Below are 57671 nucleotides of genomic sequence, written 5' to 3' on the forward strand. Positions count from 1 at the left end.
GATACAAAAAAACTGGTATTGATTTTATTCATCAATACCAGAAAGTGTAGAACCAAAAAAAAGAGCCCGTAAGGACTCTTTTTTTTATGCTCAAATTTAGATTACTTCAACTGTAGCTGAAGTAATACCGTATGAAGGGATTTGAGCATTTGGCATAGCAACGTCTAATTGTTGAGGGTTGCTATATGCAAATGTACCTGTATCATTAACAGTTCTGTACAATACTGTACCATCTGCTAAAGTGATCTTAAGTTGTGTACCCTTAGGGAATACTGAAAGGTTGGCTGCAACACCACCATAACCCATGTTTGAACCTAATACAGCTGGATCATAAAAACTGATCTTGAATGTACCGTGTGAAGTACCTGTTGTACTTGATTGTGTACTTTGTGTTTGTGTTTGTGTTGTTGCTTGTGTTTGTTGTGTTTGAGCTGCTTGTGTTGTGTTTGTTGTAGCAGCTTGTGTTGTTTGTGTACTTTGTGTTTGTGTACTTTGTGTTTGTGTTGTTGCTTGAGCTGTTGGTAAAGTGATTGTTTCACCAGGGAAAATCAAATCAAATCCACCAATTTCTCTTCCGTTAGCTTGTTCAAGTTCGGCAACAGTTATACCATTTGCGGCTGCAATACTCTTATATGTATCACCTGCTTCAACACTTACATGAGTGCTGTCAATAGTTGTAGCAGCTTGGGCTGTTTTAGCAGTTGCTCCCATAGCTGTTAGTGCCATAGTACTTAATAAAGCGATTGATAATACTTTTTTCATAAATTTAATTACATCCTCATTTGTTTATTTAGCTCTTAACGCTACGAGTGATATAGTAACAGGGTTATATTACATAAATAGCATTAATAGATTACAGTTTCGGAATTTTCTGTAATCTTAGTAACACAAATGAAACATTTGTTCTTATTATCATTGCTATATCAACAATCATAAAAGAAAAATAATTTATGAAAATAATGATTATTTACTAAATAGGCCTCTAAAAAATAGTTTATTTGAAAAAATTATCCATTTTTAGAGCCATTTGGATCAATTCAAACGACTGTTTTAATTGTAAATTTGCCAATGAGAACTTTATTTCATGAATCTTATTCAATTGATATAAATCCTGAAATGCTTTAGCAACTAATGAATAATCAGTGTATTTCTTAAATTGGACCTTAACTTCCCTATCTTTAAAACTTGGTGCTTGATATGGCTCTTCAACCAATTTATTCAAAAATTTCTTATCAAATTCATCCCAATCCTTTTGATAAAAACATTCCAAGCTGTCAAAGAGATTATGATTTAGTGAAGTAATAAAAGCTGTAATCAATATATGACTAAGTTTTTTGGATAACTTTAATTTTTGTGCTAATGCAGTTGCTAAATAAATTGGACCAAAATCATTTCTAATAGGATAACCTTCTAACTCATCGATCAATGTAAAGGCACTATCTAAATAAACACTCCCACAGGTTTTTTCATTCATAAAATCGTCTAATGTTTGCTGTTTATATACATAGAGATCTCCTAAGTCGATCAAATCGTCTAAAGAATACTTAATATCACCCTTTAATTTAACTAGAACCACATCATGATATCTCTTCAAAATATTTAAAATACTTCTATCATCAGTTTGCCAAGGCACGATCAATTTATCATGTTGCATGGCCGAATAATAAATTTTTTTAGGCATGTTCTATATTTTCAAGCTTCTCTTCTTCAAATTTGGCAATATGGTTATCGTAATTATCCACTTTCTTAGTTAGTCGATCATATGTTGCTTGCATATCCTTAAGTTTTTCAGCCATTATAGCTTGTTGATCGAGTAATATTTTCTTTCTTTGGGCAATCGTAGAATCTCCCTTTTGAAAAAGTGCCACATATTCTGACAGTGCTTCAATCGACATACCAGCATTTCTCATACACTTTGCAAATTCTACCCAATTTGTATCCTCTTCGGTAAAATCACGATAGCCAACTTCATTTCTGTTGACCTTAGGAATCAAACCTACTTTTTCATAATATCTTAGTGTATCTGCTGTTAAATCATATTTTTGAGCTACTTCTTTAATATTCATATTATTTCTCCTATGCTCTTGCTAATCCTAAACTCTCATTCATATAAAGTGTTGGTTCGTTGATTATTCTTGTTGCAAGGTCAGCAACACTATTTCTCGAAACACCATGGCCCACAAAAGCCTCGCCTTTAAAGGTGATCTGATAATTAGTATCTGGTTCATCATCGAACCATCCCGGCCTCAAAATAGTATATTGAATGTCAGAAGCTTCTATTATATCTGCCGCTTTTCTGTATGGTAATAAAACTTCTGGAATATCATCAATAAACCCGTTTGATTTTATTTCATTGTATATTCCCATTGATGTCATAAATATAACTCGACCAACTTTATTTTTATCCATAGCTTTAACAACATTTTCAGCAATTTCAGATAATCGACTACTTACGCTGACAAAAACAACATCTTGATTTTCTACTACATTATTTAACTCATCAAAATTGGTAGCATCCCCGGCAACTGCGGTCTCTCTTTGTTCATCAATGCTACCCAATCTATCAATATTTCGTACAAACAACGTTAAATGACTATCACTAGTATCTAATAGTTTTCGACGTACTAGTGATCCAATGGAACCACTCGCACCAATTATTAATACATTTTCCATTTAAATCGCCTCACTATTTGTAGAATAATATAAACCTTAAAGTACACTCTAAGGCAAGAGTTTTATAAGTTTTAAAAATAATTCTTGCATTAACCGTAAAATTAAGGTCAATATGGACTTATATAAGGAGGAAATATCATGAAATCGATCGTAATATATTTTACTCAATCAGGTACTACAAAAAATGCAGCTGAAAAAATTGCATCAAAAACTAATTCTAAAATCGTTGAGATGACTTCTAAGGATGATTATCCTGGTGACTTTGATGACTTAGTCGCCAAAGCTAAAGAACAAATTGACAATGACGAACGCCCTACTATAAATGAAGACTTTGATTTAAGCGATTACCAAACCATTTATTTGGGCTTTCCAATTTGGTATCGACAACCACCGATGATCATCCACAGTTTCTTTGACAAATTCGACTTAAAAGACAAATCTATTATTCCATTCATTACAAGTGCAAGTAGTGGATTCTCAGTTTGTACACCATATTTGAATAATATGAAAACTAATGCAAAAATCAAAGATGGATTTAGATCTAACTCTGATTTGGAAATAAAAAATGCTTTAAATTAACTGAAAAAACGTCTGGGACAAAGAAAATTTTCCCAGGCGCTTTTTTCAATTTAGAATAAATATTTTTATCAAAATTGTTTAAACAAATAATAAAATAGCAGTTATAATGTAGTTAGCATAGATATGTTTAAACATGTCTGTCAGGAATTCAAATTTTATGAATTGGGAGAATATTATTATGCTGCCATTATATTTAACAGTTACCGATAAATATTTAAAGTATTCATATAAAGATACCGACAGAAATGAATCTGTTAAAAAAATCTATAATCTTAATCCTGCACTAGATTTAGACGCTAACTTTAGCAACTTTAAATCAAAAGTTCCTGAATTTTTCGATGTCGTTGTGATTATGAATCCTATTGATATTGAAATAAGAGACACAATTGTCAGTTGTGCCAATAGACCTATTGATATTAGTCTCTACATGGAAAATCTCTTCCATGTACCTACAGTTGGAATCCATAATGTTAAAAAGTATGGACTTCAAAAAGCTACAGATGACGAAAAAGATTATGCTGGATGGCACCTTGATTACTACGGAACATATGAAGGAAAGAAACAATATGGTCAAGAATCTCTTTTGACAATTGGAAATGGATACTTCGGAGTTCGTGGTGCTTATTTAGAGTCACGTGCAAATGATAATGGTTATCCAGGTACTTATGTTGCTGGTGTTTATAATCAATTGACAACTTTCATAAATAACCAAGACATATCAAATGAAGATCTTGTCAATTTACCTAACGCACAATATACAACCTTTAGCATCGATGATGGTGACTTCTTCGAACTAAGAGATGAAGATATTGAAACTGTTTATAGAACGCTAAACATGAAAAATGGAATTTTATCTACTATTATGTATGTTTCACTTCAAAATGGTAAAAAACTAAAAGTAACTACAAAAAAAGTGGCACATATGCACCACTTCCACTGCTACTCTTTGCAGTACACTGTCGAACCATTAAATTTCTCCGGGAAAATCAAAATTTATACTGAGATCGATGGAGCGGTTTCTAATAAAAATGTAAAAAGATATCGTACTTTGGACCATCATCATCTAAGAATAGATAAAACTGAAGTATCAGATAATTTCGCATTATTACTTGCACATACTAGAAACTCACATGTGGATATTGCGGTTAGTTCCGTGATTTCTTCCCCAAATGAGGTTGAGCCAAAAATACACTCCGATAAATCGCAAGAAAAAATCGGTCAATACATGACATTTGAGGCTAAAGAGAATCAATCATACACGATGGAAAAAACTGTCAGCATCTACACCTCCCTTGAAACAAAGGGTGATTTGATAGAAGTATTAAAGGCAAATACATATCATCATAATTTTTCAGATATTATCAAAAATAGTACTCGTGCATGGAATGAAATTTGGGACGACGAATATTTGGAAATCGATGGAGATATAACATCTCAAAAATTGCTTAGAATGAATGCCTACCATCTAACGATCACAGCACATCAAAATGTCAACAAACATCTTGATGTATCAGTTGGATCACGTGGACTCCATGGTGAAGCATATCGTGGACATATCTTCTGGGATGAACTATTCATCCTTCCATACTATAATATCCACTATCCAAAATTAGTTAAATCATTGTTGATGTATCGTTACAATAGACTAGACGCAGCTAAAAAATATGCTCAAGAAAGTGGTTACCAAGGCGCAATGTACCCTTGGCAAAGTGCAATGTATGGTGATGAACAATCTCAATCAATTCACTTGAATCCTATCACTAATCATTGGGAACCAGATAATTCTAGAAAACAACACCACGTTTCATTAGCAATAGCTTACAATGTTTGGAATTACTATAATATGTCTAATGATGAAGAATTCTTACAAGAATATGGTCTAGAAATACTTCTTAATATCGCAAAATTCTGGATAAGCCTAGCTGAATACGATGGAGAAACTAAGAAATATAGCATCAATGATGTTATGGGACCAGACGAATTCCATGAAGGTTATCCCGGAGCAAAGACTGGTGGTCTCAAGAATAATGCATATACAAATATCATGACTAGCTGGCTATTTAAAAAGGTAGAACAAATCATCAATAACGAATCATCAGAAGTCTTAAGAGAAAACTTCAGCAGATCACATTTTACTGATGATGACCTAGATAAAATGCATGATATTAGATGTAATCTAAAACTAGAATATAGTAAAAATCAAATTTTAGGACAATTTGAAGGCTACTTCAAACTTAAACTTATCAACTTTGATTTCTATCGTCGCCAATACGGCAATATTGAACGTATGGATCGTATTCTTAAAGCTGAAGGTGATTCACCTGATAATTACCAAGTTGCAAAACAAGCAGATGCTTTAATGCCTATTTACAATTTAAGAGTCGGTACTTTCCTTGAAATAATGAAGGATCTTGGATACGAAGTTGATGACGAAGATAAGTTTATCGAAAATAATATTCGTTATTACTTAAGCAGAACAACACATGGATCTAGCCTTTCAAGAATTGTTTATTCGATGTTAGCTTTAAAAGTTAATGATTTAGATTTAGCTTGGAAACTATTTGATGACTCACTTACAAGTGATTACTATGATATTCAAGGTGGAACAACCGCTGAAGGAATTCATTTAGGAGTTATGGGAGCAACATTGAATGTTGTTATCGAATGCTTTGCGGGTGTTGATTATCGTGGTCAAGAATTAAAAATTGACCCTAAAGTACCTGAATCATGGAATAATATTAAATTCAATATGAATTTTAAGAATATTCATTACTACTTTGAAGTTGATCATGAACAAATTAAAATCAAAGCTAACAAAGACACTCATGTTATCTTCAGAGAACAATCTATTGATATCAAAGCTGACAAAGAGCGCATCATCAATTATTCAAAAGTAGCATTACAATCATAAACTAAAAAACGCGGATATTAACTTATCCGCGTTTTTTTGTGCTTACTATTAATTTGTCTAAACACTATCTGCTAGACCCCATTCAATATTTCCCGTATAAGAACCTGAAACATTTCTAGAGTTCAAATCAAGTAAGACACCTTGATCAGAAGCCCAATTACCAGCAATATTGGTAACTTCACTATCAGTATCATCTTGATCACTTTGAATAAATGTTTGTGAACTTAAGTCATGTGTTACATTATCTTTTGACACATAGATCAAATCACCATCAAGCCTTGTTTCATCAGGCATTCCTGCATCTTTGACCATATCGCTTGCTTTAGCGGTCAAGGTCCACTTTGTCATGACACTATTTACTTTAAGATTCCAATTTCCTTCACGTTTTACTCGTGTAGGTCTGTCAATTGCATGAACATTCTGAAATCTGTAATCACCATTTTCAATTGTAGCGGTCTTATCGATAATATTTACATTATACTCAACAGTATTAGACTTACGTCCATATGGATCAGTGAAATAAACTGAAATCTTATATGGATTATCGTCTTGGTCAGTCATCCCGTTAACTGTTGAATCTACAGAAATATCTTGATCAACTGGTGTGACTACAGGCGTATTCCCACCATAACCTTTAACATACTTATGATTATTTGCATCGATATTCCAAGTTAATTTACTTGGAGTAACTTGATAGTCACCTGTATATCCAACTTTACCATTCAAATCTATCGGGTCATCTTCAATAACACTGAATTCATTTTGATCAGTTGTTAAAGTAGGCGAAATATCTGGAACATTTATAATTACATCTTTATCAGTAGATTTATGACCTTCTTTGTCAACGATATGAATCGTTACTACATTCTTTCCTACCTTAAGACCAGTATTGCCTGTGTAGTCATCCAATGAAGTAGATGGATCTTTATCATAAGCATATGGTTTCAAAGTAAAAGCGTATTTTCCGTTATTAGTTTGAGCTTCAGTTACAGTATCTTGTTTTGTACCATTATTAGTAATTGTATAAGATATTTGTGAATCTCCTCCTTCATCTGATGTCGTCGTATCATCAGAATGCAAATAACTTCCTGAAAGAATTACTGGTTCATTATCGTTAACTGTAATATTTGAATCATCTGGTGTAATTACAACACTCTTATTTGTTACCTTAATATGATATTCTAATACGTTTGATGATAACGTATCTTTAGTTCCATCAGATGCTGTATAGTTACTATCAACTACTTGAACCTTAATAGTATGATCACCAATCCCTAGTTGATCAGAACCTGTACCTGTTTCAAAATCTGGAATAGTAAATTTACTACCACTGGAATCATCACTAGCACGAAGATTAGAACCATCATCAATCGAATAATTGATATACATATCACCTTTATTTACTGTTGCTCCACTACCAAAACTGATATCACCGGTTAAATCAAATTTATCACCCAACTTAACTTCTGTCGGATCATCCATATTGGTTGTTATCTTCAGTGTATCAGCTGGCTTAACGATATCGAAAGCTGCAGTATCAATATTTACCTTATAATTATCACCTTCGATTTGTGAAGTCGTCAATGGAACATTAAGCTTTGTGTCAGTATCATTAGCCGAGGCATTTATTTCAGCTCTAGCATATTCCCAATTATTGTTGTTAGGATCTCCCATGTCATCTATAGATGTAGAAATAACTCCATCTTTGAGATCTTCAACTGGAATATCAACATCTTTAGTCGTTCCAGTTTTACTAATATAATGCATTACACCGATTTTTCCGCTACTATCAGTATTCACTGTAATATTCTTTGGAACATTGAAAGTACTCTTAAGCCCAGTAGCCGGATCTTCACCATCTTTATAATGGAAAAGATAATTCAGTCTAAGATCATCTTTAGGATGGACCTTAGTAGTTGGCGTCAATGATAACGAATCTTTATCATATAATTCATAATTTTGATTAACTTGTGCATCTTCATTTACTTCAATATTTGTTGGTTGTTTGATTCTTGTATTGGCTGTTTTATCAACTACATAAGCGTTAGACTCTGCATCTACAAGTGAAGGCATAGTCTCAAAGATCATTGCACTTACAGTATTAGCACCCTCACCAGTTGAAGCAGTGAATCCATATCTTAATTTATTGTCTTTTACATCTCCAAACTTAGTTATATCAATATCGGCTGTTGCATCCATATCAGGAGTTTGTGCCTTACCAGTATCCGCAGCTTTGTCACCAAGTCTATATCTAAGTTTAGCCATATTACTTCCATCAGCTGGCGGCGTATAATCAACAGTAAAGTGTTTCCAAGACTTAGTATAATTTGATCCATCTAAGCTATTTCTTTGGAAATACATATTTCCACCATTAAAGTGATGTTTTAAAGCCATTACTGAATATGATTGATTTATAAAAATTCCACCAGTTCCTGGTGGTGTTAAACTTAATTGTTCATATGAATTCTTATCTGCTGGATATTGCCAAGCCATGTGTCCGTATTGCTGATCATTTGCAAAATAAATAAAGCTATTATTATCTGAACCATAATTAATAGGCAAGAAATCAAACGCATCACCTGCATTAGGAAGATTGCTCTTTGTTGGATTATTATTAAAAGTATTCCATAGTTTTGGAGATTTTTTATCACCATAATGATTGGTCTCTGTATCAAATTCTATTGCAACACTATTTTGTATAGCTTGCTTTTGAATAGGGGTTACTCCACCGTAACCAGCATCAGTATTAGTAACATTTTTATTACCATCTGAACCCCATACACCTAGTGTTTCACCATTATTAACTTTACCGTTTAATTTAGAAATTGCATTGGCACCTCTTTCATCATTTTGAAGAACAAATGCCATACCATCGGGAATACCTCTAGTATCCTTAACACTACCAAAATATAGCCACATAGAGAGAGTTTGCTTTTTCTTAATATTTAGATAATTTTTATCGTTATTGCTCCATACAGCACTAGTCTCATTTTCTCCATCTGTCATCCTTATAACATCCACACCATTACTATTGGGTTTAATGGTGGCGCTGTTCCCCGTAGTATCAACTCCATTAAATTTACCAATTGTAAAATAGTCATCCAATGACAGACCACTATTAGGTGGACTTTCAATGACATTAGAATCAGGATAGGCTATTGTCGCATACGATGTTCGTTGCAAAACGCCAAAAAAAGCCATAATCGAAATTGTAATAAATAATAACCTTTCAGCAATTTTTTTTGTTTGCATTGATTATTCCTCCCCACACACATTTGTGTAAACATATATCATTATTTATATTATGCCACATATACACTTATTCTGTGTACCAGTATACGTAAATATTTTTATCGCATTATAAAAATATTGATACGTTTTTTTGAATATCAATTTATTGGATCAAATTAAAATGCTTCAAATTTACCAAAAAAGGAGTATAGTTTTAGAATTGTCTAAATGAAACATAAGAGGGGGATACATTATTGACAGATTTAACCAAGGGAAATCCCACTAAAATTATTTTCCTATATACGATTCCACTACTATTAGGAAACTTCTTTCAACAATTTTATAGCTTTATTGATACCCTTATTGTAGGTAAAACAATTGGTGTCAATGCTCTTGCTAGTGTCGGTGCAACCGGTGGCCTAACTTTTTTGGTAATTGGATTTGCACAAGGTATAACTAGTGGCTTAACGATTTTAACGGCCCAAAGATATGGAGCCAACGATATACGAGGTGTAACTAAAAGTTTTGCCTCTGGAATTATTATCTCTTTTGCTATAACGGTTATCTTTACTGCTATTGCTGTAGTAATTGCTTATCCACTATTAGTAGTGATGCAAACACCTAAGGTGTTAATTCACGATTCGTTTGTTTTCTTGGAAATAATTTTTGCTGGTATCTTTTCATTCATCGGATTTGATTTCTTAGGAAATACAATGAGGGCACTAGGAAATTCACGAGTTCCATTATTCTTTTTGATAGTCAGTACAATATTGAACATTGTCTTAGAATTATTCTTTATTCTGTATCTACACATGGGTGTAGCTGGTGCCGGTTTAGCAACAGTAAGTGCTCAAACTATAACCTTTATAATTTTGTACTTTTATATAAGAAGAAAAGTACCGTATTTAATTTTGACTCGTCACGATTTTGTAATTGATCGAGCTGAAATAAAAGAACTATTAAGTATAAGTTTGCCAATGGGATTCCAGTCTTCAATCATCGCTATTGGATCAATAATTTTACAATTCATGCTCAATACTTTAGGAGCAGATGCAGTCGCCGCATACACAGTTGCCGGGAGAGTTGAACAAATTGCCACCTTACCTGCTTTGAGTTTTGGTATTTCTTTAGTAAATTACACTGCTCAAAATTTAGGTGCAAAAAAATATCATCGTATCTTAAAAGGTGTTAAATCAGGAGTACTGTTATCAGCCAGTGCTAGTTTAGTAATTGGTTTATTACTAGTCTTCTTTGGACGAGGTTTATCTCATATGTTTATGAACGGTAGTGAAACTCATGTCTTAAACTTAGTTCAAATTTATTATTACTTTAACGGAACTATGTACTTCTTACTTTCCATTCTATTCATCGTTAGATATACACTTCAAGGGCTTGGAAACCAAAAGGCTCCTACTATCGCAGGTATAGCCGAACTTATAATGAGAGTCTTTGCCAGCGTGGTATTAATAAATCTCTTTGGTTTCTATGGTGCTGCTTTAGCAAATCCACTAGCTTGGTTAGGCTCTTGTCTAGTGTTAGTAGGAACTTGGAGAATTGAATTAAAAAAATTACGAGATCTACAATCAGAAAGCAAAAATTCCACCCTTTAAAAGGATGGAATTTTTTTAATGAGCTAAGAATTTAGCACATTCGTGAATTGAATCTTCAGTGGCCGCTGCCTTACCGATCAAGTTCAAGTATGCATGACCCATGCCACCATAGCGAATATATTTAGCATCACATCCAGCCATTCCTAATTTACTTAAGAACGCCTCATCTTGAAGTCTGAAAGGATCAAATTCACCCGTCATGACGAGAACTTTCTTAAAAATAGTTGGATCAGCATATAATGGTGAAACAACTGGTGAACGATAATTTACATGTCCTTCAGGCATATATAATTCAGTCATTTTTGTATCTAGTTGTTTAAATAACACGTAACTGTTGTGTAAAATCTTTCTCTGCTCATCCACGATAGGAATCTTATTATCATTCCATAACGAACCTTCAAGATCTGATCCATGGACGACAGTTGGATAAAATAAGATTTGGCTATCAACATCATATATCCCCATATAATGACTTAGTTCACTAACTCCTAATGCCATAGATGCTCCTGCTGAATCTCCAGCAATTGTAATCTCAGTTTTTGATTTGGCGACCATCTTCAAAACTGATAGACAATCCATAAGTCCTAACGGATAAGGATTTTCTGGTGCCAAACGATAGTCAACACTATAAATAACTCCGTCATATTGACTTGCAAGCATTTTTAGCGGTACCAATGGATCAGCTGGACTACCTCCATAATAAGCACCACCATGAATATAAATTAAAGCTTTGTGCTTATCTATATTTTCAGGTCGATATATTCTATAAAATCTAACGCTTTGATCTAATTCGTCCATATATTTAGGTTCAACATTAATATCATTTGAACTAATATCCGTTATACCTTCAGCTACTGTTCCTGCACGTAAGGTATCAAGATTATTAGATAGAACTGGATCATCCCCCAGCTCTTTTAAAATTTCTAGTGTATGAGGCTCATAAGAATGAACATCAACACGATCTTTAACAACCATTTTTACATGTTCAAGTCTAGGTACATCAGAGGCCTCAATTTGTTTAAGACGATTTAATTCTGTGTCATAATCATTTTTTAACATCACATACATCTCCTAGGCTTCTTTTAATTTAGAATTTTCTGCTTTTTCAGAAACGCTATCTTCTTTTTCGTTCAACTTATACATATGAAGAATAGCGATAATTACAATTGCCAAAACAATTGGTAGCCATACGAAATTAATATTAATTGATGTCAAAGCTTTTGCAGATTGAACTTTATTACTGGATGAAAATCCACCCCATGTAAGAATCCAACCAGATAATGCTCCACCAAGTCCCATACCTATCTTAGCTCCCACAACAGGGACTGATGATAAGAATCCTGGCTCTTCAATATGGAGATTTGTTCTAGCATACTCAACAGTATCAGCAATCATAACAAATGCTAATGTAAATACTGCACCCATAGCGATCATACCGATGATATTACCGGCAAATAATAGAATTAGATTACCCGATTTTTCACCTAATGGCATCAAGATAGAGCCAATAATGAACAATACAAGTGAAGCATCCATTAAATTACGATTTCTAAATTTCTTTGATAGTAGTGGTACAAGTAAATTACCAGGTACTGCAAAGATTGTCATTCCTAAGAATAGTCCAACAATATCAGCACGTTTGTAAACGTAATTGATATAGAAAACACCTGAGGCCATACGTACAACCCAAAATGTTTGAACTGCAATAAAACTAATTGTTAAAACCACCCATGGTTTATTCTTAAAGGCACCTTTGAATGATTCCTTAACTGATAGATACCCTTTAATTTCTTCATTAGTATTCTCTTCTTCAATAGGACGTTCTCTCAAATTTAAGAATGCTAAGAAGAAGCATCCTGCAATAACAAGGCCAACAATTGCACCCCAGATCGTAAATCCTAATTGCTGATTTTTACCACCGAAGAAACTTACCATTGGTAAAGTAATAGCACCAATGATAGCTGTACCCGTATTGGTCATAACCATTCTGGCAGATGCCAAATTAGCACGTTCATCAGCGTCATCTGTTAAACTTGGTAAAATTGCTGTAATAGGTGTGTTTGAACCTGAATAGATCAAACTGAATAAAGTATAAACTACACTTATCCAAATCATTTCGATGACCTTATTGCCACCAAAACTTGGATTAAAGAATAGTAAGAATGATAGAATTCCTAACGGAACTCCAAACCATAAAAAGTAAGGTCTTGCTTTACCATATTTGGAATGTGTATGATCAATTAAAAATCCGAAAAACATTCCATCAAAGGCATCGATGAATCTTACACAAAGGAATAATGTTCCAACAAAAGCTGCTGAAATACCCAACACCGTTGTATAGTAAAACAAAAGATATAGTCCAACCATTTGCCAGATAAGATTTCCGGCCATATCGGTTGTCCCGTAAAATACACGCTGTTTCCATAACTGTAATTTAGTCATTAGGCTTTCCTCCTTATACTAATTCTAGTACGCACATATTGAATTATTTATAAGATTTTATTACGACTTTATTATATACAGTTGTTTAAACATGTGTGGTGCTATTTTTAAAAAATCTTTTTACTTAATTTGACTAATCCTTACTCTAAGAAAGCGCTTACCGGTATTTTAAAGACAAAAAAGAAAGGGCTTGCCGATTGGCAAGCCCTTTGTACCTGTTTTAATATTTTTCATAAGTAATGCTCCTATTTTTTTATTTTAAATTTGTCATGATTATTATCTCTATTAGTCACCTCTCATAATCAAGTACCTTGGTTCCTGTATTTGACTATGTATAAATAATAACCAACAGATTTGAATAATTTTTTGCAAATCTAAGATAAAAAAGCAAAGATTATGTGAAGAAATTACGAGATTACCTTCAAACAGAAAAATAAATGAATATGCATATATTATTTTAGAAAAATAAAAAGATACTTTAGAAGATTTCTTTTAAAATTCTAGTTACGATTTTTGAAGCATCACTTAAAATATTTTCACCTGTAGTCGTCAAATGTATATAGATACCACGTTTGTCGTTCTTACAGATGCTTCTTTCAATTGCTCCAAAATCTTTTGATTCCAGGCGAGTAACTAATCGCGACATAGCACTTTGGCTTAATCCAACATGTTTTTGTAAATCTTGAAGACGTAATTTTTTATCGTCTTCAAAATTCAAAGCATATAAAACATAAAACTCGTTAAGTGACAAATCAGACTTAGCTAGTCCTGATTCAAGATTACTTTCGATCATTCTTTGTTTTTTTGAAAATTCTAGCCATTTTTCGATAGTTATATTGTTCATAGTTTACTCCCCCGATCCCAATTCATTATCATATCAATTTTTCACAAAGTCAATTTTAAAACACCGAAAGACTTCCGAAATATTTTATCTAAATACGGGTTTACTATTACGATATTGAATATCGTCAACATCTTCTAAAACATTGGCGTATCTGGCAGCAATGAAGAAATAATCTGATAGACGATTTATAAATTTCAAAACTTCATCATTGATTGGCTCATCTTGCATAAGGCTAACGATTTCACGTTCTGCTCGTCTGGTTACAGTTCTTGCAACATGTAAATTAGCCGCAGTGATACATCCACCTGGTAAAATAAATTTTTGAATTTTAGTTGTTTTATCAGTATATTTATCGATATTCTTTTCTAGCCAATCGACAGCCTTATTATCTTCTTTGAAAATAAACTCATGCTTTGTATCATTTTGCGAAATTGCTAAATCAGTTCCACAGTCAAATAGTAATTGTTGTATTTCCTCAAGCTCATCTTTCAATTCTTTAGTTTTAGTTGATAAATTAGCAATTACCATACCAACTATCGAATTCAATTCATCCACAGTTCCGTATGCATTTATTCTCTTATCGGACTTATATAAAACATCATTCCCAATAATTCTAGTTTTCCCTTTATCACCAGTTCTTGTATATATTTTCATAAGCTACTCCTTTTTAAATAAATTGTATTTTGTACGATAATTGTTAAAAAGCTTGATCCAACGTTTGCCGACCAAAAATAATAAGATAGCCGTAAACACCGCATGAATAAGATCAAAATAAAAACTTCCAGCAATCGAAATCCCAACACTTTTAAAAGTTATAGGATTTACGAATCCCAATATATAATAAATATCCATGATCCAACCCATAATAAATCCGCTCAAAAATCCCCAAACAACTAGTAACCATCTGTTAATACCCTTATTTGAAAACAATCCTGAGACTAATCCAATAACTCCTAGTGCAAACATCTGCCACGGTGTCCAAGCTCCTTGTCCAAAATACATATTGGAAGCTAACGCTATAATTGTCCCCATTAAGAAACCAGTTTCTGGTCCACTAACTATTGCACCCATAATTAAAATAAATAATTCAGGTTTCACCGATGGCAATGCAGCAAACAACACTCGTCCACCAACGGCCAAAGCACAGATTATTGCTATGAATACAATTTCTTTAGCACTAGTTTTACGATGTTCAAATCTAATAAAGTAAACTCCAATGGTCAATGCTAAAAATATGAATGACATTAACAAATAATTCTTATTACCAATTATACTTAAAGAAATTAATATAATTATTGCGATTATTATTAAAAATATAGATCTTTTCTTCACTAATTTACCTCCAATATTTTTTTCGATTATCAGCAGCTTAAAAATAGATTTTAAGATATTGACTATGTATAATGATGTCTGTAAGCGGTATCAGACCGTAATAGACTATAAGGGGTGTGTTTTATGCAAGATAGCTTGATGTTACAGCTGTTGGGTGAATTTATTGGAACACTTGTATTGATATTATTAGGTGACGGCGTTGTCGCTGCCGTGAGTTTGAAGAAATCAAAAGCCTATGGTTCTGGCTGGGTAGCCATTGCCTTAGGTTGGGGGCTGGCTGTTACCTTAGGTGTTTACTGTTCTGGATTTTTAAGTCCAGCACACTTAAACCCTGCCGTTACACTTGGAATGGCTATAGCTGGATTATTCCCATGGGCTTATGTAATACCTTATATTATTGCCCAAATTTTGGGAGGTATCGTAGGAGCTGTCTTAGTTTGGATCAACTACTACCCTCATTGGCAAGAAACTGACGATCCTGAAGCAATTTTGGGAGTATTTGCAACAGGACCTGCAATTAGAAATTATCCAATGAACTTTATTAGTGAGTTTATCGGCACTTTTGTTCTTGTATTTGCATTACTTGCATTTACTAGAGGTAAATTTACTGATGGATTGAATCCAATGGTCGTTGGGGTATTGATCACATCGATCGGTTTCTCACTTGGTGGTACAACTGGTTATGCTATCAATCCTGCCAGAGATTTGGGTCCAAGAATTGCTCATCAAATCTTACCGATTGCTAACAAAGGCAAATCAGACTGGTCATACAGTTGGGTACCTATTTTAGGACCTATGGCCGGTGGTGCACTTGGTGCATTGATCTACTTACTTATTCCTTAAATCGTTCCACACTAAAGCATCTGGGAAAACATCCCTAGATGCTTTATTTATTTCTGTAGTATAAAAGAACTTATCTTTAAAGAAATCCGATGTCGTTTGAAATGTTGTTAGTTTTCCATCAAACATCATAGAAACATAATCAAAATTTGTTGCAAAAACCAAATCATGACTGTTAGCAAAAACTATCCCACCATTTTTTAAATAATCATTTAATAGATCATTTACTTTTAAAATAATATTAGGATCTAATCCCTTAGTGGGTTCATCCAAGAATAGTATCTGAGGACTTTTTATCAAACCGATGATTAAGGATAAATATTCTTGCTGACCACCACTTAAATCATATGGACTAATATCTTTTAAATCTAATAAACCATATCTATTTAAAATACTCTCAACAGTATCGTTAGCTTCTTCTTTTTGTTCCAACTGAAACTTTATCTCTCCAAAAACAGTATCAGAAACAAATAACAAGGCTGGATTTTGTGGCAAAATAAAAATATTTTTGAATAAACTATGATTGTTTTTGACATTAACATTATTCAATTTTATTGAGCCAGACTGCTGAATCAATTGTTGTGATATTACTCTGATCAAAGTTGATTTACCCACACCGTTAGGACCAACCAAACAATATGATCTCCCCTCTTTTAGAGTGAAATTGACGTTATCTATTATTTTTTTAGATTCAAAATCAAATTTGAATGACAGATTTTTTACTTTTAATACTTTTTTCGAGTCTGCTAATTCACTAGATGTTCTTACACAGGTAAGTTGATTTTGATAATCATTTAGAATCCTGTTAAATTGACGATTATTTAATGGCAAAGATTTATCTTTTTGTGAAAATTCGAGATATGCGCGATCTATTTGAGGTAAATAATTTTTATAGAAATCATTTTGAAAAATTGCCTTTAAAACACTATCGACATTATTTTCTAAAATAATTGTTCCATTCTCAATAATTGCCATCTTATTAGCATAAAAAACATTTCTTTCCAAAGAATGTTCAACCAATATTACTGTGACATTTAATTCTGCATTTACTTTATGGACCATCTGCAATATTTTTTCCGCAGCAATTGGATCTAGTTGTGAGGTAGGCTCATCTAATAATAAAATTTTAGGATCAGTTATAAGAGCTGCTGCCAAATTGATCAATTGCTTTTGTCCACCAGACAACTCTTTTTCAGTTAGATCTAATAAATTAACAATGCCAAAATAACTGGCCACCTCGGCTATCTTTACGTGTCTTTGATTTTCTGTATAACCCATATTTTCTAAAATGAAATTAAATTCATCCCTAGCACATTCTGTAATCATTTGATTATCAACGAATTGGGACAAGTAAGAAATACTTTTATCAGAAGGATCTATATTAATTGCTCCATCAATGACCTCTCCAACGACCAAACCATTTTTCAACTGCTTTAGTAAAGTACTTTTCCCACTACCAGTTTTTCCAATAAGTAATAAAAAATCCCCTTTATTAACAGTTAGATTCAGCTTATTTAACGAAAGTTTTTGACTGTTGGCGTATTTGAAGCTGTAATTTTTGAAACGTACCATTTCCAACATATATATTGAAACACTCCTATCAAAATCGGAATTATTATTAAAATAAAATTGACCGACCCAAGAATAATATTGTTCCCAAAAGCAATCTTTACATCCATTGAACCAAAATCAACTTTACCAATTTTCTGAATAACCATAATTATGTTAAAAATCATGCTAGTTATACTGGTTGCCAACAAAATATAATCTATCTTAGTATTACTGATCTTTTGCTTTATCCGATCATTCCCATATCCTTTAGTCACCAAAATATCCGACATATTCATAAAACTAGCTACTGACTTGTTTAATACAGTCTCAAGTAAATCTAACTGTCTTTGTAACTTATTATTAATAGTATGATTGCTTCTAAACTTTATTAAAAAGCTTGTACTTTCAAAGATGTCAATTATTTTGGGAATAAATTTGACCGTAAGAATGAAAACTATCGCTATATTTCGTAATTTATGTGACAACAGATCAAAAATGACCTTTACATTAGTCAACGAATCATAAATATAAAAAGCCATCAATAAATTGACAAAAGAAAATGCCAGAATGGCTGCATTTAAAAGTGACTCAGTAGTTACTTTCAAAAATGGAATTTGGAATATTATTCCTGCACCCCTTTGATTGATAAGTAAATTAAAAATAATCGTTGTTACAAAAATAATCGTAAAAAACTTAAAATATCCACGTGAATTATCTTTTTTTGAATAAAGAACCATCAAGACTAAGGCTACAAAAATCATTAAAATAACTACAGGATCATTAAATAGCAAAGCAGAGAGGATAATTGACAGCAGATAAAATAAAATCGACAAATTATTAGTGCTACGCCGAAAGTTGAAAAATAACTTATTCATCTTCTGCCTCCCTTTCTGCTTATTAGCACTTTTAAGAATAACACAATTAAAAAAAATATTATCCACTTGAAATGCTTATATATTGATAAACTAATTGTCTGATATAATTAGAAACCGTTGGACAAAATATCAGAGGAGCGTTTATTTATGAAGAAAAGAATTACGATTATTTTAATGTCATTGTTGATGCTTATAAGTGTCGTTGCACCAGCCACTGCTACAACGGTGGATGCTAAGACTAAAAACATCAAAGTCACATACGTTTTGAAAAAAAATAAGAAACAAATTGCTAAGAAAAAAGTTACTCTAAAAAAGAATGCTACCGTCATGGATGGAACAAAAAAAGCCTGGAAAGTAACTGAAAAAGGTGGTTTTATCTCTGCTATCGATGGTAAAAAGCAAAATAACAAGAAAAAAATTTATTGGACATTTAAAGTTAATGGTAAAAACGTTAATGTAAGTGCTGATAAGAAAAAGTTAAAGAATAAAGACAAAGTTACATTTACCTTAGCTAAGTATAATGGTTAAGAGAGCGCGACCAAACACGCCTAGCTTTCGAGCATTAAAACAAATGACCCTATCAATCCGATTTTGGATTGATAGGGTCATTTGTCTTAAGCGGAAAAAGCTGTGTTTGGTTGCGCGTTTATGCCGCATACTTAATAAAAATAACTACGTCTTTCACATTTTTTTTCTTAAACCTAAATTTCAAAGCATTTTTATTAACTAATTCCACAATATGTTTATACTTAGGGACAAAAATACAAGAAGGTATAAATAATGGATAAGAATATTAGTACCATTGAAGAATATTTCAAATTATCGGATTTAGCCTCTTCAGACAAAGATTCTCTAAATAAAATACTTAAATTGTTCTCAGATGAAGCAACAATTAAGTCCGGAATGGACGAGACTTCTTCAGGAAAAAAAGAGGTTTCAGATTTTTTTGAAGAATTCTTTGATAAATTTCTCCAATTGAAGCACTTGTTCAGAACTGAAATCGTAGATGATTTTTATCAAACTGAATGGGCGGTAATTGGTTTAAAAAAAGATAATAGCCTATTTTCACTACATGGATATGATTACTATAAATTTAACGAATCTGGTCAAATAACTTCCTTAGTTGTTAACGTCAGCTGAAATAGAGATCACATTCTCACCATCCGCTAACAAAGCTCCAGAAATTAAATTACTAAAATATGACGTTCCGACAACTCCATTGCAGGAACTCAATTCTTGGTTTATTCGGCTAATATTATCCCAATTTTTAAAAGTGCAATCGATTAAACAATTTCCTAGTCTAGTTCTAACTACACCAGCAATATCACTAGATTGACGAATTTTACTACTGCCTCCTAAAGAATTAACTAAATTCATTACTTGTTTTATTGAGGGTTCAACTACTTCTAAACTTAAGAAAACATCTGGATCTAGTTTGTCTTTCATTCTTTCTTTAGGACCTAAAATTATATATCTTGAAGATAGACTGGCATATATTTTTTCATAAGTATGGATGCCTCCATTACTCTTCAAAGCATTTAATTTAGTATCTATTGAGTCACATCCGTCAAAAGCTAGATCTATTTTATCCAATTGACTCAACTCACAAACTGAAAGGCCCAATTCTTGACATGTATTTTTCGTTACTTCTGAGGGAGTACAAATAATAATATCTAAATTGCGGGCGGCAACTTCTTTAAGCAATCTCCCTACCGTGTTTCCTCCACCAAAACTCACAACCATTTTCGGTTGAATCATTTCAATAGCTTCTTCAAGTAATTTCTCCATTAAACTCTCCTGTTATAAGTGGCCTTTATAGGTCACTTTTTTTATTTATCGGTTGGATTTGTACCATAATTGCATCACGAATAGCATTAATTGCCGCTGTAACCGCATCAATTTCTGATTCACCATGTGATAGGGCCCATTCGATAACTGTCATTTGAAGATTCATCCCCATGGATGCCATCAAATCAACTGGGACATCCATATTAGATCCAGACTCTTTGATGAATTTCTTCCATTCTTGTAAAAGTAATGATTTAAAGTTAGCTTCAAGGTCAGCGTTTGGTTCATGTACTGTAAATAAGATAATAATTGCTCGTCTATTATCTTCCATATCTTTTAATAAACCATGAACCAGTTCATTGATCTCACCTTGGACAATTTGATTAAAGCGTAAATTAACTCGGCTAGCAAATAATTTTGTAAATCCATCTACCATTTTATCTAATAAGTCATATTTATCTAAGTAATGAGCATAAAAAGTAGAACGACTAGTCAAAGAAAGCTGGCAAATATCGGCTACAGTGATTTGACGAAATGTCTTTGACTCCAATAACTTTAATAAAGCCTGTTGAATATCTCGTTCTGTTTTTATTTTTCTGACATCTTTAGTCATAATTAACCCCATTTTTTATAATTAATTTCAGCATAACACAGTCAATTTCTATTTAAATGTATGATTTCGAACAAAACGTATGAAAAGTGTCCGAAAACCAACAGTAGTAACGTTTTTGCTAGTGTACCAAAAGTAGCTATCGTCCTATCATGTAGTTGTTGAAAGCGATAAGGAAAAGCTTTCAAATATAAATGAGAAATGGGGTAATCAATATGTTTACATGGATGTTTTGGATTTTAGCAATTTGGTTCATCATCAATGCCGTATGGATGTGGTTTGATCTCGATAACAAAACATTGCAAAAGACCTTCGCCTGGATCAATGTTGCAGCAATAATAATCGGTTTCTGGACATTCTATGGAGCAACACCCGTAGACAGCCTATCAACATGGTTCCAAGTTCTAAATTGGGTCAATATTGTACTAGCTGCTACTCAATTTTACTTCGGCTATCGTAAATCACAACATAAGGTTGCATAATTAAGAATTAATAACAAAATTTTAATAAACAGTTCGATAAATACCTCATGATTATCTAATCATGAGGCATTTATTTTGTAATTATTATCAAATAACGTTTTTAGTATCAACGATCTTTGGTACACTAAAAGAAAAATGAAAGAAGATCTTAGAAAATGAGAAAATTTGGCATAATTGGTATTGGACATGTTGGAGTAACTATTGCCTATACCCTTGTTACTAAAGGTATCGCTGACGAATTAATTTTAATCGACAATAATGAAGGAAAAGCTGTTGCTGAACAACTTGATTTACAAGATGCACAAGCGCGTCTTGATACAACTACACAAATCAAGATTCAGGATTATTCTGAATTAAAAGATGTTGATATTTTATTCTTAACTGCCGGCAAGATCGACGCCGCAAAAGAGACTGGTAGTCGTTGGGCTGAATTTGAATTTACTAACGCAATGGTTAAAGAAGTTGCACCAAAAATCAAAGAATCAGGATTCAATGGTATCGTAATAGATACTACAAATCCTTGCGATGCAATAACGCAATATCTTCAAACATCTACTGGATTACCTCAACAACAAGTCTTTGGTACAGGCACATTCCTAGATACAGCTAGAATGCAACGTGTAGTTGCTAAACAATTTAATGTTAATTCAAAAAATATTGCCGGTTACACACTTGGAGAACATGGCGACTCTCAATTCGTCGCTTGGTCAGGTGTTACAGTCAACAGCCATCCTTTAGTAGAATTTGCCAAACAACAAGGAAAGAACCTTGATTATGCCGCTATAGAGGAAGAAATAAGAAAAGGTGGCTGGTCAGTATACCAAGGTAAAGGATACACAAGTTACGGTATTGCAACTTGTGCTGTCAAGTTAGCACAAGCAGTATTATCTGATGCACAATTGGAGTGTCCTGTATCTTGTTATAATGAAGAATTTGATACATATATCGGACAACCAGCAGTTGTTGGTAAAAATGGTATCGAATATGTTAACCATGTTTCAATTACAGATGATGAAAAAGCCAAATTTAAAAACTCTGCTGAAACAATCAAAAGTAAATTTGCTACTATGTAATTTTTCTTAAATATGCTGTGTAAACGTGCAATGACACACAGCTTTTTCCGCTTAAAACAAAAGACTCCATCAATCCAAAATCGGATTGATGGAGTCTTTTGCCTTAATGCTCGAAAGCTGAACGTGTATCATTGCACTCTTTTTTATCTAACCATTGATGGTTTCTTTGCATCAAACTTCCAACCTGGGATCAAGAATTGCATTGCAGCGGCGTCATCACGTGCTCCAAGATTCTTATCAATATATAGTTGGTTAGCTTTCTTAATACTATCCAAATCAATTTCAACGCCAAGACCTTCATTAGTCTTTGGAACAGTTAACTGACCATTTTCGATCTTATATGGGTTCTTTGTTAGATTTTGACCATCTTGCCAAATCCAGTGAGTATCAACATCGAATACACGGCCTGGTGCAGCGGCTGCAGCATTAGCAACCATTGCAAGTGAAATATCAAAGTGATTATTTGAATGAACTCCCCAGTTTAGGTTAAATTCATTACACAATTGAGCAACTCTTACAGCACCTTCCATTGTCCAGAAGTGCGGATCAGCTAATGGAATTGAAACTGAATTCAAAGCGATTGCATGTGACATTTGACGCCAATCAGTATCAACCATATTTGTAGCTGTTGGCATATGAGTAATTTGTTGGAACTCTGCTAGAATTTCTCTACCTGAGAATCCATCTTCAGCACCACATGGATCTTCAATATAATGAAGAATATCTTTCATTTCATCTGCATAGTGAAGTGCTTGCTTCAATGACCAAGCACCATTTGGATCAAGATCAAGTTTGGCTTCTGGGAATGCCTTGTGCAAAGCTTTCATGGCAGCTACTTCTTCTTCACCATCAAAGACTCCACCCTTTAGTTTGAAAGTCTTAAATCCATATTTATCGTATGCGGCTTTAGCAAGTTTAACGATTGAATCTGGATCCATAGCTGGCTTACGACGTAATTTACCCCAGTCACTAGTATTATCGTCATCTTGAATATAAGGAAGGTCAGTCTTACTTGAATCACCGACGTAGAATAGGTATCCTAATACACCAACTTTTTCTCTTTGTTGACCATCACCTAATAATGCGGCAACTGGAACGTGTAAATGTTTACCTAATAAATCAAGGAATGATGTTTCAATAGCAGTCAAAGCGTGCACCATGATTCTTAAATCAAATGTTTGCTTACCTCTTCCACCTTTATCCAAATAAGAGAACTTCTCTTTTACTTTTTGAAGAACATCTTTGTATTCACCAATTGAACGTCCGATAACTAAATCTTTAGATGCTTCCAAAGTACTTGTGATTTTTTCACCACCAGGAACTTCACCAACACCAATTTGTCCTTCGTCTGTTGTTAAAACAACGATATTTCTTGTAAAGTATGGGCCATGGGCACCACTTAAATTCATCAACATGCTGTCATATCCGGCAACTGGATAGACATCCATTTTTGCTATTTTGGGAATACTCATAATAAAATCTCCTTTAAGTTGTTTGTGATTTAATTAACATTATTTCTTAACTCTATTATATTGTGTCTTTTAAAACTAAAACAGTCACACTTTGGACGTATGATGAACTAAAGGTACACATATTATTAGTGTATAATTAGAATCATTAGACATATCAAAATTTAGGGGTTGAATAATATGGACATAAATAAGCTGAAGACGTTTTTAACCGTCTCTAAGTCTGGAAGCTTTAAATCCGCTGCTGAAAAGCTCTTCTTATCTCCCAGAGCTGTTTCTAAACAAATGGATCAAATTGAAAACGAATTAGGTGTTGAATTATTCAACCGAAATAAAAATAGTACTGAATTAAACGCTACAGGTAGACAATTCATTGTGACAGCTCAAGACATTGTTAACAGTTATAATGATGCTTTAACAAGGATCCAAGCAATCGACAATATTCCGGAAAATAAGTTACAAGTCGGTTTTTCATCAATGAATCAGGCTACTATACTACAAAAGACTTTTCTTCCTTATATGACTAAAAATCCAAATATCAAAATTGAATTAAAAGAAGAAAGTGGTAAACGACTTGTTAATTTAATTGACCGCGATGCGCTGGATTTTGCCGTGACTCCTTTTTATGCGATCGACCAAGATATTGAGAATTTTAGTATGGTCAAATCTATCAAATTAGTTGAAGGGGAATTACTAGTAGGAATCAGTCGTGCCAATCCTTTAAGTAATGGTGACACTATTAGTTTGAAACAAATAAAAGGCATGAAACTTCTATATTATAGTTCATCTGATTCAATCTATTTAAGAGATGTCTTCTTCAAAAAATTCGAAGGCTATTTTGAAAAGGAACAAATAAATCGTGTCTCATCATTGGAGCAAAGAGACATGTTGGTCGCATCAAATAATGGCATTGGATTTTACCCGAGTCCTCTACTAAAAAAGGAACAATCACAAAATCCAATGGTTAAATTTCTTAGAATAAGTGATGACGTAAATAAATATTATGCATCTACCTTCCTATATAATAAGAATAATAAAAATCCTATTTTAAAGAAACTCGTTGGTGAGCTATCTAAATGAGTAATTAGACTGGTGATATATGTCACCAGTCTCATTTTTTATAGCCTAAACGTGTAATAAAAGGCTGCAACCTCCACGTAGCTACGAGCCACAAACGATTGATGGCACCATCATTTGTGGCTCTAGGCTATGTTCCGGTGGCAAACCGCCTTTTTTCACACTCTTCTTTTTACTATTTCAAGAAATCTGTAGCTTCAAGAACACGAACACATGCATCATGCTTAATATTTCTTTGTGATACAGATAAGTATCCACTTTCCTTATCACGTTTATAAAGAATCAAGTCATTTGTATTTTGGTTTGCACATAGCAAGTAATCTTCATTGTAACTCAAGCTAAAGTCACGTGGGAATACACCTTCGGTTTTAATTTGTTGGATTTTTTCTAGATGTTTTCCACCATCAATAACTTTATAAACAGTCAATGAATTATGACCACGATTTGAAATATAAAGGAATTTTTCGTCCGATGTTAAACGAATTGCGGCTGAACCATTGTGACCAACATAACCTTCAGGAATATTTGAGTAATCAGCAATACGTGACAATGTTCCTGTCTTAGGATCATATTCAACAACCCCTACACGACTAGCTAATTCACCTAAAACATATACATAATTGCTGTTCTTAGCAATGGCCAATTGACGTGGACCAAATCCTGGTTTTGTATCAAATTCTGAAACCAAAGTAATTTCGGCTGTATCAAAGTTAACATCATAAATAAATAACTTATCACAACCCAATCCACAAACCATTAATCTACCATCTGGCAATTGTCTAGCAAAGTGAATATGTGCATGGTCTTGTTCAACTAATGGACCGTTACCTTCGATTGGATATGTATGACTGTCAGTGATGTTATAGTCATCGTCCATCTTATATGTATGAATAGCATTAGTATTGTAATTTGCTGCAAATAATACTTTATGTTTAGTATCAATTGAAATATATGATGGAACAGTATATGGCAATTCATTCCAGAAATATAAATTCTTTGAAGCATCATAGGCTTCATATGAACCATGTTTCTTTGGAAGATAACTATCAGAAATCAATTTACCAGTTTTAACATCAATAATACCTACTCCACCTTGATTATTGTTCTTAGTCAAAACAGTGGCTATTTTTTTATCTTCAGTCGATAGATTAAAGAAAGCTGGATTTTGAACCTTTGCTAATAAACTAATATCTGTAATTTCACCTTTGTCAGTATCAAGAGTTGCTTCATAAACACCCTCTGATTGATTATTTGGAGTGTAATTATCCTCTGTATATCCACCTAAAATAAACTTATCTAACATATCTGAATACCTCCATTAATTTATTATTTAATTGTGACCATCTTGCACTTAGCAATAACTTCTGGCTTTAATTCTTGTCCAATACCTGGGCGATCTGGAATATCAATAAAGCCGTTAACTGGTTGATAATCATCATAAATACATGTTGCACGATCTTTAGCATTAATAGCACGTTGGTAAACTTCATGGATCAAGAAGTTTGGAATTACTGCTTCAACTTGTAAAGCAGCTGCAATAGCAATTGGTCCACCACAAACATGAACTTGAGCATTAATGTCATATGTATATGCCATGTCACAGATCTTCTTAGCTTCAGAAATACCACCAGCCAAACAAAGATCAGGTTGTGCAACCTTAATTGAACGATCCTCAAAGAACTTGCGGAATCCAAATCTTGTAAAGACACGTTCACCTGCAGCAACAGGAATATTAACTTTTTGTGAAACTTCTAAAGTATTATCTGGATTCAATGTACTTACTGGCTCTTCATAATAAAGAATATTCAAATCCTCAAGAGCTTGACCTATTTTAATAGCTGAAGTTGTATCTGAGTTAGCATGCATGTCAATGATAATATCTAGATCATCTCCGCCAGCTTCTCTCATTGCCTTAACACGGTTGTAAGCAACATCAATAACATGTTTTGAAACTGTACCTTTAGTTATCCATTGACCGCCGCCATCAGGTTGATCACTTAGCATAATAGGATCAAATTTCAAAGCATCATAACCTTCAGATCTAACTTTCTTAGTAACTTCAGCATAATCTTCTGGAGTAATCAGCTTTAATTTATCAATATGTTCACCCCAGTTATATTGAAGCTGACTTGCGTAGGCTCTCAAGTGGTCATTAGTCTTACCACCAAGAATTTCATATGTAGGAGTGTTGTAATACTTACCTTTGATATCCCATAATGCGATATCGATGGCACTAATAGCAGCATCTACAACTACTCCGCCAGCAATACCCCAATATGTTGTAGTAAGTAATTTGTCCCAAATTTTTTCAATATTTAATGGATCTTCACCGATAATAACTTCACTGAAATCTTGAAGCATACCAAATCCGCCTCGCCAGCCTTTTCCGTATGCTAACCCGGCTTCACCAAAGCCTGAAATACCTTTATCAGTATTAACTCTAATTACTAATGGGCACCAAGCCTCTTTTGAGCCTTGACCATTTCCACTGAAACTAGGATCTTCACTAGGAACCTTCATAATATCTACACTAATGATTTTCATTTTTATCCTCCGCTCTCTTTTGCGAATAAACGCTTCAGAAATAAAATTTGTTAACGAATATTTCTTGGTAACCGTTTACAGCATCGATTATAGTTAATAATTTCACTAATTCACAGTCACTACTAATTCCCCTGATGAACTATTTATGTATACAGGAATTATTGTTTTCATAATTTATATTTCTCTAATTCGTCTATAAACTAGGTGATTCCCTATTTTAGTAGTACAATTGTTTTCATGATTTTTTATCACATGTCATATTTAGTTCGTCAGGCGTCCATTCCGTAACTGTTTGTTAGTGAATTTGTTAACTATAATGATATTTGAAAGCGTTCCACTAGCTTTAAAAAATCATTTAAAAAGTGTCTTACTGGGAGGATCACAATATGAAGAAAGTTCTATTAAGTGAAAAAATAGATGAAAAGGGAATTCAACTTCTAAAAGATAATGGCTTTGACGTAAAAATCTCTGCCGATACAGATGTTGAAACAATGAAAAAGGAAATCGCTGATGCTTACGCTGTTATCATGCGTTCATCCGAATTACCTGCAGAAGTCATTGATGCTGGTAAGGAACTAAAGATAATTTCAAGAAACGGTACTGGTATCAACAACGTTGATGTATCTGAAGCAACTAAGAAGAATATTATGGTTGCTAAAGTCAATGGAGCTAACGCATTTTCCGTTGCTGAATATGTCATTACTACTATGCTGATGTTAAGTAGAAAGATCATGTCTGCTAACAATTTGATCCACGACAAAAAAGAAGAATTAGCAGCTGATGGTTCACTACCAGGTTTCTCAACAAAATATAATTTGAATGGTAATCAATTAAAAGACAAGACTTTAGCCATTTTAGGCTTAGGTAAAATTGGTCAAGTTCTAGTAAAACTAGCCGAAGCATTTGGTATGAATGTTGTTGGATATGATCCATACATTAAGAATTCACCTGTAAAACTTTATGACAACCTTGAAGACATCTATAAAGTTGCCGACTTCTTGTCTATCAATATGCCTCTAACACCAGAAACAAAGAATATGATCACTGCTAAGGAACTTAAGACTATGAAGAAGAATGTCTTCATTATTAATTCTGCACGTGGTGGCATTATTAATGAAAAAGATTTAGCACAAGCTTTAAATAATGACGAAATTGCCGGTGCTGCTATTGATTCATTCAATCCAGAACCACCAGCTCCCGATAATCCATTATTTACAAGCAAAAATACAATTTTAACAACACATTTGGCTGGTACTACTGTTGAAGCAAATCAAGCTCTAGGATTAGGTGCTGCTCAAGCCATCATCGACTTTTCTAATGGTAAGACACCTGAATTTCCAGTAAATGCAAAAGATTTAAAATAATAAGTTATTCATAAAAGGAGGTATTCCATTATGAAACACAAAAAATCAATTGCTGGTATTATTGGAATTATCTTAGGGGTCGTAATTGCTTTCTTGATTCCAACACCAGATGGTTTAACTCATGCTGGAATGATTGTTCTAGCTTCACTAGTTACTGCAAATATCTTTTGGATATTCAATGTAATACCTAGTTTTGCTACTGGTTTACTAATGTTGTCATCTTGGGTAGCATTAGGAGCCGTTAAATTTGAAGTATCATTTGCAATTTTCTCTTCTACTACTATGTGGATCATTATTGGTGGTTTAGGCTTAGGTGCCGCTGCTACAAAAACAGGATTGATCAAGAGAATTGCTCTTAAAATTATGACTTACTTCCCGGCTAATTTTAGAGGTCAAACTCTAGCATTATTCACAGCCGGAACTATTGTTGCTCCAATGATTCCAAGTGCTCACCCAAAGGCTGCTATGAGTACACCAATTGCTAAAGGAATCAGTAACGCTTTAGGATACAAGGAACATGATAAAGGCAGTTCAGGTATTTTCTTAGCTGCTATGTGGGGATTTTTTGTTACTGAAGCCAGTTTCTTAAGTGCTACTGCACAAAACTACGCCTTTAAGGGATTGATTCCTGCTAGCGCCCAAAAGGTTTTAAGCTGGGGTAATTGGTTTGTTATGATGATCCCTTGGACGATCATTATCTTAGTCGGTGGTTATTTCTTACTTAAATTATTATTTAAACCTAAGGATGACAAACCTATCTCAAAGGAATTCATTTCTAAACAACTAACTGAATTAGGACCTATGTCACGTGATGAAAAAATTACAGCTGCGGTTATCCTAGTTTCAATTATTTTCTGGATCTTGGAATCTGCAGTTAACATACCTGCCGCAGTCACTGCTTTGATTGGTGTCAGTGTTCTAGTTGCTTGCAAAGTTCTCACACCTGATGACTTTAAGAATCGTTTAAGCTGGAGTACGATCATCTTCATCGGTACTGTTATGGCTTTAGGTAATGTTATGCAATCTGCTGGTTTAACTACTTGGTTACGTACAGTTCTACAACCAGTTATTAGCCCTATTATCGGTAACATTTATATTACAGTTATTGCTTTACCTATTATTATTTACCTATGCAAGTTTGTTGTTGTTTCACTTATTTCAACAGGTACCTTAATTACAATTGGACTATTACCATTCTTTAGTACCATGAGTTTCAGTCCCGCAATTATCGCTATTATTGTTACAACTAGTGTTAATGTTTGGTTACTTTCATACATGAATGCCCCATTCTTAACTGGTGGAGCTGCTGTCAATGATAGTATGGTTTCAAGAAGTGCCATGGCTAAATCATCTATTGGATATATGCTGATAAATATTGTTGGATTGCTTGTCTGTGTACCACTTTGGCAAGTTATGGGAATTGCATAAAATACAAAAAGGGATGCATTATGCAGTCCCTTTTATTTTGAGAATGTATGTGAAAAATATCACTTTTGAGGATTGAGAGGAGGATCCATTATGTCGATCTACATCATGCTACTGGGTGTTTTTATCTTATTTTTCTTAATCATAAAATTAAAATTAAACACCTTCTTTTCTCTTGTCATTGTTTCCGTCATCGTTGGTCTGCTACTTGGGATACCCTATACAAAATTACCAGGGATCATCGAACAAGGTATTGGAGATCAAGTTGGACATTTAATAATTATCTTTGGATTAGGATCAATGCTTGGGATGTTGATATCTGATTCTGGAGCTGGGATCTCCATAGCTAATACATTTACCAAAAGAATCGGTCGAAAGTATATTGTCTGGGCGGTCGTACTAACTTCATTTATCATTGGATTAGCTTTATTCTTTGAAGTTGGCCTAGTAATTTTACTTCCAATAATTTTTGTTATTGCTGAAGAATTAAACGTGGCATTCTTATATCTTGCTTTACCAATGGCAGTTTCTTTGAATGTAGCTCACTCCTTCTTGCCACCTCATCCTGCACCAACAGCCGTTGCTGAAATTCTTGGTGCTCCAATTGGACACGTCATCTTATTAGGAATCTTAGCCGCAATTCCAGTAGCAATTTTGATGGGTCCTATCTATAATCACTACTTAAAGAAAATTTATCCAAAGGTTTACCGTAAAAATATTGAAATTACTGCATTAGGAAATATCAAAACAACGAAAACTGAAGGAAAAATACCACGTTTTTCAACTAGTATTTTAACTGCAACAATGCCTTTAATTTTAATTATTGTTGCCACTATTTTTAAATACATCTTACCTGCAACAAATCCATTCAACATTTTCATTCAATTCATAGGTAACGCGGATATAGCAATGATTATTTCATTATTAATAGCCATTTATACATTAGGTATCGCACAAAAAGCTCCTATGAAAAGTATTGGTTTAACAATGGAGACAGCTATCAAACAAATTTCCATGATGCTACTAATAATTGGTGGAGCTGGTGCTTTCAAACAAGTTCTAATCAGTGGTGGAGTTTCTAAAGATGTTTCTGCTTTATTTATCAATTCTAATTTTCCAATTTTAATTGCTGCATGGATAATTCCAGCGGCACTTCACTTCTGTCTTGGTTCGACCACTGTTGCTGCTTTAACCGGTGCTGGATTAGTAGCACCTTTAGTTGCAAGTTCTGCAATTAATTCAGCACTGATGGTTTTAGCTGTTGGAGCAGGATCAGTATTTTGCGACCACGTTAATGGAGCCGGTTTTTGGATGATAAAACAGTATTTTGGATTGTCACTAAAGGAGACTTTACTAACTTGGACTATACTTTCAATGGCAATGTCTGTCACGGGATTAATTATTGTATTATTGCTATCTTTATTCTTTTAAATATAGGAGAGTGTGACAAAAGGCTATAAAAAAGTTTGGAAATGCAAAATGGGGCTGTGACATATGTCACAGCCCTATTTTGATCATTTACTAACTAAATTGTATACAATACTTAAAGCACAAAAAAACCACAGTCTCATTACGAAGACAAATGTTCAGTTTTAGTAGACTGTTAAGCGATTACATATATTTTGAGATTTTGTAGTGATTATTTTCACATTTAAGGCAAAATATAGTATCTTTTTTGTCATTTACCGTTACAATAAAACTGATAGAAACTATTTATCAGGAGGATACTCATGAAAATCTCTGAAGAAAAAAAGCTTGAAGATCTAGAATCATTTGTAATTAGCAGTAAAATGACTGCTCTAGCAAAAGAAAATGCAAAAAATAATATTTTTTTAGATGCTGGACGTGGAAATCCAAATTGGATCAATAAGAAAGCTCGACTTGCCTTCAATCGATTAGTTGAATTTGGAATTATCGAATCAGAACGTACGATCAATAAAGGTGATATGGCGGGATACACTGAACAACATGGAATGCGTCAGCGTTTTGAAGCTTTTTTACGACCAGAAGAATATAAAATCGATGATTTTTGGTTAGACATATTAGACTATATTCGTGACGATTTAAAGCTTAATCAAGACGAAGTAATCAAAGAATTTGTGGATGGGGCAATTGGTAATAATTATCCTATGCCAGCACGAGTTTTAAAAAATACTGGTAAAATTATCAATCAATATTTGCAAACTACTTTGTATAACGGTGTGGATTTAAAAGATGAAACTGACGTATTCGCTACTGAAGGTGGAACTGCTGCAATCGTCTATATTTTTAACACACTAAGAGAAAATAAATTGATCAATTATGGGGATAAGATTGCTATTAATACACCAATTTTTACGCCTTATATTGAAATTCCTACCTTAAATGATTATCAAATGGTAGAAGTTGATCTTAATTCTGACGCTTCAAATCATTGGGAAATAGCTCCTGGAGAAATCGACAAACTATTAGACCCCTCTATTAAACTATTTGTAGTTGTAAATCCAAGCAACCCTGGTTCTAAAGCCTTTAGTAAAAAGGACTTAGCAGAAATAAAAGAAGTCATCAAGAAGCGTCCTGACCTAATGATTGTCACGGATGACGTCTATGGTACATTCGTGGAAAATTTCCAAACATTATACAGTGTTGTACCTGATAACACCCTATTAGTTTATTCATTCTCTAAACTATTTGGTGCCACAGGTTGGCGTTTAGGATTAGTAGCAGCACATGAAGAAAATGTCTTTGACAGATTAATATCACAACTACCAAATAAGGATAAACAAGAATTAAACAAGCGCTATGGATCAGTTGAATTTGAGCCATCAAAAATGAAGTTTATTGACCGACTCGTGGCGGATTCTCGTTCTATTAGTTTGTATCACACAGCTGGGCTTTCTACTCCTCAACAAATAATGGAAGATCTGTTTAGTTTGACTCATTTAGTCAATAGAAATAAAACCGATAAATATATCGAAACCTCCAAGAATATTGTTGGCAAACGTTATACTGATCTGCACGACTCCTTAAATTATCCTAAGGATGAAAGCAACGATAATTCAAAGTACTATTCAATCATTGATATTTATACTATTGCAGAGCGTAAATACGGTAAAGAATTCCGTAGTTTTTTGGAAAATAACTTTGAACAATTAGACTTTTTGATAAATCTAGCGCAAAAAAATGGTGTCGTTTTAATGGATGGTGTTGGATTCGGTACTCATCCTGGTTGTTTAAGAGTGTCGCAAGCTAATCTTCCGACTGAAGATTATCGTCTAATTGGTAATCAAATGATGCAACTACTTGCTGACTATCATAAACAGTTTATTGAACACAAAGTTAAAATAAAAAACAAGTAAAGGGAAATCTATGGAATTAGAAAATATCAATTGTTCAAAAGACACCTATCAGGAATTTCTCCACTACTTAAATAGTCTTGGTGATGAAAATAAAAAAATCAGATCTGAAAAAATCATCCCTACCAAATATGAAATTTTAGGAATAACTATGGGTGATCTTGATCGAATCTCAAAGAAAATCTGTCGTGGAAATCCTCTAGAATTCTTAAAAATGGCCGACGATAGTAATTATGAAACTATTATCATTCAAGGATATGTCATTAGTCATTTAAAATTAACCGCTGACGAATTTGAAAATTACTGCTATAAGTACATATCTAAAGCCGATTGCTGGTCAATTTGCGATATGGTGATCCACTTCAAACAAATATTAAATTTCCCTAGCCAATTTTTTATAACCATAAAAAACTATTTAAAATCAGATAATCCCTGGTTTCAAAGGACCGGACTCGTTTTCCTATTGAAGTTTTATATCAAAACTGATTTTTATTCCGACTCACTAAACCTAGCCACGAAAATAAATAGTAGTCACAAATACGTTGAACTAGGACAAGCCTGGTTCTACTCAGTCGCCTTTCAAACACATCAATCCGATATATATCAAGTTATCGCTAATTCGAACCCTCACTTAGCTAAATTGACGATCAGTAAAATCAAATCATCAAGTAAAACTTCTCCCGAGGAAAAATTAAAATTGACCAAAATAAGAAAAAATATTAAGTAAATGAAGTGATACCAACGTAAGTTATCAAACATCTAAACTGGGGGAATAATTATGAAAATATTACATATTCAAGCTCAATTACCATCAAAAAGTGGTAGTGGAGTTTACTTTTCAAACGTTATAAAGGGTTTAAAGGATAATCATCAACAAGCCTGTATCTACGGTCAATTTGCTGACTTCAGCTATGATATGTTACCTAAGGATTTACAATATCCAGTAACTTTTCCTAATGATACATGTGATTTTCCAATGCCTGGTATGAGTGATGTTATGCCTTATAAGAGCACAATTTATAAGGATATGACACCTGAGATGGTTGGAAATTGGCAAAACGTATTTCGTAAAAAGATTCATCAAGCTATTGATGAATTTAAACCCGATGTCATTTTCTGTCATCATCTTTGGTATTTAACATCTTTAGTTTGTCAGGAAATAAAGGATATTCCAATCTACGTATTTTGCCACGGTACAGACATTAGACAAGCAATGCAACATCCCGACCTTTTAAATAAATATGTTACTGACTTTGATCGTTTATCCCACGTTTTTGCACTAAGTCACCCACAAGTTAGTCAAATTCATGATATTTATCATATACCTTCAGAAAAAATAACTGTTATCGGAGGTGGATTTGATCCTGAGATTTTTTACCCCGCACCAAAGCCTAAAAAGAAAACTATTGATATAGTTTATGCTGGCAAGATGTCATCTGCAAAAGGAATCTTTGCCTTAGCAAAAGCCTTTGACATTATCAGTTCAGACTACCCTCAAGTTATTTTGCACTTGATCGGCAATGCTTCAGACGAGGCACAAAAGAAATTACAACCTTATCTCAAAAATCCACAAATCAAAGTTTATAACGTGATAAATCAAAGAAAACTTGCTGATACTTTTAGAAAATCAGATATATTTGTACTCCCTTCTTACTATGAAGGACTTGGATTAGTTGCAATCGAAGCATTAGCGTGTGACCTTAGAGTCGTCGTAACAACAATCCCTCCACTTCAAGAGCAATTAGGCAAGCTTGTTAATCAAAGTGGATTCATAAGTTATGTTGATTTGCCTAGATTGGTTAATCAAGATGAACCAGTTAAAGAAGATCTACCTGCGTTCTATGACAGATTGGAAGCTGCCCTACGCACACAGATCGAGGGAGTTATAAATCATCCCCAATTCCCAGAAGATGTTAAAGAATCGATTTTAACTAATAGCTGGCCTCAATTGATAAATCACATAGAACAAGTTCTTGAATAAAGAATGCAGGAAAAAAATAAGTCTAGCAATCCGATTTTGGATTACTAGACTTATTTATTTTAGCTTTGTGGCAAAACATTAATAATATAAAGTAATAAAGCGAAAACGAAGAATAAACCATACATAATTCCGTTAACTTCTTTTCTTCTACCCGCTGCAATCATTGTCAAAGGATAAGCTAAAAATCCAAAGGCAATACCATAAGTAATATTATATGTTAGTGGCATTGCTAAAACGGTTAGAAATGCTGGTAATGCAATTTCGAATTTCTCCCAATGAATTCCTTTCATTGATTGTGCCATCAAAGCACCTACAATAATAAGAACTGGCGCTGTCACGTTAGATGTAACAACGGTTAGTAAAGGTGAGAAAAACATAGAAATGGCAAAGAATCCACCGACTACTATTGAAGTTAGTCCGGTTCTACCACCAATCGCAATACCGGCACTAGATTCAACATAAGCTGTTGGAGGAGTAGTACCCATTACCGCACCACTGACCATCGAAATAGAATCAGCCATTAATGCTCGACCTATTCTAGGCATTTTACCATTTTCCATTAAGTGTGCTTGTTCAGCTAGTCCGATCAATGTACCTGCAGTATCAAAGAAAGCAACTAATAAGAAGATAATAACAACTGCCCATAATTGTGGTTGTTTAATATCTCCAACATGAGCAATACCAACGCCAAATGTAGGTTTCAAACTTGGAACACCAGAAACAATATGACTTGGTAATGGAATGAGCTTTGTTACCAAACCGGCAATTGTAGTAAAGACCATTCCGATAAAAATAGCACCCGGAACTTTGCGGCACATAAGACCAGCGGTAACGATCAAACCGGCAATTGTCAACAATGTCGTTGGATTAGTAAATGAACCAATCTCAACTAATGATGATTTACTAGCTTCGATCAAACCTCCACCTTGTAAACCAACAAATGCAATAAATAATCCTAAACCAGCAGATACAGCCAGTTTTAAATCTTGTGGAATTGAGTTAATAACTAATTCACGAAGCTTCAATAACGAAATGATCAAGAAAATTATACTGGCAACAAATACACCCGCCATCGCTGTTTGCCAAGGAATACCCATGGCGATAACAACTGAATAACTAAAGAAAGCATTATCACCTAATCCTGGTGCAATGGCAATTGGATAGTTTGCTAAAATCCCCATCAAAACTGATCCGATTACACCGGTCAAAGCCGTTGCAGTGAATAAAGCTCCTTTATCCATACCTGAAGCTCCCAAAACTTGTGGGTTAACAAACAAAATATATGCCATAGACACAAACGTTGTTAATCCTGCTAAAAATTCACGTTTTACCGTCGTTCCCGCCTGATTTAGGTGGAATAAACGCTCAATAAAGCTTAAATTCTTACCATTATTATTTAATGATTCCAAAATAAACGCCCCCGAAGAAATATTACGAACTTATCTAGTATTACAGAAACATTTTATTTTTTCAAGACAATTAGAAACATTTATTACATAATTTTAATTATAGTTCGTGTTTTACAGAACATTATTTTGAGTTATCCACAGAAAAGAGAGAGTGTAATAAAGGGCGGTCTGCCACCGGATCATAACCTAGAATCACGAATGATTGGTACCATCAATCTTTTGTGGTTCTAATATATGTGGAGGTTGCAGCCATTTATTACACGTTTAGGATAAAAAAATTAGAACCGCAAAAAAGTTTGGGACAAAATTATTATTTCCTTTAAGTATGCAGCATAAACGTGCAACAAAACATAGCTTTTTCCGCTTAACCAAAACAAGACCCGCAATCCAAAATCGGATTACGAGTCTTGTTTTCCTTAATGCTCGAAAGCTGAACATGTTTTGTCCCACTCTTTTTGCATTTATCACTTTTACGATCTTTGTTTCAATTTATCAACGGCTTCTTGAATCGTTCTACCGTTTTCAAAAACATTCGAATTATTCTTGTCCACAGCCGTAAATAATTGATCTTTTAAGTCTAACAAAATTCTATACTTCACGATCAATTACCTCCTTGGACTAAGCTTTTGCAATTTTGATTGTACCTTTAGATAATTCAGCTTTAAGATTTTTGACATCTAAATTATCCAAATAGAATTCAGCTACTTTGTCTCTAATTTGTTGTTCGATTACTCTTCTTAATGGTCTTGCACCCATGGCTTCATCGTATCCTTCATCAATCAACCATTCTTTGGCTTCAGGTGTTACTTCCAAAGTAATTTGCTTCTTAGCCAAATTCTTATTAACATCATCTAACATAAGATTTACGATTTGATTCAAATCATCTTTTGAAAGATGTGTAAATTCAACGATACCATTGAATCTGTTTAAAAATTCAGGACGGAAGTATGGTGCTAATTTATCCATTAACTTCTTATCTTTATCAGATTTTTCACCGAATCCAGCATTAGACGTAGCAATGATAATTGTATTCTTGAAATCAACTACATTACCTTGTCCATCAGTCAAACGACCATCATCCATAACTTGCAAAAGTAAGGTCAAAACTTGTGGGTTTGCTTTTTCTATTTCATCAAGTAATACGATGGAATATGGATTACGTCTTACTCTTTCAGTTAAAGTATTGCCGTTATCCTCATAACCAACATAACCAGCTGAAGTACCGATCAACTTAGATACCGCAGTTAAATCAGAATACTCACTCATATCTAAACGTACAATGGCATTTTTACTACCAAACATATCGCTAGCCAATTGTTTTACTAATTCTGTTTTACCAACACCAGTTGGACCAACAAACAAGAAACTACCAATTGGACGGTTACCTTCGTCAAATCCAGCACGATTACGACGAATAGCCCTAACAACCATATCAACGGCTTCATCTTGACCAATAACATGACCCTTTAATCTCTTGCCCATGTCCTTTAGTCTTTCAATATCGCTGGCTCCCATTTGTGAAACTGGAACCCCAGTTAATCTTTGAACGGATTGAGCTATATCATTAACATTTGCCACTGGTTCAGTCGAATCATCACTATTTAACTTCTTGTTGATATCCTCAATTTGTTTCTTCAAATCGGCAGCCTTCTCAAAGTCTTCGCGCTTGGCAGCTTCTTCTTTTTTGGTTTCTGCTACCTTCAAAGACTTTTCGAGGCTTACTTTATCAGTAACCGGATGTTTAGCAGCCAAATGAGCAGCTGTCATATCAATCAAGTCAATTGCCTTATCAGGAAGTGATCTTTGTGGAATGTATTGAACTGAATAATCCACAGCAGCCTTCAAAACATCATCAGGCAATTTAACGTTATGATGATCTTCGTAAGCTTTACGTAATCCCTTCAAAATTGCTACTGTAGCATCTTTACTTGGTTCATTGATCGTTACATCATTGAATCTTCTTGCTAAAGCAGCATCTTTCATAATGGTATTACGATACTCGTCTTGGGTCGTAGCACCAATAACTGCTAGATCACCACGGCTCAAAGCTGGCTTGATAATGTCTGATAAACCCTTGCTTCCGGCTTCACCACCAGCAGCACCAGTCCCTATAATTTGGTGAATTTCATCAAAGAATAAGACAACATTTCCAGCTTTTTTAACTTCTTTAAGTAAGTTTTGAACATTTTCTTCAAATGAACCACGATACTGAGTACCTGCTTCAAGTGCAGAAACATCAACTGAAATAATCTCCTTATCTTTGATTGCTGCAGGAACATCGCCTTTGACGATGGCTTGTGCTAAACCTTCAACAACAGCAGTCTTACCAACACCAGCATCACCAACTAAAATTGGATTATTTTTTGTACGACGGCTTAAAACTTCCGCCGTTTCTTGAATTTCTTTATCACGACCGATGACGGGGTCAAGTAAACCATCACGAGCCTCTTGTGTTAAATTACGTCCTAATTTGTCTAGTAACTTGCCGTTACTCCTAGTACCAGATTGCTTTTGTTCATCAACTGAAATACTTTTACCAGCTGTACGCATCTCTTGATACTTTGCTAGTTCTTCAGGTGTCAATTCATGTCCGTTAACATAATACTTTGTACCTGAACCGTTTTGGTCACCCATTAAACTATTAAAAATATTGTTCATATCGTTATTTGAAAATAAATCGTCATCCCAAAATGATCTTGCCATATATTTGCCTCCTCACTTCAGATAATGTAACTCCAATTCACGTAGAACTCTCCACATCTCAATATCTTGCGCTTTGGCAATAGCCTCAATATCACGCAAATTAAGCGGAGTCGCGGAAGATTGGTCTTTATTAAATGACTTATGTAAGGTTGTGTAACCATATCCACTTTTCTTTGCTATAAAGTAGATCGTCAAGTGATTATCCTCTAAGTACGATTTAATATCTATTTCCATATCTCCAACCTCCACAAATACAGTATAGCACATCTGTGATATATTACAAATGTGAAGTATCACAGATGTAACATAATGTATTTATCTTCTTATTTTTATAAAAGTTTTGTTACACTAATAATAGCAGAGGTGATCAAATGCGAGAATTACTCAAATCACTGGACAAATTGAATCATGTCTATGAACAATTTGACTTGTTAAATTTTCGAGCTCATAAAGTTATGCCGTTAACCTTTAACAAAAAGGACAGTAAATCTTTATTACCTCAAAACAAGCGACTTTACTTTAGCTACTCATATCTTGATAAAGAAAAAACTAGACTGACAAATCTGATTCTGTCACAGACAATCAACTTGAAAGATCCACTTTTTAAACAAAAAAAGATGCTTCATCCAAAGTTGATAGATAAAGCATTAAAGTTGAAAAATATTGATGAAACTCACAAAAAAGAAGAATCACAATTACCAAATAGGAATCGTAAGATCAACAAATTAAAACGTCTGATAAATATGATCGATGACGAAAATGTTGGCCTTTGCCAGGGATACTTAACACAAATGAAAGTGTTGATATATCACAATAAAGCCTCTTTATTTGATGAACGTTCAGAAAAGTATCATCCAAAAGAATTACTAGACGACGTAGATTTTAGAATGAAAATCATGCAATTTGATTACGACCGCTATCTATATGATGATTTCACACCTGAAGATTTTTTAGACTATCTTATTTTTGAAAAAACTCAACGACATGCCAGTTTTATTAAATCTTACGATGCAAGAGTCCTACTGCCAGATGCTGAAAATTGTGGTTTTTCAGGAATTGCTTATGAAGTAAAAATTGATGGAATTCGTGAATGTTACGTAACCTTTAAAGGTACAGAAGCAGACATGGATTACACTGAGAACTCTAGAAGTAAACGTTTAGAAAAATTTTTACTAGAAGGATATAAAGATTGGAACTATAACGTTAATGCAATTCTAGTCGGTAAATCAGAGGAAAATGATCAATTAGTGGTGGCTAGAAAATTTATGAGTTATTTGAATGAACACTTAAAAGAAAATTGCCTCGTATATGGCCTTGGCCACTCTTTAGGAGGACATTTCGTTCAAACCTTACAACTAACTGATGATTACTTTAAAGCCGGTTATACCTTAAATTCTGCACCGGTAAACCTAAAACAAGTTCAACAAATAAAGCCTGATTTATTTGACGAAACAACTTGGAAAAAGTTATTTGAATTAACCAATCAAAAAACAGTAACTAATATCCTCAACCGAGAAATCAAACGATTGCTACCAAGAGAATATCCTGAAATAATCAATCAAAGTTTTGAACAAGACTTAACACAGGTATTTTACGAAATACCTTATACAATTTGGGTCGGACAAAAATTAGAGTACAACTTAAATAATTGGAAATACCCATTTAAACAGCATTTAGCTTCATATTTAAGTGAAGAGGAAATTCATTCCTATCAACATTTCTTTGAGCAATTATTTGTATATTTACAAGACTCAAATACTAGTACACAGCTTATGCGCAGTACCTTAGGTTTTTTAGGAGCACGAGTTAAGATATTGCAAGCTGATATAGATAAACCAATAACATCGCAATTTTTCTACGACTATTCAAATTATATATATGAATCAGGAATTTTCCTAGATCGACCACAAGAAATAACTGAAGATTTAAATACATCCCAACTAACAATGTGGAAATCGTCAAGAAGGGAATGGCCATTTTTGAAGAGTTTAAATATGGATATGTTAGACTTGTCAGTTTATTTCCATATTATTTCAGGAGTTAAATATTTTTTGAATAAAAAACCTAATAAAATCGAATAAAAAGTCGCTAATCGAATTGATTAGCGACTTTTTTAAACCGTATCATCAGATAATAACCACTCATTAGTTGAAACACGATAAGCATGTTTTCCGTTAATTGTTGTAGATTTATCAGTTCTCCAAGAAGAATTTGGTCTCAAAGCACGATTATTTACTTTTTTACCCTTAGAATCATAGAGATATTTGATCTTGCCATCAGATGTTGTTACAGATGCATTGATTGAAGTGTATTCAAACACATCACTAGCTTTGACATACTCATAAGTTGAGACACCATAATATGTTTGACCTTTAATTACTATTTTCTTATCAACATGCCAATCTGAATTTTCGGCTAATCCTCTATTTTCAACTACTTCCCCATCTTTTGTATAAAGCTTTGAAAGATTATGAGTTGTAACATTAGTTCTAAACGCAGTGACATTTTTTGGTCTTTTGACTAGCTTTATATTTATATTATTTTTAGATTTATCAATCGTTACTTCACTTGACTCATTTTCAGCTAAATCATAGCCTTCAGGAACTATTAGGCTATATTTTTGACCATGTTTTCCGTGTAAGTTTAACGTTGTAATCCCTTTCTTTGTGGATTGATCTATGAAGTTTACTGTTGTGTGGTATTTTTTTTCTGGTTTTGGTTTGATTAGTTCTGGTGTTGGACTTGGATTTTTTTGCAAGAAAACAGTAACCAAGTTATCGTCTATTTCAAAAGGATTATATTCAAGTAATTTATAACTATCAAATTTAGATTTATTTTCGTTAAGAATTCCCAATACTTGTTCTTTCAAAATGTAATTTGAATTTTTCTTGACTTTCGTTGAAATCAAATCAACAACTTCATTACTAAAATTATCTATAAACTTAATTTTAATATCTTTGTATGGCATAGCTTTAAGTGGTACTACAACTGATTCATCTTTTATTGGTACATTTATGTCCTCAGTAATATCATATTCTGATAGTTGACTATTATATTTTAGCAAACTCAAAATAGTATCACTTGATACATACGAACTATCCTTTGTTACGTAAATCTTAGTAGAATTGAATTTAGCTCCCTTTTCATCTGTAAACACTACATTTATCGGTTTAAAAATATCATCTACCACTTCATCGGGATTTGTTTCAATAGCATTGTCATCTTTTGAAATTATATCAGCAAATATATTGTTCCCCCAACTATGAGGTCGTGAAACTAATTTAAACCCACTTGGAATTAGATTTTTAGGTAACTCCAATTCGTGATCATAATCAAAGAAATCAATAAATAAAGGGGATGCATATTCATTTGGCTTAACATTTCTTATCCTGAAATTTACTATATGTAAACTTTTTTTACTAGTATCAAGAGGTGGTATTTTTTTTAATTTAACAACTAATGTATCAATATGCTTAATATCAAAATCATATCCACCGTTAGATTGCAAATCTTCTTCAAACTCATACACATCAGTGTCAAATCCTTCCATCAGATCACTTGAAGATATAAAGTTTTCACCCGACCTAACTTCTAATGTCACTTTACCTATTTCAGAGTCACCAAGTTTATATATAATATTAATATACCCAAAATCATTTTTCTTAATTTCATTACTTACTTTTATACTTTTCTCTGTTGAACTAGCTGCAACATAATTCATCATTCCTTGAACTAATAATGAGCTGAACATAATATTACCGACAGCCAATGCAGCAAATATAACTGACTTATTTTTCATTAATTTCTCCCAAATAAAATATTTTGATATACAAAAGGGGCCAATCTTAAGGACTGGCCCTTTTGAGGTTTTGTTTTATTTAAAATGTGAATTTGATGAATTTATTGGAGGATAATTTCAAACAAACTTACTTTAATTACACAAGATCACTTTCAAGTACCCATTCATTCGTTGAAACACGATAGGCAACTTGATTATTGATCATTGCTTTTTTATCAGTTCTCCAGTATGTATTAGGAGCTAATGCACGATTACTTACCATTTCACCTTTACTATTGTAAAGATGTTTTGAGATACCTCTTGATGTTCCAATAATTGAGAAACCTGCTTGAAATTCAAAAACATCACTAGCTTTAACGAATTCATTTGTTGAAACTCCATAGTATGTTTCACCGTTTAATACCAATTTCTTATCTGTTACCCAATCACTATTAGCTGATAGTCCTCTATTAGCAATTCTTTTACCATCTTTTGAATAAAGTACAGATGGATTCTTTGTTGAAATTAGACCTTTAAAGGCTGTTACCTTACCGGCTACATTTTTAACAACTTTTACTTCAACTGTTGATTTATTCTTATCGATTTTAACGCTCTTTGATTCACCTTTGGCTAATTCATAACCCTTTGGAATTGTAAACGATACAATTTGTCCATTCTTACCAGAGATATTTGTCGAATTAACTTTTTTCTTTGTTGCTTGATCAATAAAGTTAACTGTCATCTTGTATGTTTTCTTATCTGTAACTGAAGGTTTAGTTGTTGGTTTTGATGTTCCTGGGTTTGGAGCTTCTTTTACTTCTACACTAATAAACCATTCAGCCTCGCTCTTATCGATCTTAAATGATTTATTTTTATCCGTAACTATCACATATCCATTCGGATTTGTTAATTTACTAGCATCTATTTCAGTACCATCTTCAGAAACATTTTTCACAGTTCCTTCTGGGATTTTATCTGTTACTTTTCCATTAATTGTATATTTAATTTTTACAGTCTTAGTTTGAACTTTATTTTTCAATTTAACAGTAACAATATTACTTGTTTCTACAGTATAAAATTCAACACTACCAGCTAATTCATAGGTATTAGACAATTTAGAGTTTTCAAAAAATGTTACAACATCATTCTTTGAAATCTTACTCTCATTAACTTTTACGCGATCTTTTAATTCTTTATCAGGCAGTGTAGTAATTGGATCGCCTTTTTCATCTAAAAATTTATACGTTATATCAGTTTTTCCATCTTCTGTTTCTTGACCTGGTGTTGGAGCTGGATTTTCTGGTGCAGTTACTTCACTGCCCGCACCATCAGCAGCTTGAACAACCAATCCCTGAACTGTACTTGGATTTAAAACCATGGCACTAAATAATAAACTCGTTATAACAAGGGACTTTGTTTTCTTCATAAAATCTCTCCTAAGTGTTTAATTATTTGATACCTAATAATCATATTTCACCATTGTATAATTAATGTAAAACTAGTGTAATTGTGATGTAAATTTTCAGAAAATAAAAAAAGGATTTAAGCAAAATTTTAATTTCTGCTTAAATCCTTTTTACTTATCAACTGGATCATTAATTCGATTTCCGATTCGGTCAATTCTTTAACTTCTTTACTTATAACTTTGTTATTTTTTAAAATCAGCTCATCATAAAGTGACTTCTGAATAATTGAAATTATTATACCCGTAGCGTATTTAAAGTCTTTCACATCAACATTAAGTTGATTATCGATTGCACTTAACTCTTTAATCAACTTATCTTGAATATTACTCAAAACTTCTATTAACCAATCTGTCTGGCTATCACTAAGTAGAGGGCGTTCACGAATGGTTATCATGAATGATCGATAACTATTCTCATCTTCAAATATTCTACAAATACGTTCATACAGATCAACGATTTGTTTTTTTAAATCATCTACGGTTTTAACCTCTGAAAACCAATCGTCTATAACAACAGTTCTACTTTCGATACCTTGATGAACAATAGTATCTAATATTTCACGTTTACCATCAGGAAAATAATAGTACAATGACCCATCAGATATTCCCGCTTCACGACTGATTTCTCTAGTAGTCGTTGCTTCAAATCCCTGTTCGGAAAACATACTCTGAGCAACTTTTAAAATCTTATCTTTTTGAAGTTCACTTTTTTCCATAAGCTCGCTCCTACATTCCTGTTATTGTTTGTACAATTAAATAGATGTTCAAGATGATCAAGACAATTGTGGCAAACCAAGCACTGTATTTGACCCACTTCTTATTAATAAACTCTCCCATCAACTTCTTATCACTAGTAAAAATTACTAATGGAATAATTGCAAACGGAAGTGCAACACTTAAGAATACTTGTGAAAATGTCAAAAGGTTTTCAATTTTGGCTTCATTATCATGGTAATAAATAGCAAATATCAAAACTGGTGTTACTGATAGAAGTCTTGTCAAAAGACGTTGTGCCCACAAAGGCATCTTTAATCTGATGAAACCTTCCATAATGATTTGTCCAGAAAGTGTACCAGTAATAGTTGAACTTTGACCTGATGATAACAAGGCCACAGCGAAAAGCATACTTAAAATCGGACTAGCAATTGCACCAACAACTTGCTTGTTACTCAATGCGTTGAACAAATCAACGAATCGTCCCAAATCACTATTTGTACCATAGAATAATGCTGCACCTAATATCAATAGCAAACTATTAACGATAAATGCTAAGAATAGTTGAATGTTTGAATCAATAGTTGAGAACTTAATTGCCTTAGCAATGTCCTTCTTACTTTCACGATCAACTTTTCTGGTCTGTGAAATCGATGAACCTAAGTACAAATCATGGGGCATAACAGTTGCACCAACAATACCTAATGAAAGATAAAGCATTGATTTGTTTGTAACAATACTGCTGGCTGGAACATATCCACCCATAATTCCTGAAACGCTAGGTTTAGCCAAAAAAACTTCATACAAGAAAACTAACAAAATAACTGCAACTAATGTAGCAACAATAGCTTCAATTTTACGAAATCCTAATTTCATTAATAACAAAAGAATCAAAACATCGGCGGCAGTAATTAAAATACCAACTATCAAAGGTATATTAAATAGTAACTTAATAGCAATACCTGAACCGATGATTTCAGCAATATCCGTTGCCATAATAGCAAGTTCAGCAATGATCCAAAGGATGAAACCGCCAACTTTGGAAGTTCTTTCTCTAGTTAATTGAGCTAAATCCTTACCTGTTACGATACCTAATTTAGCTGACATTGATTGCAATAACATAGCAATTAAACTGGAAATAAGTACAACAGATAAAAGTGTGTACTTAAACTGTGCACCACCAGCAATCGATGTTATCCAGTTACCCGGATCCATATAACCGACAGCAATTAAAACTCCAGGTCCTGTGAAAGTCATTAAAGTTCTCCAGAATCCCGCACCTTCTGGAACTTCAATACTTCCATTAATTTCGTCCAAACTCTTATTGTCTGCAGAATTAGAGCTCACGAATTTCTTTGTTTCACCACTATTTTTCATAGTAGTACCTCTTTTCTATTGGTTTAGAAATTCGGCGATATATTATCATTTCAACTTATGACGTTATCTCCGTATTTTTTAGATAATTAAGCACACGATTAAACTATGCAGCGATATAAACTTTATTATATTGAATAATTTGAGCGTGCGCTCAATTGACCATTGATACTATATCATGATTTACTGAAAAAAACATTATTTTTTTGGTAATACTAAAAATATTTTTGCAGAAACTAAAAAATACCCAAGATTTGATCTTGAGTATCTTTTATTATTCAACGACGACTTTCATACCTTCGGGAATATTCGTATTGATCCATTTTGCATCGGGAATTGTTAATCTAACACAGCCATGACTAGAAGACTTGCCTAATTTGTGAGCCTCATTTTCAACATATTTTCCATCTTTATCTGTCGGAACGGAGTGAAATAAGTAGACTCCCCAGTCTTTAAAGGACGTCCAATAATTGGCTCCTTCATCTGATTCAGCATTATAAAATGATTCACCACGATTTTGAATTTCAAAGGTGCCCTTTGGAGTTGGTGACTTATTTTCTCCAGTTGCTGCAAACATTGTATATAAAACTCTTTGGTTATCAATGATATAAACACGTTGATCTGCAATTGAAACTTTAATATATGCATTTTTATGCTCATTCATATTTGGATAGGGTTTACTTTCAGACGGATATTTCCATGCATCTTCAGAAACTTTTACGTCTTCTTTATAAGTTGCCTTATTAGATTGTTGCTTCTTATCATCATTTTTTTCAGTAACTTGTGCGTTAGTAGTTGTTACATTACCAGAATATGTAGCATAACCAATTGTTAGTAATGCCATCATTGTAAGAACCGTAATTATAAAAACTTTTATTTTACTCATTAAAACTCTCCAAATATTTATCGTAATTAATATTATTACACTCTTATTAATTCCTTACAACGAGAAAAAAAGATGATAGCCAAATTGGCTATCATCTTTAATACTTTTTATTAATTTAAGAAATACAAATTATAGGCGATCGTTTAACTCTTTACCCAGTTCTTCAAAGCCTGGTTTGCCAAGCAATGCGAACATGTTCTTCTTATATGCTTCAACACCTGGTTGGTTAAATGGATTGATTCCGTTTAAGTAACCAGAAATACCAACAGCAATTTCAAAGAAGTAGATCAAGTAACCTAATGTGTATGCGTTTTGTTCTGGAATATGAACACTCATTACAGGAACGCCACCATCTGTATGGGCAAGAACAACACCTTCATAAGCACGCTTGTTTACGTAATCCATTGTCTTTCCTTCTAGATAGCCAAGACCATCAAGATCTTTTTCTTCCTTAGGAATTTCAAGTTCAAAACGAGGTTTGTCGATCATAACAACTGTTTCCATCAAGTTACGACGACCTTCTTGGATATATTGACCCAATGAGTGAAGATCAGTTGAGAAGTTAGCTGATGATGGGTAGATACCTTTTTGGTCTTTACCTTCTGATTCACCCATCAATTGCTTCCACCATTCACCAAAGTATTGTAGGTTTGGTTCGTAGTTTTCAAGCAATTCAGTAGTATAACCCTTACGATACAAGATGTTTCTTAAAGCAGCATACTTGTAAGCTTCATTCTTTGTTAAGTCCGCTGATGAATAATCAGTACGTGCAGCAGCAGCACCTTCCATCAACTTATCAATGTCGATACCAGCAACGGCAATTGGCAATAGACCAACGGCTGTAAGAACTGAGAAACGACCACCGATGTCATCAGGAACAACGAATTCTTCGTAACCCTCTGCATCAGATTCGCTCTTTAGAGCACCCTTAGCACGGTCAGTTGTAGCAAAGATACGTTCCTTTGCTCCTTCTTTACCATACTTTTCAACTAATTTAGCCTTCAAAATTCTAAATGCAATTGAAGGTTCTGTTGTTGTACCAGATTTTGAAATAACGTTAATACTGAAATCACGATCACCGATAACATCGATCAAGTCAGAAAGATAGTTAGGAGAAATTGAGTTACCTGCAAAGTAAACTTCTGGAACATCCTTACTGTTTTTGATGTTATAGAATGATGAGTTTAAGAAATCGACAGCAGCGCGAGCACCTAAGTATGAGCCACCAATACCAATTCCAACAAATACTTCTGAGTTAGATTGGATCTTCTTAGCAGCTTTCTTGATACGAGCAAATTCATCCTTGTCATAATCAACGGGTAAGTCGATAAAACCACGGAAGTCATTACCAGCACCAGTACCCTTACGTAATTCTTCGTCGGCGGCGTTTACAAGTGCTTGCATTTCGCCAAGTTCATTTTCATGAACAAATTTGCCCAACTTAGAATCGTCAAATTTAATGTGTGTCATATTATCTCCTCCATATTCTTCAAAAACTAGATTAATCATTTTCGATGAAAATTTCAAATATTTATTCGTTTTTTTACCTTGTAACACACCCAATATAACAAAAAACCGATGGCGGTTCCAATAGTATTGAATATAACGTCGTCTATATCTGTCACACCGGTATTGAGTATAAACTGCATAGCTTCAATCGATACAGAGATCAAAGCACCCATGACAATGACATTTATAAAGCCTTTTTTTATACCTAATGCAGGTATGAAAAATCCCATTGGAATAAACCAAAAAATATTTCCATACAGATTATAAACAAAGTCCACTAGAGACTTTGCACCGGCTAATTTAACTGTCTCTACTAAAGGTTTAAGATTTATATCTGAAAGCGAACGATGCCAATAAAATTTAAACTGCCAGATAAAATATCCATCCCTAAAGACAGTCAACGCAAACAGTAGTAAAACATAGAATGCAAATACAACGATCCAAAATTCTTTAAACGCAGTAGTCTTTTTATGCTTTAGTTTTAACCAAATAACCCTTAATATTATAAAAAATAACGTATATAATATAGCTTTGTCTATTGCGTAAAATGAAAGTCGAATCAACGGAAAATGATTGATTCTATCAGCATATGCATTAGCTATATAATTATATAACGGTCCTAAGAATAACATTTTCCCATTCTTCCTCCATTTTCTAACTAATACGTATTATACTAACAATTAAGTAATTTATTTAGAAGTAGTTATAAGTAATTTTAATAAATAAGGATTCTTTAAATGAATAAAATCAAAAATTTTTTAAACAAACGTTTAGGCTTCATGACGATGTTGATTGCTTTTCTTTGGATCAAAACAGTCATTGCCTACTATATAGATTTTTCACTAGGTGCTTCCGATATTCTTCAACACTTAATAATGATTATTAATCCTATCGCTACAGCGGTCATTCTGCTTAGTCTAGCGTTATACATAAATAGAGCGCGTATCTCATATATCGTTATGGGAATAATTTATTTACTTGAAACGGTACTTCTTTACTCTAATATTTTATACTATCGTGAATTTAGTGACTTTATTTCGTTCAATACGATCATGGGTGTTTCTAAAGTTTCAAAGGGTCTTGGTACTAGTGCAATGACCTCTGCTTCGCCTCATGATTTTATTTATTGGATTGATTTCATCGTTATAGCACTACTATTTGCATTCCATTTTATAAAAATAGATAAACGTCCTTTACGCAAACTAACAGCGGCTGCAACAACAGTCCTTGGAATCATGTTATTCTCATTTAACCTAATGTTATCTGAAAGTAACCGTCCTCAACTATTAGGTCGTACTTTTGATCGTGCATATATTGTTAAATATTTAGGATTCAACTCATTTTTAGCATATGACTCTATAAAAACAGCTCAAAATAATCAAGTTCGTTCTTCGGCTGTGGGAACAGATATGGATAATGTTTTACAGTACACCAGTCAAAACTATGCTAAGCCCAATCCAGTTTACTTTGGCAAAGCTAAGGGAAAAAATATTATCATTATTCATCTAGAAAGTTTTCAACAGTTTTTGATCAATATGAAGGTCAATGGACAAGAAGTAACTCCATTTTTAAATAGCTTATACTCTGACAAAAATACCATGTCCTTTGACAACTTTTATCATGAAGTTGGACAAGGAAAAACAAGTGATGCTGAAACAATGTTAGAAACAGGACTTTTCGGTACATCTGAAGGTTCATTCTTCCAATCACTCGGTGGAGACAATACTTTACAGGCGGCACCAGCTATCCTTAGCCAAAAAGAGGGTTATACCAGTGCTGTATTCCATGGTAATGTTGGTAGTTTTTGGAACCGAGATAACGTCTACAAAAATATGGGTTACAACTACTTCTTTGACGAATCTTATTATAATAAGACAGATAACTCCAACACTGGTTATGGTATGAAAGATAAGATTATGTTGTCAGAGAGTGTTAAATATCTTGAACAGCTACAACAACCTTTCTATGCAAAATATATAACTGTTACAAATCATTATCCTTTTGAATTGGCTGATGAAGATAACGATGGCTTTGCTAAGCCAAATACTAATGCTGAGACAGTTAACAACTACTTCCTGACTGCTCATTATCTTGATAATTCAATCAAAGAATTCTTCAACTACTTAAAAGACAGTGGCCTATATGATAATTCGATGATCGTCTTGTACGGTGATCATTATGGTATATCAAATGATAAAAACCCTGATCTAGCACCATTACTAGGCTATAACGCTGACGACTGGAATGACTTCAATAATTCTCAACTACAGCGTGTTCCTTTTATGATCCACATGAAGGGTCTTAAAGGTGGGATAAATCATACTTATGGTGGAGAAATTGATGTTCTTCCAACAATAATGCATCTTGCCGGAGTAAATACTAGAGATTACATTCAAGTTGGAACTGACCTTCTTTCTAAAGATCATAAACAAATAGTTGCCTTTAGAAATAAAACCTTTGTTACAAACAAATATACTGTTCTGAAAGGTACTGATGGCAAGCCAGAAGTTTATGAAAACAAGACTGGTGAACTAATGGACTTAGACACTAACCCTAAACTTAAAGAACAAGTTGAAAAGTGGCAACAAGAGGTAAATGAAAAGCTTAAGATATCAGATGTAACCAACAATAAGAATTTACTTAGATTCTATACACCTACTGGATTTACGCCAGTTGATCCAAAGAACTACAGTTATCAAAATGAGATTCAACAATTAATTGATACCAGAAGTAAATTAGGTCTTAAATCTACCAGCGTCTATTCAAAAAATGGAAATCAATCCACTACTCCGCTATATAATACCGACGCTCCAGAAATTGGTAATGACCGCACTAATATTGATAGTTGGGAGAATATTCTAAAAGAGGATGCAAAGAATTAATTTAATATTAACTGTTTTATAATTTAAAATGGTGGAACTCTTCTTACAATGCACGCAACCCGACAGTTATTATTAAAATATTTTAATTTAGCCTTGACATATTATTTAATAAAAACTATATTGAATAGCAACAAGAAAAGTTCAAACAATGAGATTCGGAAAGTAGTTTCGAATAAGCGAAAAAGAGAGTTGTCATTTGGTGAAAGGCAATCACTTATGAAGAACGAAAATGGCCGATGATTGGTTAGTATGATCAATTGGAGAATACTAAACGGTTTGGTCCACGTTATTAGGACACGCCTTTATTTTTAATGAAGGTTGTTAAGGCTTATTTGGGTAACCAGATAAACAGTCCAGAATGGTAACGTGCTAAAGCACTTCTGTATACTACAGAAGTGCTTTTTTTGTTGTTTGGCCTAAGAAAGAGGCTTGATAATATTGTTAAGTAAGACTAGTGAAATTGAAATCAATGCAGACGGTACAAGAAGAGGATTGTCAAATTTGGCGGTTCAAATGATTGCATTTGGTGGATCGATCGGAACCGGATTATTTTTAGGAGCCGGAAGTACTATTCACAAAACTGGACCATCAATCATGTTGATCTATTTAGTTATTGGAGTATTCTTCTTCTTTATGATGAGAGCAATTGGTGAAATGATGTATTCTGATCCAGAGCAGCATACTTTTGTGTCATTTATTGGAAAATATATCAGTCCACGTTTTGGATATTTTGCTGCTTGGAGTTACTGGGCTGAATTGATTTTAGCAGGTATGGCCGAATTGACTGCTATCTCTACTTACATCAAATATTGGTTACCAAATACACCCGCATGGATAGTACAAATATTCTTTCTAGCAACTTTAACCATTGTCAATCTATCGATGGTTCGCTCATTTGGAAGATCAGAAACATTCTTATCTGGTATAAAAATCGTTGCCATTTTAGTATTAATAGTTGTTGGTATTTATATGATTGCTGTACATCATGAAAATCCTGCTGGAACACATGCTTCTTTGTCTAATTTAACTGATGGTTTCACAATGTTTCCAAACGGATTTCACTCATTTATAAATGCTTTTCCAATGGTATTCTTTGCATTTCAAGGAATGGAATTTGTTGGAATAACTACCGCTGAAACAAAACAACCTTTAAAAGTTTTACCACATGCTGTTAATCAAATTATTGGCAGAATTCTATTATTTTATATTGGCGCCCTATTTATCATCATGACTATCACACCTTGGAGATCACTTAGCCAATCACAAAGTCCTTTTGTACAAATATTTGAACTTGCTGGACTTCCTGCTGCATCACAAATAATTAATCTAGTTGTAATTGCCGCAGCTTGTTCCACTTTGAATAGTGCCATCTTTTCAACTGGAAGACACTTATATCAACTTGCTCAAGAATCTACTGGTAAAACGATGAATCCTTTTGAAAAAGTATCTAAAAGTGGTATCCCTTATGGAAGCGTCTTGTTCTCTGCTGGAATGATGATCTTAGCTCCAATCATTAGTTCTTTTAACAGTTTAGGTGAAGCTTTTACTTTCATTGCCTCTATTTCAAGTGATATATATATTCTTGTATGTATTTTGACTATGGTGGCTCATTGGAAATATCGTCACTCTAAAGACTTTTTAGATAATGGTTTCAAAATGCCTCACTACAAGATAACTAATCCATTAACTATCCTATTGTTTGTCGGCATATTTATTACTTTATTTTTCAATAAAGAAACACTCTTACCTGCCGTCGGAGCTTTAGTATGGCTAGTCGGATTTAATATAATTCTATCTTTCTCCAACAAAAAAGAGCTTGATTCGTAAGAATCAGGCTCTTTTTAAATTACTTAACTAGTTCTTCAACTATTTCAAATAATTGTTGAACATCTTGAGGACGTGTATTACCGGTTACTTTATCAATAATTGAACTGTAAATATGTGGAATGATTTTTTTAACTCCAGCATCTAAAGCAATTTGTAAAATCTCTTCAAAATTATCTAAATCAATTCCACCTGTAGGCTCTAATGAAAAATCATGCTCAGCACATGCTTTTGCAACTACTTTGAATTCATCAACACAAGCTAAACCTTTCATCGGGAAAAATTTAATTGAGCTTCCTCCCATATCTTTAAGCATGGCTATTGCTGTTTCAATTGGAACATTTCCTGCTGTTTCTTGGCTACTTAATGGACCAGTAGCAATATTAACGTATCCTACTTTGCCAGTTGGTGAAACTAATCCATTAATAAATGTATCATTTTGACCAAGTAGAGCACGACTAATACCAACACCAGTGAATACTTGATTAATATGTTGAGGTTGTAATTCTGCTGAAATACGGCTGACCATTTGACTTTGTCTAGGATCTCCTGCACCCAAACCAACTGATAATGCATTATTAGTTTCAGCTTGATACAATTTCATATCTTTAATTGCTTCATCATCTGAATCGTAGTTTTTGGATAATACTCCTAAAACAACATGATGTTCAGCTGCCTCATAACAATCTTTGGCGTTTTGAACTGAATTTGCTAGAACATTTAAACATACACGATCTTTATAAAAATTAGGTTTATTTGACATAATTTGCTCCTCAGTTTTTTATTTTAATGAAATTGGGAAGAAAGCACCTAATACCATAGCTCCCAAAATGGCACCACCAGCGATAGGTTTTTTCCAAAGGTAAAATATAACTGCACCGATAATCGAACCAATACCAATAGGAATCGATGCTGTTGCGGCACTAATAAGGATCAGTGGACCTAAGAAACGTCCAGATGAATTCCCTGCCCCCATCATGACATCAGCGCCAAAACTAGCTTTAGATTGATTAATAGTATATTTACGTACTAATGTAATAATTCCACCAATTGCTAATCCCAAGACCAAACCCGTTGCAATCGCAAACGAAAAATTAGTAATTGGTGCTTTAATACCTACACTTAACAAAATAGCTGGTATTCCAATTCCGACACCCGTCAAAATTGAACCACCTAAATCCAAAATTCCAACTAGAGAACCTTCCAATATTCTGGCAAATAAGAAACTAGCACCAAAAGCTGCGGCTGCACCATATGAGCCCCCATCCATACCAGCTTTTAACATAGCAACGATTGCCACTTCATTGAATGCACCTACACCATATTGGTAGTACATATGTGTCCCGGCAAAAACTCCTGCAGACATTAATCCGACTAGAATCGGAAATGACCACTCGGAATACCAAAAACTCTTCTTATCTATTTCCATCGATTCCATTTAATCTACTCTCCTATTTAACATTGAATAATCCATGCAAACTGTCTAACCAATTAGGAACTGGTAGTTTAAAGCTCTCAATCATTTGAACATCGAATCCTCTAAAGAAAGCACTTAGAACAAATAGCACAATAATTACAGTGAACATAACCTTTGTAAGTTTTACCCAGCCTAATTCATCAACACCTTTACCAATCAAAATTCCTAATACAACACCAGGAACAGCATTTCCCATAATCATAGCTGATAATCCACCAAAAACAGTTGCCCATAGACCACTTCTTTTACCGGCATCAATAGCTGCTAACCAAAAAATAATCGGCATAACAATATTGATCAATAACTCAGCGGCTGGTACTAAAACCTTAACAGCAGTAATTTGTAATGACTTAGGAATAGCAGAAGCAGTAGTGTTTAAAAATACGACAACTACCATACCGATAATGGCACTAGCAAAAGCCATCTTCTTTGGGTTATGCATTGTTTCTTCAATTTTTTTATTACGCATCAACAATGCTGCGGTTGCCCAATTAGGTATTACACGATGAGTGATATCTTGAGTAAATGCACCAGCTCCAACCGTAGAAGCCCAAGCATTAAAGAAAAAACCCAATCCAAATGAAAAATGTGATGCTGGATCTCCTTCACAGGCATTCATTTCTCCAAGAGTTCTAAAAGCACCTAATGCTTGAACGTTTGGTGCATTAAACATTCTGGCGGCTCCCATTCCAGCGGCAAAACCAACTAGACCACCAATTAAAATCGACTTCAATAATATAAGTACAAACGTCATCCTTATTCCTCCCTTTGCCGACTAAAAAACCTTGGTAGCTGAATTCCGTTAGGATCAGCTACTTGATTCTTGATAAATTCAATTTCCTTTAAATCTAAGTATTTGATTTCTGTCTTTACCCTGAGTGTGACCTGATACATCTCCCGTTTTCTTGGCAAAAAGAAAAATAAAAAATGTTCAATATATTCGTTTACTCTTGCTTCTACAACTTCAACTGAAACTGGGGTAATTTGAATGGTTAAGTCCATATCCTGACTAATAGATTTTGAAATTTTAGATAATGCGTCAGCCATCGCTTCTTTTTTACCTTTACCATTACCCGAAACTGTCAAAATTTTTTCTTGAATCTTTTGAGAATCAGATTTCATCGTTTTCCCCTAACCATTAACGCGATTATATGCTTCTACTAACTTTTGACCGAGCTCTTCAGTATCCATAAAGCCAAATCCTAGGGCTTGGATACCATCTTCAATCGCAGTTACTCCTTCTTGAACTGAACGCATACTATGACGTTCTGTATATCCATATTTATTCTTTGCAGTGATTGCTCCAGCACCACCACTACCACAAAATGAAATACCAATATCAGCGTTCTCTTGTTTCATAACGTCACCTAAACGCATATCTGCACCCATTCCTGGAACAATGACTGCAACTCCTCCAGCTTTTTCTACTCCGGCTGCCACATGTTGGCCTTTTCCCATACGATCAGCAATTACAACTTTTGTCATTTGTTTTTCCTCCTAGTTTTTAGCAACTTCAAAATGTACAGCTAAAATATATTTTTCTTGTTCATTCAAATTTCCAATTCTAGTAGCTACTCGATCAGCTGCATCCAAACTTTCTTGTGATAATCCATC

52 protein-coding genes (1 of these 52 running past the window's edge) are annotated in these 57671 nt (G+C 33.7%); 18 read left to right on the top strand and 34 right to left on the bottom strand.

Annotated features, from left to right (window positions below; all coding sequences use genetic code 11):
- Positions 1-96 precede the first annotated feature (96 nt).
- The 4 genes from FC72_RS11150 to FC72_RS05885 form a co-directional block, all read right to left on the bottom strand.
- Positions 97-762, bottom strand: coding sequence for a LysM peptidoglycan-binding domain-containing protein (locus FC72_RS11150; RefSeq protein ID WP_057765753.1), 666 nt, complete (start codon positions 760-762; stop codon positions 97-99).
- 232 nt (positions 763-994) lie between these two features.
- Positions 995-1681, bottom strand: a complete 687-nt coding sequence (locus FC72_RS05875) for a hypothetical protein (RefSeq protein WP_057765754.1) — start codon at positions 1679-1681, stop codon at positions 995-997.
- A complete protein-coding gene (locus tag FC72_RS05880; RefSeq protein ID WP_057765757.1) occupies positions 1674-2066 on the bottom strand; it encodes a MerR family transcriptional regulator in 393 nt (130 codons plus the stop codon). The genes FC72_RS05875 and FC72_RS05880 overlap by 8 nt, the downstream gene beginning before the upstream one ends.
- Before the next feature lie 10 nt (positions 2067-2076).
- Entirely contained in the window at positions 2077-2673 is a 597-nt protein-coding gene (locus FC72_RS05885) for an NAD(P)H-binding protein (protein WP_057765759.1), read from the bottom strand.
- 138 nt (positions 2674-2811) lie between these two features.
- Here FC72_RS05885 and FC72_RS05890 point away from each other — a divergent pair, with 138 nt between their 5' ends.
- Together FC72_RS05890 and FC72_RS05895 are read left to right on the top strand one after the other, a co-directional pair.
- Positions 2812-3252 carry a flavodoxin gene (locus tag FC72_RS05890; RefSeq protein WP_057765761.1) on the top strand — a complete coding sequence of 147 codons (441 nt, stop codon included), beginning with the start codon at positions 2812-2814 and terminating at the stop codon, positions 3250-3252.
- A 178-nt stretch (positions 3253-3430) separates the two neighbouring features.
- Positions 3431-6163 carry a glycoside hydrolase family 65 protein gene (locus tag FC72_RS05895; protein WP_057765763.1) on the top strand — a complete coding sequence of 911 codons (2733 nt, stop codon included), beginning with the start codon at positions 3431-3433 and terminating at the stop codon, positions 6161-6163.
- A 57-nt stretch (positions 6164-6220) separates the two neighbouring features.
- Here FC72_RS05895 and FC72_RS05900 read toward each other — a convergent pair whose 3' ends face one another.
- On the bottom strand, positions 6221-9415 hold the full coding sequence (locus tag FC72_RS05900; RefSeq protein WP_057765765.1) for an L-type lectin family protein: 3195 nt from the start codon (positions 9413-9415) through the stop codon (positions 6221-6223).
- 233 nt (positions 9416-9648) lie between these two features.
- On the opposite strand from FC72_RS05900, the gene FC72_RS05905 reads away from it, so the two are divergent.
- Positions 9649-11004 carry an MATE family efflux transporter gene (locus FC72_RS05905; RefSeq protein ID WP_057765767.1) on the top strand — a complete coding sequence of 452 codons (1356 nt, stop codon included), beginning with the start codon at positions 9649-9651 and terminating at the stop codon, positions 11002-11004.
- A gap of 15 nt (positions 11005-11019) precedes the next feature.
- Here the strand turns inward: FC72_RS05905 and FC72_RS05910 are convergent, their stop codons facing one another.
- The 5 genes from FC72_RS05910 to FC72_RS05930 all read right to left on the bottom strand — a co-directional run bounded on the left by FC72_RS05910 (position 11020) and on the right by FC72_RS05930 (position 15622).
- Positions 11020-12063, bottom strand: coding sequence for an alpha/beta hydrolase fold domain-containing protein (locus tag FC72_RS05910; protein ID WP_057765769.1), 1044 nt, complete (start codon positions 12061-12063; stop codon positions 11020-11022).
- Between the two features lie 12 nt (positions 12064-12075).
- Positions 12076-13446 (bottom strand): MFS transporter, encoded by a 1371-nt coding sequence (locus tag FC72_RS05915; RefSeq protein WP_057765771.1) that lies wholly within the window; start codon positions 13444-13446, stop codon positions 12076-12078.
- 478 nt (positions 13447-13924) lie between these two features.
- Positions 13925-14290: a MarR family winged helix-turn-helix transcriptional regulator gene (locus FC72_RS05920; protein ID WP_057765772.1), complete on the bottom strand. Its 366-nt coding sequence runs from the start codon at positions 14288-14290 to the stop codon at positions 13925-13927.
- A gap of 84 nt (positions 14291-14374) precedes the next feature.
- Positions 14375-14944 carry a cob(I)yrinic acid a,c-diamide adenosyltransferase gene (locus tag FC72_RS05925; RefSeq protein WP_057765774.1) on the bottom strand — a complete coding sequence of 190 codons (570 nt, stop codon included), beginning with the start codon at positions 14942-14944 and terminating at the stop codon, positions 14375-14377.
- Positions 14945-14947: 3 nt separating this feature from the next.
- Positions 14948-15622 carry an ECF transporter S component gene (locus FC72_RS05930; RefSeq protein ID WP_057765776.1) on the bottom strand — a complete coding sequence of 225 codons (675 nt, stop codon included), beginning with the start codon at positions 15620-15622 and terminating at the stop codon, positions 14948-14950.
- 123 nt (positions 15623-15745) lie between these two features.
- On the opposite strand from FC72_RS05930, the gene FC72_RS05935 reads away from it, so the two are divergent.
- On the top strand, positions 15746-16465 hold the full coding sequence (locus tag FC72_RS05935; RefSeq protein ID WP_057765778.1) for an MIP/aquaporin family protein: 720 nt from the start codon (positions 15746-15748) through the stop codon (positions 16463-16465).
- On the opposite strand, the gene FC72_RS05940 is transcribed toward FC72_RS05935, so the two are convergent.
- Positions 16451-18043, bottom strand: a complete 1593-nt coding sequence (locus FC72_RS05940) for an ABC transporter ATP-binding protein (RefSeq protein WP_057765780.1) — start codon at positions 18041-18043, stop codon at positions 16451-16453. The genes FC72_RS05935 and FC72_RS05940 overlap by 15 nt on opposite strands.
- Positions 17977-18888 carry an energy-coupling factor transporter transmembrane component T gene (locus FC72_RS05945; protein ID WP_057765781.1) on the bottom strand — a complete coding sequence of 304 codons (912 nt, stop codon included), beginning with the start codon at positions 18886-18888 and terminating at the stop codon, positions 17977-17979. Before FC72_RS05945 ends, FC72_RS05940 begins: the two co-directional genes overlap by 67 nt.
- A 174-nt stretch (positions 18889-19062) precedes the next feature.
- Between FC72_RS05945 and FC72_RS05950 the strand changes: the two genes are divergently transcribed.
- On the top strand, positions 19063-19416 hold the full coding sequence (locus tag FC72_RS05950; RefSeq protein WP_420806044.1) for a DUF4430 domain-containing protein: 354 nt from the start codon (positions 19063-19065) through the stop codon (positions 19414-19416).
- A gap of 252 nt (positions 19417-19668) precedes the next feature.
- On the top strand, positions 19669-20028 hold the full coding sequence (locus FC72_RS05955; protein ID WP_057765785.1) for a nuclear transport factor 2 family protein: 360 nt from the start codon (positions 19669-19671) through the stop codon (positions 20026-20028).
- On the opposite strand, the gene FC72_RS05960 is transcribed toward FC72_RS05955, so the two are convergent.
- Both FC72_RS05960 and FC72_RS05965 read right to left on the bottom strand, forming a co-directional pair.
- On the bottom strand, positions 20008-20676 hold the full coding sequence (locus FC72_RS05960) for a ribose-5-phosphate isomerase A (protein ID WP_057765787.1): 669 nt from the start codon (positions 20674-20676) through the stop codon (positions 20008-20010). The two genes, FC72_RS05955 and FC72_RS05960, sit on opposite strands and share 21 nt — an antisense overlap.
- 25 nt (positions 20677-20701) lie before the next feature.
- Positions 20702-21289: a TetR/AcrR family transcriptional regulator gene (locus FC72_RS05965; RefSeq protein ID WP_057765789.1), complete on the bottom strand. Its 588-nt coding sequence runs from the start codon at positions 21287-21289 to the stop codon at positions 20702-20704.
- A 212-nt stretch (positions 21290-21501) separates the two neighbouring features.
- On the opposite strand from FC72_RS05965, the gene FC72_RS05970 reads away from it, so the two are divergent.
- Positions 21502-21768: a hypothetical protein gene (locus FC72_RS05970; RefSeq protein WP_057765791.1), complete on the top strand. Its 267-nt coding sequence runs from the start codon at positions 21502-21504 to the stop codon at positions 21766-21768.
- 155 nt (positions 21769-21923) lie between these two features.
- Entirely contained in the window at positions 21924-22841 is a 918-nt protein-coding gene (locus tag FC72_RS05975) for an L-lactate dehydrogenase (protein ID WP_057765793.1), read from the top strand.
- A 143-nt stretch (positions 22842-22984) separates the two neighbouring features.
- Here FC72_RS05975 and FC72_RS05980 read toward each other — a convergent pair whose 3' ends face one another.
- Positions 22985-24313, bottom strand: a complete 1329-nt coding sequence (locus FC72_RS05980) for an enolase C-terminal domain-like protein (RefSeq protein ID WP_057765794.1) — start codon at positions 24311-24313, stop codon at positions 22985-22987.
- A 177-nt stretch (positions 24314-24490) separates the two neighbouring features.
- Between FC72_RS05980 and FC72_RS05985 the strand changes: the two genes are divergently transcribed.
- Positions 24491-25390 (top strand): LysR family transcriptional regulator, encoded by a 900-nt coding sequence (locus FC72_RS05985; protein ID WP_057765796.1) that lies wholly within the window; start codon positions 24491-24493, stop codon positions 25388-25390.
- A 172-nt stretch (positions 25391-25562) separates the two neighbouring features.
- On the opposite strand, the gene FC72_RS05990 is transcribed toward FC72_RS05985, so the two are convergent.
- On the bottom strand, positions 25563-26690 hold the full coding sequence (locus FC72_RS05990; RefSeq protein WP_057765799.1) for a lactonase family protein: 1128 nt from the start codon (positions 26688-26690) through the stop codon (positions 25563-25565).
- A gap of 23 nt (positions 26691-26713) precedes the next feature.
- Positions 26714-27931, bottom strand: coding sequence for a mandelate racemase/muconate lactonizing enzyme family protein (locus tag FC72_RS05995; RefSeq protein WP_057765801.1), 1218 nt, complete (start codon positions 27929-27931; stop codon positions 26714-26716).
- A gap of 386 nt (positions 27932-28317) precedes the next feature.
- On the opposite strand from FC72_RS05995, the gene FC72_RS06000 reads away from it, so the two are divergent.
- The 6 genes from FC72_RS06000 (at position 28318) to FC72_RS06025 (ending at position 36036) form a co-directional block, all read left to right on the top strand.
- Entirely contained in the window at positions 28318-29295 is a 978-nt protein-coding gene (locus FC72_RS06000; protein ID WP_057765803.1) for a hydroxyacid dehydrogenase, read from the top strand.
- 30 nt (positions 29296-29325) lie between these two features.
- Positions 29326-30723, top strand: a complete 1398-nt coding sequence (locus FC72_RS06005; RefSeq protein ID WP_057765804.1) for an SLC13 family permease — start codon at positions 29326-29328, stop codon at positions 30721-30723.
- A 90-nt stretch (positions 30724-30813) separates the two neighbouring features.
- Complete coding sequence (locus FC72_RS06010) at positions 30814-32151, top strand: gluconate:H+ symporter (RefSeq protein ID WP_057765806.1); 1338 nt, start codon at positions 30814-30816, stop codon at positions 32149-32151.
- Positions 32152-32450: 299 nt separating this feature from the next.
- Positions 32451-34058, top strand: a complete 1608-nt coding sequence (locus FC72_RS06015; protein ID WP_057765807.1) for a bifunctional aspartate transaminase/aspartate 4-decarboxylase — start codon at positions 32451-32453, stop codon at positions 34056-34058.
- 10 nt (positions 34059-34068) lie between these two features.
- Complete coding sequence (locus FC72_RS06020) at positions 34069-34782, top strand: DNA alkylation repair protein (protein ID WP_057765809.1); 714 nt, start codon at positions 34069-34071, stop codon at positions 34780-34782.
- Between the two features lie 51 nt (positions 34783-34833).
- Positions 34834-36036 carry a glycosyltransferase family 4 protein gene (locus FC72_RS06025; RefSeq protein WP_057765811.1) on the top strand — a complete coding sequence of 401 codons (1203 nt, stop codon included), beginning with the start codon at positions 34834-34836 and terminating at the stop codon, positions 36034-36036.
- A gap of 59 nt (positions 36037-36095) precedes the next feature.
- Here the strand turns inward: FC72_RS06025 and FC72_RS06030 are convergent, their stop codons facing one another.
- The 4 genes from FC72_RS06030 to FC72_RS06040 form a co-directional block, all read right to left on the bottom strand.
- Positions 36096-37445, bottom strand: a complete 1350-nt coding sequence (locus FC72_RS06030; protein WP_057765813.1) for an NCS2 family permease — start codon at positions 37443-37445, stop codon at positions 36096-36098.
- A 470-nt stretch (positions 37446-37915) separates the two neighbouring features.
- Positions 37916-38044, bottom strand: coding sequence for a hypothetical protein (locus FC72_RS11090; RefSeq protein WP_268871660.1), 129 nt, complete (start codon positions 38042-38044; stop codon positions 37916-37918).
- 19 nt (positions 38045-38063) lie between these two features.
- Positions 38064-40148 (bottom strand): AAA family ATPase, encoded by a 2085-nt coding sequence (locus tag FC72_RS06035; protein WP_057765815.1) that lies wholly within the window; start codon positions 40146-40148, stop codon positions 38064-38066.
- Between the two features lie 12 nt (positions 40149-40160).
- Positions 40161-40382 (bottom strand): hypothetical protein, encoded by a 222-nt coding sequence (locus FC72_RS06040; protein ID WP_057765817.1) that lies wholly within the window; start codon positions 40380-40382, stop codon positions 40161-40163.
- Between the two features lie 137 nt (positions 40383-40519).
- On the opposite strand from FC72_RS06040, the gene FC72_RS06045 reads away from it, so the two are divergent.
- On the top strand, positions 40520-42229 hold the full coding sequence (locus FC72_RS06045) for a DUF6792 domain-containing protein (RefSeq protein ID WP_057765819.1): 1710 nt from the start codon (positions 40520-40522) through the stop codon (positions 42227-42229).
- Positions 42230-42261: 32 nt separating this feature from the next.
- Here the strand turns inward: FC72_RS06045 and FC72_RS06050 are convergent, their stop codons facing one another.
- The 7 genes from FC72_RS06050 to FC72_RS06080 form a co-directional block, all read right to left on the bottom strand.
- Positions 42262-43947: an SLAP domain-containing protein gene (locus FC72_RS06050; protein ID WP_057765821.1), complete on the bottom strand. Its 1686-nt coding sequence runs from the start codon at positions 43945-43947 to the stop codon at positions 42262-42264.
- A 136-nt stretch (positions 43948-44083) separates the two neighbouring features.
- Positions 44084-45352, bottom strand: a complete 1269-nt coding sequence (locus FC72_RS06055) for an SLAP domain-containing protein (protein ID WP_057765823.1) — start codon at positions 45350-45352, stop codon at positions 44084-44086.
- 128 nt (positions 45353-45480) lie between these two features.
- A complete protein-coding gene (locus FC72_RS06060; RefSeq protein ID WP_057765825.1) occupies positions 45481-46107 on the bottom strand; it encodes a TetR/AcrR family transcriptional regulator in 627 nt (208 codons plus the stop codon).
- Between the two features lie 10 nt (positions 46108-46117).
- Complete coding sequence (locus tag FC72_RS06065; RefSeq protein ID WP_057765827.1) at positions 46118-47482, bottom strand: Nramp family divalent metal transporter; 1365 nt, start codon at positions 47480-47482, stop codon at positions 46118-46120.
- Positions 47483-47753: 271 nt separating this feature from the next.
- Positions 47754-48365, bottom strand: coding sequence for a L,D-transpeptidase (locus tag FC72_RS06070; protein WP_057765828.1), 612 nt, complete (start codon positions 48363-48365; stop codon positions 47754-47756).
- Positions 48366-48494: 129 nt separating this feature from the next.
- Positions 48495-49835, bottom strand: coding sequence for a glucose-6-phosphate isomerase (locus FC72_RS06075; RefSeq protein WP_057765830.1), 1341 nt, complete (start codon positions 49833-49835; stop codon positions 48495-48497).
- 53 nt (positions 49836-49888) lie between these two features.
- Positions 49889-50506 carry a VanZ family protein gene (locus FC72_RS06080; protein ID WP_057765832.1) on the bottom strand — a complete coding sequence of 206 codons (618 nt, stop codon included), beginning with the start codon at positions 50504-50506 and terminating at the stop codon, positions 49889-49891.
- Positions 50507-50611: 105 nt separating this feature from the next.
- On the opposite strand from FC72_RS06080, the gene FC72_RS06085 reads away from it, so the two are divergent.
- Positions 50612-52756 (top strand): LTA synthase family protein, encoded by a 2145-nt coding sequence (locus FC72_RS06085; RefSeq protein WP_057765834.1) that lies wholly within the window; start codon positions 50612-50614, stop codon positions 52754-52756.
- Positions 52757-53194: 438 nt separating this feature from the next.
- On the top strand, positions 53195-54583 hold the full coding sequence (locus FC72_RS06090; protein ID WP_268871658.1) for an amino acid permease: 1389 nt from the start codon (positions 53195-53197) through the stop codon (positions 54581-54583).
- Between the two features lie 19 nt (positions 54584-54602).
- On the opposite strand, the gene dagF is transcribed toward FC72_RS06090, so the two are convergent.
- The 6 genes in view from dagF to FC72_RS11095 are tightly spaced (at most 18 nt apart) and all read right to left on the bottom strand, a layout consistent with a single transcriptional unit that may run on beyond the window.
- The gene (dagF, locus tag FC72_RS06095; RefSeq protein ID WP_057765835.1) at positions 54603-55343 is read right to left on the bottom strand and encodes a 2-dehydro-3-deoxy-phosphogluconate aldolase; all 741 of its coding nucleotides are present in this window, start codon (positions 55341-55343) and stop codon (positions 54603-54605) included.
- An 18-nt stretch (positions 55344-55361) separates the two neighbouring features.
- Positions 55362-56018: a DUF4310 family protein gene (locus FC72_RS06100; protein WP_057765837.1), complete on the bottom strand. Its 657-nt coding sequence runs from the start codon at positions 56016-56018 to the stop codon at positions 55362-55364.
- A 13-nt stretch (positions 56019-56031) separates the two neighbouring features.
- Positions 56032-56811 carry a DUF4311 domain-containing protein gene (locus FC72_RS06105; RefSeq protein WP_057765839.1) on the bottom strand — a complete coding sequence of 260 codons (780 nt, stop codon included), beginning with the start codon at positions 56809-56811 and terminating at the stop codon, positions 56032-56034.
- Positions 56812-56813: 2 nt separating this feature from the next.
- Positions 56814-57179 (bottom strand): DUF4312 family protein, encoded by a 366-nt coding sequence (locus FC72_RS06110; RefSeq protein WP_057765841.1) that lies wholly within the window; start codon positions 57177-57179, stop codon positions 56814-56816.
- 9 nt (positions 57180-57188) lie between these two features.
- Positions 57189-57542, bottom strand: a complete 354-nt coding sequence (locus FC72_RS06115) for an SFCGS family glycine-rich protein (RefSeq protein ID WP_057765843.1) — start codon at positions 57540-57542, stop codon at positions 57189-57191.
- 12 nt (positions 57543-57554) lie between these two features.
- Positions 57555-57671, bottom strand: the 3' portion of a protein-coding gene (locus FC72_RS11095; RefSeq protein ID WP_268871659.1) for a hypothetical protein. 6 nt of this gene lie beyond the right edge of the window; 117 of the gene's 123 nt are visible here — the last part of the coding sequence; its start codon lies beyond the right edge, outside the window — the gene reads right to left on this strand; the stop codon is at positions 57555-57557.

The organism is Companilactobacillus tucceti DSM 20183 (genome assembly GCF_001434665.1).
Classification (GTDB): domain Bacteria; phylum Bacillota; class Bacilli; order Lactobacillales; family Lactobacillaceae; genus Companilactobacillus; species Companilactobacillus tucceti.

Coding starts and splice junctions, on each gene's coding strand:
- FC72_RS05950 (WP_420806044.1), top strand. CDS start 19,063: ATGTCATTGTTGATGCTTATAAGTGTCGTTGCACCAGCCACTGCTACA.
- FC72_RS06045 (WP_057765819.1), top strand. CDS start 40,520: ATGCGAGAATTACTCAAATCACTGGACAAATTGAATCATGTCTATGAA.
- FC72_RS06060 (WP_057765825.1), bottom strand. CDS start 46,107: ATGGAAAAAAGTGAACTTCAAAAAGATAAGATTTTAAAAGTTGCTCAG.
- FC72_RS05945 (WP_057765781.1), bottom strand. CDS start 18,888: ATGAATAAGTTATTTTTCAACTTTCGGCGTAGCACTAATAATTTGTCG.
- FC72_RS06110 (WP_057765841.1), bottom strand. CDS start 57,179: ATGAAATCTGATTCTCAAAAGATTCAAGAAAAAATTTTGACAGTTTCG.
- FC72_RS05915 (WP_057765771.1), bottom strand. CDS start 13,446: ATGACTAAATTACAGTTATGGAAACAGCGTGTATTTTACGGGACAACC.
- FC72_RS06085 (WP_057765834.1), top strand. CDS start 50,612: ATGAATAAAATCAAAAATTTTTTAAACAAACGTTTAGGCTTCATGACG.
- FC72_RS05920 (WP_057765772.1), bottom strand. CDS start 14,290: ATGAACAATATAACTATCGAAAAATGGCTAGAATTTTCAAAAAAACAA.
- FC72_RS06020 (WP_057765809.1), top strand. CDS start 34,069: ATGGAATTAGAAAATATCAATTGTTCAAAAGACACCTATCAGGAATTT.
- FC72_RS06015 (WP_057765807.1), top strand. CDS start 32,451: ATGAAAATCTCTGAAGAAAAAAAGCTTGAAGATCTAGAATCATTTGTA.
- FC72_RS05960 (WP_057765787.1), bottom strand. CDS start 20,676: ATGGAGAAATTACTTGAAGAAGCTATTGAAATGATTCAACCGAAAATG.
- FC72_RS05900 (WP_057765765.1), bottom strand. CDS start 9,415: ATGCAAACAAAAAAAATTGCTGAAAGGTTATTATTTATTACAATTTCG.
- FC72_RS06000 (WP_057765803.1), top strand. CDS start 28,318: ATGAAGAAAGTTCTATTAAGTGAAAAAATAGATGAAAAGGGAATTCAA.
- FC72_RS05890 (WP_057765761.1), top strand. CDS start 2,812: ATGAAATCGATCGTAATATATTTTACTCAATCAGGTACTACAAAAAAT.
- FC72_RS05925 (WP_057765774.1), bottom strand. CDS start 14,944: ATGAAAATATATACAAGAACTGGTGATAAAGGGAAAACTAGAATTATT.
- FC72_RS05975 (WP_057765793.1), top strand. CDS start 21,924: ATGAGAAAATTTGGCATAATTGGTATTGGACATGTTGGAGTAACTATT.
- dagF (WP_057765835.1), bottom strand. CDS start 55,343: ATGTCAAATAAACCTAATTTTTATAAAGATCGTGTATGTTTAAATGTT.
- FC72_RS05885 (WP_057765759.1), bottom strand. CDS start 2,673: ATGGAAAATGTATTAATAATTGGTGCGAGTGGTTCCATTGGATCACTA.
- FC72_RS06035 (WP_057765815.1), bottom strand. CDS start 40,148: ATGGCAAGATCATTTTGGGATGACGATTTATTTTCAAATAACGATATG.
- FC72_RS05985 (WP_057765796.1), top strand. CDS start 24,491: ATGGACATAAATAAGCTGAAGACGTTTTTAACCGTCTCTAAGTCTGGA.
- FC72_RS06055 (WP_057765823.1), bottom strand. CDS start 45,352: ATGAAGAAAACAAAGTCCCTTGTTATAACGAGTTTATTATTTAGTGCC.
- FC72_RS05940 (WP_057765780.1), bottom strand. CDS start 18,043: ATGTTGGAAATGGTACGTTTCAAAAATTACAGCTTCAAATACGCCAAC.
- FC72_RS06075 (WP_057765830.1), bottom strand. CDS start 49,835: ATGACACACATTAAATTTGACGATTCTAAGTTGGGCAAATTTGTTCAT.
- FC72_RS06070 (WP_057765828.1), bottom strand. CDS start 48,365: ATGAGTAAAATAAAAGTTTTTATAATTACGGTTCTTACAATGATGGCA.
- FC72_RS11150 (WP_057765753.1), bottom strand. CDS start 762: ATGAAAAAAGTATTATCAATCGCTTTATTAAGTACTATGGCACTAACA.
- FC72_RS05965 (WP_057765789.1), bottom strand. CDS start 21,289: ATGACTAAAGATGTCAGAAAAATAAAAACAGAACGAGATATTCAACAG.
- FC72_RS06065 (WP_057765827.1), bottom strand. CDS start 47,482: ATGAAAAATAGTGGTGAAACAAAGAAATTCGTGAGCTCTAATTCTGCA.
- FC72_RS05875 (WP_057765754.1), bottom strand. CDS start 1,681: ATGCCTAAAAAAATTTATTATTCGGCCATGCAACATGATAAATTGATC.
- FC72_RS05955 (WP_057765785.1), top strand. CDS start 19,669: ATGGATAAGAATATTAGTACCATTGAAGAATATTTCAAATTATCGGAT.
- FC72_RS06105 (WP_057765839.1), bottom strand. CDS start 56,811: ATGACGTTTGTACTTATATTATTGAAGTCGATTTTAATTGGTGGTCTA.
- FC72_RS05990 (WP_057765799.1), bottom strand. CDS start 26,690: ATGTTAGATAAGTTTATTTTAGGTGGATATACAGAGGATAATTACACT.
- FC72_RS05970 (WP_057765791.1), top strand. CDS start 21,502: ATGTTTACATGGATGTTTTGGATTTTAGCAATTTGGTTCATCATCAAT.
- FC72_RS06100 (WP_057765837.1), bottom strand. CDS start 56,018: ATGGAATCGATGGAAATAGATAAGAAGAGTTTTTGGTATTCCGAGTGG.
- FC72_RS06050 (WP_057765821.1), bottom strand. CDS start 43,947: ATGAAAAATAAGTCAGTTATATTTGCTGCATTGGCTGTCGGTAATATT.
- FC72_RS05995 (WP_057765801.1), bottom strand. CDS start 27,931: ATGAAAATCATTAGTGTAGATATTATGAAGGTTCCTAGTGAAGATCCT.
- FC72_RS05980 (WP_057765794.1), bottom strand. CDS start 24,313: ATGAGTATTCCCAAAATAGCAAAAATGGATGTCTATCCAGTTGCCGGA.
- FC72_RS06025 (WP_057765811.1), top strand. CDS start 34,834: ATGAAAATATTACATATTCAAGCTCAATTACCATCAAAAAGTGGTAGT.
- FC72_RS06080 (WP_057765832.1), bottom strand. CDS start 50,506: ATGTTATTCTTAGGACCGTTATATAATTATATAGCTAATGCATATGCT.
- FC72_RS06010 (WP_057765806.1), top strand. CDS start 30,814: ATGTCGATCTACATCATGCTACTGGGTGTTTTTATCTTATTTTTCTTA.
- FC72_RS05910 (WP_057765769.1), bottom strand. CDS start 12,063: ATGTTAAAAAATGATTATGACACAGAATTAAATCGTCTTAAACAAATT.
- FC72_RS06115 (WP_057765843.1), bottom strand. CDS start 57,542: ATGACAAAAGTTGTAATTGCTGATCGTATGGGAAAAGGCCAACATGTG.
- FC72_RS05880 (WP_057765757.1), bottom strand. CDS start 2,066: ATGAATATTAAAGAAGTAGCTCAAAAATATGATTTAACAGCAGATACA.
- FC72_RS05935 (WP_057765778.1), top strand. CDS start 15,746: ATGCAAGATAGCTTGATGTTACAGCTGTTGGGTGAATTTATTGGAACA.
- FC72_RS06005 (WP_057765804.1), top strand. CDS start 29,326: ATGAAACACAAAAAATCAATTGCTGGTATTATTGGAATTATCTTAGGG.
- FC72_RS06040 (WP_057765817.1), bottom strand. CDS start 40,382: ATGGAAATAGATATTAAATCGTACTTAGAGGATAATCACTTGACGATC.
- FC72_RS05895 (WP_057765763.1), top strand. CDS start 3,431: ATGCTGCCATTATATTTAACAGTTACCGATAAATATTTAAAGTATTCA.